This is a genomic window from Rhodopirellula bahusiensis (assembly GCF_002727185.1).
Lineage (GTDB): Bacteria > Planctomycetota > Planctomycetia > Pirellulales > Pirellulaceae > Rhodopirellula > Rhodopirellula bahusiensis.
Genome location: NZ_NIZW01000004.1, coordinates 230,686 through 288,356, shown reverse-complemented (window position 1 = coordinate 288,356; position 57,671 = coordinate 230,686). Strand labels below are relative to the sequence as shown.

General features: G+C 56.2%; 23 protein-coding genes (1 of these 23 running past the window's edge). 14 read left to right on the top strand and 9 right to left on the bottom strand.

The window, feature by feature from the left end:
- Positions 1-1,286: 1,286 nt before the first annotated feature.
- From CEE69_RS07690 to pepT, 14 genes are all read left to right on the top strand, one after another.
- Complete coding sequence (locus CEE69_RS07690) at positions 1,287-1,544, top strand: hypothetical protein (RefSeq protein ID WP_099260120.1); 258 nt, start codon at positions 1,287-1,289, stop codon at positions 1,542-1,544.
- Positions 1,545-1,746: 202 nt separating this feature from the next.
- Positions 1,747-2,133: an Imm1 family immunity protein gene (locus tag CEE69_RS07685; protein WP_099260119.1), complete on the top strand. Its 387-nt coding sequence runs from the start codon at positions 1,747-1,749 to the stop codon at positions 2,131-2,133.
- 166 nt (positions 2,134-2,299) lie between these two features.
- The gene (locus tag CEE69_RS07680; RefSeq protein ID WP_099260118.1) at positions 2,300-2,902 is read left to right on the top strand and encodes an HAD family hydrolase; all 603 of its coding nucleotides are present in this window, start codon (positions 2,300-2,302) and stop codon (positions 2,900-2,902) included.
- Positions 2,903-3,514: 612 nt separating this feature from the next.
- On the top strand, positions 3,515-3,700 hold the full coding sequence (locus tag CEE69_RS07675; RefSeq protein WP_047813372.1) for a hypothetical protein: 186 nt from the start codon (positions 3,515-3,517) through the stop codon (positions 3,698-3,700).
- The gene (locus CEE69_RS07670) at positions 3,660-3,983 is read left to right on the top strand and encodes a type II toxin-antitoxin system RelE/ParE family toxin (protein ID WP_233214986.1); all 324 of its coding nucleotides are present in this window, start codon (positions 3,660-3,662) and stop codon (positions 3,981-3,983) included. The genes CEE69_RS07675 and CEE69_RS07670 overlap by 41 nt, the downstream gene beginning before the upstream one ends.
- 158 nt (positions 3,984-4,141) lie before the next feature.
- The gene (locus CEE69_RS07665) at positions 4,142-4,579 is read left to right on the top strand and encodes a hypothetical protein (RefSeq protein WP_099260117.1); all 438 of its coding nucleotides are present in this window, start codon (positions 4,142-4,144) and stop codon (positions 4,577-4,579) included.
- Positions 4,580-4,904: 325 nt separating this feature from the next.
- Positions 4,905-5,354: a nucleotidyltransferase gene (locus CEE69_RS07660; protein ID WP_008673937.1), complete on the top strand. Its 450-nt coding sequence runs from the start codon at positions 4,905-4,907 to the stop codon at positions 5,352-5,354.
- Positions 5,355-5,534: 180 nt separating this feature from the next.
- The gene (locus CEE69_RS07650) at positions 5,535-5,921 is read left to right on the top strand and encodes a VOC family protein (RefSeq protein WP_099260115.1); all 387 of its coding nucleotides are present in this window, start codon (positions 5,535-5,537) and stop codon (positions 5,919-5,921) included.
- A gap of 214 nt (positions 5,922-6,135) precedes the next feature.
- Positions 6,136-6,540 carry a hypothetical protein gene (locus CEE69_RS07645; protein WP_099260180.1) on the top strand — a complete coding sequence of 135 codons (405 nt, stop codon included), beginning with the start codon at positions 6,136-6,138 and terminating at the stop codon, positions 6,538-6,540.
- 443 nt (positions 6,541-6,983) lie between these two features.
- Complete coding sequence (locus tag CEE69_RS33095) at positions 6,984-7,373, top strand: DUF4291 family protein (RefSeq protein ID WP_158230982.1); 390 nt, start codon at positions 6,984-6,986, stop codon at positions 7,371-7,373.
- A 226-nt stretch (positions 7,374-7,599) separates the two neighbouring features.
- Positions 7,600-8,607 (top strand): sugar phosphate isomerase/epimerase family protein, encoded by a 1,008-nt coding sequence (locus tag CEE69_RS07635; protein ID WP_099260179.1) that lies wholly within the window; start codon positions 7,600-7,602, stop codon positions 8,605-8,607.
- Positions 8,608-8,759: 152 nt separating this feature from the next.
- Positions 8,760-9,437, top strand: coding sequence for a DUF3299 domain-containing protein (locus CEE69_RS07630; protein ID WP_099260113.1), 678 nt, complete (start codon positions 8,760-8,762; stop codon positions 9,435-9,437).
- Between the two features lie 155 nt (positions 9,438-9,592).
- Positions 9,593-10,225, top strand: a complete 633-nt coding sequence (locus CEE69_RS07625) for a DUF3299 domain-containing protein (protein ID WP_099260178.1) — start codon at positions 9,593-9,595, stop codon at positions 10,223-10,225.
- Entirely contained in the window at positions 10,222-11,460 is a 1,239-nt protein-coding gene (gene pepT, locus CEE69_RS07620; RefSeq protein ID WP_099260112.1) for a peptidase T, read from the top strand. The genes CEE69_RS07625 and pepT overlap by 4 nt, the downstream gene beginning before the upstream one ends.
- Positions 11,461-11,483: 23 nt before the next feature.
- On the opposite strand, the gene CEE69_RS07615 is transcribed toward pepT, so the two are convergent.
- From CEE69_RS07615 to CEE69_RS07570, 9 genes are all read right to left on the bottom strand, one after another.
- Positions 11,484-12,470 (bottom strand): alpha/beta hydrolase, encoded by a 987-nt coding sequence (locus tag CEE69_RS07615; RefSeq protein ID WP_099260111.1) that lies wholly within the window; start codon positions 12,468-12,470, stop codon positions 11,484-11,486.
- A 130-nt stretch (positions 12,471-12,600) separates the two neighbouring features.
- Positions 12,601-14,670, bottom strand: a complete 2,070-nt coding sequence (locus tag CEE69_RS07610; RefSeq protein WP_099260110.1) for a trypsin-like peptidase domain-containing protein — start codon at positions 14,668-14,670, stop codon at positions 12,601-12,603.
- The gene (locus tag CEE69_RS07605; protein WP_099260109.1) at positions 14,667-15,746 is read right to left on the bottom strand and encodes a S1C family serine protease; all 1,080 of its coding nucleotides are present in this window, start codon (positions 15,744-15,746) and stop codon (positions 14,667-14,669) included. The genes CEE69_RS07610 and CEE69_RS07605 overlap by 4 nt, the downstream gene beginning before the upstream one ends.
- Positions 15,743-17,662, bottom strand: a complete 1,920-nt coding sequence (locus tag CEE69_RS07600) for a S1C family serine protease (RefSeq protein ID WP_199169817.1) — start codon at positions 17,660-17,662, stop codon at positions 15,743-15,745. Before CEE69_RS07600 ends, CEE69_RS07605 begins: the two co-directional genes overlap by 4 nt.
- 71 nt (positions 17,663-17,733) lie before the next feature.
- The gene (locus tag CEE69_RS07595; RefSeq protein WP_099260108.1) at positions 17,734-18,978 is read right to left on the bottom strand and encodes a hypothetical protein; all 1,245 of its coding nucleotides are present in this window, start codon (positions 18,976-18,978) and stop codon (positions 17,734-17,736) included.
- A gap of 683 nt (positions 18,979-19,661) precedes the next feature.
- Positions 19,662-20,960 carry a flagellar motor switch protein FliM gene (gene fliM / locus CEE69_RS07585; protein WP_099260106.1) on the bottom strand — a complete coding sequence of 433 codons (1,299 nt, stop codon included), beginning with the start codon at positions 20,958-20,960 and terminating at the stop codon, positions 19,662-19,664.
- Positions 20,961-20,967: 7 nt separating this feature from the next.
- Entirely contained in the window at positions 20,968-22,272 is a 1,305-nt protein-coding gene (locus CEE69_RS07580) for a glutamate-5-semialdehyde dehydrogenase (RefSeq protein WP_099260105.1), read from the bottom strand.
- Positions 22,273-22,428: 156 nt separating this feature from the next.
- The gene (locus CEE69_RS07575) at positions 22,429-45,048 is read right to left on the bottom strand and encodes a tandem-95 repeat protein (RefSeq protein ID WP_099260104.1); all 22,620 of its coding nucleotides are present in this window, start codon (positions 45,046-45,048) and stop codon (positions 22,429-22,431) included.
- A gap of 98 nt (positions 45,049-45,146) precedes the next feature.
- Positions 45,147-57,671: the 3' portion of a tandem-95 repeat protein gene (locus CEE69_RS07570; RefSeq protein ID WP_449314200.1), read on the bottom strand. The gene runs 5,814 nt beyond the window's last position; the window shows 12,525 of its 18,339 coding nt (coding positions 5,815-18,339); its start codon lies off the right edge, out of view — the gene reads right to left on this strand; it ends in the stop codon at positions 45,147-45,149.

Sequence of the window (57,671 nt, the reverse complement as noted above, 5' to 3'; positions counted from 1 at the left end):
GCCGATTCCCCGCGTCTTTACAGCAATGGTCAACCTTGGCGAAATGCTCGCGGTCGCAACGCCCCGCGGCAGGCCCACCAATCAGCCGACGGCCGTTAGGCCCGGTTCCGTCCGAAACATCAACTACATAGCGAAACGACGCAAACCATCCGGTAACCCACTCACCGGGCGGCTTGCGCCACTCCGCTAACAATTCACCAATCGCGAAATCCCATTTGCTCTGGGTTTCACCCGGTATCTCGCGGCATTCGTTGACCCGAAAATTGGAACCAATGCGAGACCTTCGCGTTTCTCGAACGGGGTGATTTGATAGGCGTCATCATCGGAAGTCAGCGTCACGTTGTCAGCTTTGCGAACCGGCCTGGACAAACTCTGTTTGTTGCGGTGCACGGTCGGCCTGGTGTCGCCGCGAAAGTCGAAGCGATTGCCTTCCCTCCGCGCAGCGAGAGCGATTGGAGTCGCCTAAATTCTTCTCGCAGGTGCAACAAGAGGTTGCCAAGCGGCTGCTGCGAATCAGCGACGCGGTACATTCTCGGACGATCAAGACCTACGCCATTCGCAAAATTGAGTTGGGTTCTACCCCGCAGGACGTTCGTCTTGTCTGCCACCGGGGACGTTGTGGTTGACGACTGATTTCAGGAGCGAAAGCACCGTTCTATCGCATCCGCGGACTAGGCTTGCAAGAATGAAGCCCCGTCTCCATCTCCCCGCCCGGTCGCTCGATGGTGCATACCGAGCCCCCTTCAGCTAAAATCCACACCCGTTCTCCCCGATTTCCAAGCATAGACGACACCCTGTCGTCCAGAACCCCGTTGTGCGGCCCAGGCAATCGGTTGCATCTGTGTTGATCGGTGTTCATCCGCGACTCTCCTCTGTGCTCTCTGTGTCCTCTGTGGTTCAACCGATCGCTGGCAAATGCAATGGTCGCGCGAGACGCACCCATACGTTCGAACGTCCTGCTTCGCCGATGGGTGCGCGTCGTGCGACTAACGCCATTGTCAAATGACATCGCCTCGGATGCAAGCGTTTTTGCATCACTCCGCGACCTCCGCAATTCCGCTTTCTCCGCGTTTCAAGCTCTTTGCAAGCATTCGATGTCATCGTCTCGCCGCGTGGCCCCATCGTCACTGCCGCACAACATGGTTTTTACGCTAGGCCTTCGGCACACCTTCCTTGGTTGGTCACGCGGGCTGGCGTTGGTACAATCTTTCGTAGTTCAAACATCGCTCGCTTCGTTCAGGGCGGTGTCGTAAAAACCTTCCGTTGTGGGGACGAGAGGCGTCCTAATGCCTGACTGGCTCAGAATCGCTTGGTTCATCGTTTCCGCTGTTTGGCTCGCCGGTGCAATTGGCCTGTTCTCTTGGGGCGTCGTCTCTTCGTGGGTCTGGCGTCGCAACAACCCAGAGCCTCTCGACCCACCCGAATACGAAATCGTGCATGATGGATCAAACCCCGTCGCGGGATGCTTGGCTTGCCTCATGTGGCCGCTGATGATTCCAATGGCGTTATACGAATGGCTGCGTTACGGGAATCGTTCACCGTAATGCACTTCGGCTCGCACGTCGTTTGAAAGGGACGCCTCGCTGGCGATTCACCGTCCCACAACATGGTTTTTACGCTAGGCCTGCGGCACACCTTCCAACTTTGTCAACGCGGGCTGGCTTTGGTACAATTTCCGTAATTCAGGCATCGTTCGCTTCGTTCAGGGCGGTGTCGTAAAAACCTTCCGTTAGCGGACGCTAGTCGATGAAGATTGACGATCTTTCTGGATCGGCCGAGACTGACGACGCAGCGCAGATCGCGAATCGTCTACGCACCATCCGCGTTGACCGCTACGGCGCGTTTCACATCTCCGGCGATCGCGATCTGCCCTACATCTCCGCCCATTTCAACGGCGACATTGCGTACATTCACTATTTCACTGCCGATGATCACCCGGGTTTTCACCCAACCGACATGGCTCCTCCGGGATGCCCCGATGATGTTCACTTCCTCAACACCGATGGCTCTGAGGCGGGCGCAATCGACATGCCCGCCTCTACTCTGGTGGACGCCGAAACGGCAATTCACGCGATCCTTGAGTTCGCCGCCACTGGTGACATGCCGCAATCAATTCAGTGGTTCGAGCTATAAACCACTGGCCCGCGTCCGCTAACATGGTTTTTACGCTAGGCCTTCGGCACACCTTCCTTGGTTGGTCGCGCGGGCTGGCGTTGGTACAATTTCTCGTAGTTCAGACATCGTTCGCTTCGTTCAGGGCGGTGTCGTAAAAACCTTCCGTTGTGTGTCATAGGCTCGAATGATTGACGCCATAATCTTTGACCTGTTCGGCACGCTTATTCATCTTCCACGCGACACGAATCCATATCTCCAGCTCTGTCGCGCAATTGGTGATTCAAGCCGTTTACGCGAATCACTCGTTGTGGATGCTCCGACATTGGCGGACTTTTGCGATCATCTTGGCGTTTCACATCCTCCGAACCTGCCTGACATCCAACGCGACCTTGATGCGAACATCGACCGCGCCGAGACTTTCCCCGAATCGTTGGCTGCGCTCCAAACACTTCGTGAACGCGGTTTACGCGTGGCTTTGATCTCCAACCTCGCGTCGCCGTATAAACGCGCCGTTGTCCGACTCGACCTCGAATCGTACTTTGACACCATTCTGTATTCCTGCGACATCGGAATCGCGAAACCTGACCCTGATATCTACCGCGATGCCCTCACGAAACTCAACGCGACTGCCGAATCAACGCTGATGGTCGGCGACAGCCAGCGATCAGACGTGGATGGGCCGATGGCGGTCGGCATTCGTGGGTTTCTGATCGACCGAAGTGGACAATCTTCTGGCGATTCGGTCTTGCGGGCGTTAACTGATGTCACGTCCTATCTGGGTTCATGACACACAACATGGTTTTTACGCTAGGCCTTCGGCACACCGCTGTCGTTTGTTCAAGCCGCCCTCTGGTGGTAGAATCTTTCGCAGTTCAGGCATCGCTCGCTTCGTTTAGGGCGGTGTCGTAAAAACCTTCCGTTGTGCGGCCCAGACAATCGGTTGCATCTGTGTTGATCGGTGTGCATCCGTGGCTCACCTCAGTGCTCTCTGTGTCCTCTGTGGTTCAACCGATCGCTGGCAAATGCAATGGTCGCGCGAGACGCACCCATACGTTCGAACGTCCTGCTTCGCGGATGGGTGTGCGTCGTGCGACTAACGCCATTGTCAAATGACATCGCCTCGGATGCAAGTGTTTTTGCATCACTCCGCGACCTCCGCAATTCCGCTTTCTCCGCGTTTCAAGCTTTTTGCAAGCGTTCGATGCCATCTTCTCGTCGCGTGTACCCATCGTCAGTGCCGCACAACATGGTTTTTACGCTAGGCCTGCGGCACACCTTCCGCGTTTGGCCACGCGGGCTGGCCTTGGTACAATTCTTTGTAGTTCAGACATTGCTCGCTTCGTTTAGGGCGGTGTCGTAAAAACCTACCGTTAGGCGACCTACCCGCAAGGAAACTCAAATGTCCACCGTTAAACAGGCGATGGCGGACCTCATCGCACAACAACCCGACGACAGTAGCTACGACGAGATCCTACGCGAACTTGCGTATGCCCGAATGGTTGACCGAGGTCTGGCAGATTCCGACGCTGGTAACGTCATCTCCGATGACGAAGTCAAGCAGAGGATCGAATCGTGGCAGAAATAGTCTGGACCCACGAATCGGCTACTTGGCTCGAGAAGATCACGAACATATCGCAGAGGACAATCCGACCGCCGCATTGGATGTTGCGCGTGGAATATACGCGAAGATTCAATTGTTGCGAACGTTCCCTCGATTGGGCGGACGCTACATGCCGATTGCAGACCGTGAAGTTCGCGAGATTCTTTACGGACACTACCGAATACCATACCTCGTCGCCAGCGAAGACCGTGTTGAGATACTCGGGATTTTTCACGGTGCAATGAAGATTGAGGACTATCTCCAGTAACCGGTCGCCTAACATGGTTTTTACGCCAGGCCTTCGGCACTCCGTGGCTTTTTGGCAACGGGCGCCGGCATCGGTACAATTTCTTGTGATTCAAACTCCACCGCTTCGTTTGGGGCGGTGTCGTAAAAACCTTCCGTTAGCGGACCCTAGCTTTCCCCATGGACGACGACGAACTCCTCGAAATCGCGTCCAAGCTTGAATCCGCTTCTGACAACGTGGCTGCACACTCTCAGCTCTCCGCTGGCAAGCCGTGGCTGTGGCTCACCGGCAATCGTGACGCCCTCCTTCGTTTTGCCGCTGCTTTCGTCCGCGCTGCTGCCGCGCCGATCCCGGACGACGAATGTCGCGCGGAACCGTCTATCCTTGAACATCGCCAGATCAATGACGCCAAAACGGACTACACACTTGGCGCGGCGCAACGGATTGATGAATTCCCAGAAAACCCGGATGTCATCGCGGCGCGTAAGCGTCGCGTTTGGGACAACGATGGCTGCGCATTGATGGGTTGCGGCGTCGTCGGCTTCATAATCATCTCGCTGCTGATCTCCGGCGTCACATTCTGGTGGCATCTACTGGCGGGCACACCGTTACGGTAGCTCATCGGGTCCGCTAACATGGTTTTTACGCTAGGCCTTCGGCACACCGCTGTCGTTTGTTCAAGCCTCGATCTGGAGGTACAATTTCCGTAGTTCAGGCATCGCTTGCTTCGTTTAGGGCGGAGTCGTAAAAACCTTCCGTTGTCGGACCTCAGTCAAAGGAAACGCATGACCTCTCTCCCACCGATGGACCGTTCAGTTGCAAAACTCACGACGCTCGATCAGCAGGGGCTCGATTCCGGGGTTCCCGATGCTACACCGGCCGAACGATTGCTAATGGTGTGGCCTCTGACTTTAACCGCATGGGAATTCAAGGAACCAAACGTTGTTCAATCCCGACTTCAAAGACATGTTGCTCGCGTTGTCCGACGCGAAAATTGATTTCCTACTTGTTGGTGCTTACGCTGTCGCTGCCCATGGCCATCCACGTGCAACCGGCGACCTCGATCTTTGGGTTCGTCCCGACGCTGAAACTGCGCCAAAAGTATATCGTGTTCTCGCCGAATTTGGCGCACCATTACATGACCTAACCGTTGATGACCTGGCAACGCCCGGGATGGTCTTTCAAATTGGTGTTGAACCTTCTCGGATTGACATACTGACTGCTATCTCTGGCGTAGCTTTTGATGATGCATGGGAGAACAAGCTGCACCTTGAACTGGATGATATCAAACTGAATGTCATTGGGCGCGATGATCTGATCGTCAACAAACGGGCCTGCGGACGTCCTAAAGATATCGCGGATGCCGAGACCCTTGATCCAAGCGATTCCTAACGCGTCGGTCCGGCAACATGGTTTTTACGCTGAGGCCCTTCGGGCACACCTTGGCTCTTTGGCAACGGGCCATGACCTTGGTACAATTTCTCGTAGTTCAGGCATCGCGTGCTTTGTTTAGGGCGGTGTCGTAAAAACCTTTCGTTGTGGGACGCAGGTTCCTCAGATAGCAGACCAGTCATGCCCGAACCGTCATTTCAGTCAGCGTCACCCTACAAGGATGACGTTCTCGCTTTGCCCGTCACCGATCTAGATGCTGCGTCAGATTGGTACTGCAAACACTTCGGCATGACCGAGATTGAGCGCCGAGACGCGCCGAATCCTGCCGTCATACTTGAACGCGATAATGTCCGAATGGGTTTCGCGATCAATGGTGGTGACCCATCCCAAGAGGGCGCTGCGATTCGCGTCAATGACATCAACGGAATCAAGGGCCAAATCGAATCTAATGGGATGGACGTCGCAAACACGCGCGTTGACGAACGCGACGGCGAGAAGTTCAATGTGTTCTTTGTCGTCGCGCCGGACGGGCTGTGTTTTTACTTTAATGAACCGATTGCTGGATGACCAATTCAGCGTGCCGCTTGCGAGTTAACCGAGATGGATACCGTTAACGCGGGGCAGCGTCCCACAACATGGTTGTTACGCTAGGCCTTCGGCACACCTTCCAACTTTGTCAACGCGGGCTGGACTTGGTACAATTTCCGGTAGTTCTGACATCGCTCGCTTCACTTATGGCGGTGTCGCAAAAACCTGCCGTTGGTCGACGCAGGGCATTCGATTGGCTGACGAAACTCCCTCTTTACCACCGCGATGCGAATCCGACGCTGAGTGTCTGGCGAAGGCTGCTGGCACCGCCGTGGGATCTCTCGTGGTTGCGTTTGCCTTGATGTTCTTGCTTCACCGTGGTGTCGGATTGATGGGCCGAGACGCGCGTCCGGCCGCTTTTTTGGGTTTCGCGTTGCTCTACTTGCTTTGGCCACTCTTTTCGCTGATGCCGCCCCGACCATATTTGTTCGGGATGGTGGCGTTCCCGTTGTTCGGAATTTGGCTTGGCATGACCTACACAGGTGACATGGGTGCTGAGTCTTACATGTTTGCCGCGCAACCGCCGTGCTTCGGTGGTTTGATCGGAGCCGTCGGCACCGCTTGGGTCGCCGTTCATCGTGCAGTGAAGGGTTGGTGACGACGCAAACGCTGGCCAACATGGTTTTACACCAAAGCTTCGGCAAACCTTGATTTGTGGATCAAGGATCAAGCGGCGCCGGCGTATCATCCGCTGCTCTGACGGGCAATAGTGCCCCTTCTACATGCGTCGAAATGTCATTGACGACTCACTCGACAAGCCGAAACGGGAGGGGGCGGAAAGCGAGCGTTCAGCGAACTTCCCGGGGGAGTGCAATTCACGCTGTGATCCATGTCCGGCCTTCACCCTCTCGCACGCCTGAGCGGCGGCGCTCGACCGGGTATGTCGCTCTCCCAAAACTTCGTTTCGGGAGAGGTGCACCATGTGAAAATCCGCCAAGAAGCAGTCTGGGAAGACTGCACGACCTCCTGACGTGTACGTTCTCGATGTTTGCGAATCCGATGGCTACCTTCGCCTGCTCGAGCTCAATCCAGGAGGTTGTTTTGGCAATTCGTATCAAGCGATCGGCCTTTGATTTGATTCTTTCAAAGGCAGTTCACTCCACATATGAGCCCGATCTGTATGAGCCCCGTACCGATTGGCAGCAGCGTGTTGCCGATTCAGATGTCCGTTTGCAATGGGATCCCGACCATGCTCCCAACGGTGACAAAATGGATCGTCGTGCGGTCCAACTTGGGTTGCGAGGTGAGGCACTTCGGCAGTTCGCGTGCGATTGGATCGTCGAGATCGATGACATTTCCGATTTCGTTCGCGAGCAGAGTGAAAACAGCGACAACTTACGCTACGACAAGTTGATCATGCCGAGTGAACGTGTGTATCCGGTGTCGTGTGGCGAGACCGCTTTGAAGCTGAGGCTTGATCACACTAATTAGGTCGTCCGACACCGTGTTTGGGCGGGCGTATTCGATTCATGTTTCTGAGGGTTCAACGCGGGCGGAGGTAGCCTGATTTGAAGATGGTTCCGATGGAGGTTTGGTTTGAGTTCGGCAGGGTTCACTTCTGTCTGCATCGTCGGTCGCTACAATGCTGGGGCTCCATGTTGGAGACGGTTTGGCGGGCCATCACGTTCTCATTGATCGAAGCACCAAGGAATTTGCTATGAGCGTTGAAACGAATCCGAGACTTACCGGCCGCGATGGGACAGCTTCATCGGTGCGGGGATCGCGTCGAGCTTGGATGGCAGGCGTTGCTGGGGCGATGGGAGCGTTGGCATGCGCGAATGGAGTGGCTCTGGCTCAGGACGAAACGCGTGAAAAAGAAGCTGCTCGTTCTCGGACCCCGAATCCGATCGCGGTTTCGACCTATTCGTATTGGCGGTATCGCGATGACAGCAAGCTTTCCATCGAGGAGTGCGTGGACTTGGCTGCGGACGCTGGGTTCGATGCGGTCGAAGTTTTGCACGTCCAAATGACCGACGAGTCCAATGGCACGTTGCAGCGAATCAAGCAGCGGGCGTTTCGTCGTGGTTTGAGTTTGTGCGGGATGTCGACTCATCAATCCTTTGTTTCTCCGGATCCTGCGGAACGTCAGAAGAATGTCGATCACACGATCCACTGCATTGAGTTGGCGTATGCGATGGGAATCCCAACGATTCGGGTGAACACCGGTCGTTGGGGAACGTCGGGCAGCTTCGATGAGCTGATGGCAAACAAGGGGATTGAGCCGACTTTAGAAGGGCACACCGACGAGGAAGGGTTTGGCTGGGTACGGGAAGGATTTGAGAAATGTTTGCCGGTCGCGGAAAAGTGCGGTGTGGTGATGGGGTTGGAGAATCACTGGGGGCTAGGCCGCACCGCGGAAGGCGTTCTGCGAGTCATCGGCGAAGTGGACTCGCCCTGGTTGCGGGCGACGCTGGACACCGGCAATTTCCTCGAAAATCAGTACGAGCAGTACAAACAGCTGGCCCCCGAGGCAGTGTTTGTGCAGGCCAAAACGTATTTTGGCGGTGGGACTTGGTACACGCTGGACATCGATTACGACCGGGTGGCCGAAACCCTGCGGGCGGTGGATTATCGCGGCTACATCAGCCTGGAATTTGAGGGCAGCGAGGCGCATGAAACGGCGATTCCGAAGAGCCTGGCGATGTTGAGAAAAGCGTTTGCCTAGCGGGTGCGGTGCACCATGGTTTGAGGTTAAATTCACCGCTGAACCGACCAGCATTCTGGCTCGTATCACCCGGGGATTACTCCATTTCCGTGTGAGATGGTTGGTGGTCGTTTCGATTTGATTTGTCTTCTCACGATTGGTTGTATTCAGTTATGTCCGCTGAAGTTCAGTTTTCAGGGGCCGCAGACGCTGCTGAGTTTCCCTACAAAGCGATCAACCGCGGTGCCATTGCGTCGCTGGTGTTCTTGTGTTTGTCGCTGCCCGGATTGATGCCAACCTTTTCGCCAATGCTGATCCTGACGGTGCCTGGCATTTTGGCCGGGGTGATCGCTTTGCGGGCGATCAGTCGGTTCCCGGACGAGTACAGCGGCTCAGGAGTGGCAAAGTTGGGTTTGGCTGGCTGCCTTCTGTTGCTGGTCGGTGGATTGGGGTTTCACACGTACACGTATCTGACCGAGGTTCCCGAGGGGTACGAACGCGTTGCGTTTTACAAGTTGCAGTCGGAGCCCAATGGTCCGGACCAACCCACCCCGGATGCGCTGACGATCGACGGAGAAGCCATTTTTTTGAAGGGGTACATCCACCCCAGCAGCGGCAGCGGAATGCTGCGTCAGTTCGTTTTGGTGCCTGACCTTGGCACGTGTTGCTTTGGCGGAGATCCCCGCAGCAGCGACATGATTGAAGTGACCTTGCCACCCGGTGAAGCCGTGCGTGCTGGACTGACCAAACGCAAACTGGCCGGAACATTCAAGGTCAATCGCGTCCCGCAGAGCAAAGACGACTTTGAAAACGCAATGTTCTACAAAATGCGAGTCGACCAGTACAAATAGACTGGTTGGCGGACGGTGGGGCTGCGACGCGGAGGGCGTGTCGTTTGCGTGCTGACGCCGATTGCGATTTGGTGTTGTGGGAGTCGCGGCAGACATTGGTACGATGGGTGCACGACGTTGCGGGCGAACGGTACAGCAATTTTCTTCCACGAACGATGGATGCTCGTCAGATGAAACTGAATTCGCGAATTTTTTGGACGGTGATGGCGGGATGCCTCGCCGTTGGATCCGTCCTTCCGGCTTCGTCTTTTGCTGATGACACCCAGACCCAGAAGGAACGGACCGCGACGGCTCGATCAATCATCGAGCAACGCCGGGCTGCGATGCGTGGTGACGCCGCCGGACGTGAAAAGGTCGAGGTGCGGAAGAGCAGCCAAGCGGACCTGGCCAAAGGCGATATCACGTTTGACGATTTGACCTTTGATATCGAAAAGGGCGAAGTTTTCGACGAAAAGAAGTTGACCAAGGAACTGAAGTTTCTGAATGGTCGCAAGGTGCGTTTGCGCGGTTATATGTTGCCGAGCACGTTGTACAAAGAAACCGACATCGATCAGTTTGTGCTGGTGCGAGATAACCAGGAATGCTGTTTCGGACCCGGTGCGGCTTTGTTCGATTGTGTGATGATTGAGATGCAACCGGGACGAACCACAGATTTTGTTCCGCGACCGGTCATGGTCGAAGGTAAGTTCGTCTTGGATACTGAGAAGTATCAATACCCCGGTGGCGAGGGCCCCGATGGTGCATCCCACATGGCCGTGTTTCGAATCGAGGGACTTCGCGTCCGATGATCAACCAAGACCGATTGCTGCAACGATTTCTCCGATACGTCCGACTGAACACTGCCGCCGACCCGCAGTCACAAGCTTACCCCAGTACGGAAAGCCAACGCGAATTGGGTCGGATGTTGGCGGATGAATTGATGCAGATGGGACTGGCTGATGTGGTCCTGGATGAACACGCGGTTGTGACAGCGACCGTTCCTGCCACGATCGACGGGCAAGCACCGACGGTTGCTCTCGTTGCTCACATGGACACTTCGCCCGAAGCGCCGAGTGAGTCGGTCAATCCTCAAGTTGTTGAGTCGTACTCCGGCGGTGACATCCAGCTTCCGAGTGGAAACGCGATCACGGTTGCCGGATGCCCTGATTTGGAAAAGATGGTCGGGCACACCTTGGTCACCACCGACGGATCGACGTTGTTGGGTGGCGATGACAAGGCCGGGGTGGCCATCATTATGGAACTCGCGGAGACGTTGATCGAGAACCCCCACCTACCTCACGGCCCGGTTCGTGTCGTGATGACTTGCGACGAAGAAATCGGACGCGGCACGGACAAGTTGGATCTGCAAGAGCTCGATGCAACGGTGGCTTACACCATCGACGGTGGGGGCCAAGGCATCATTGACGTCGAGACTTTTTCCGCTGACGCGATGACGTTGATCTTTCAAGGACACAATATTCACCCTGCGATCGCGAAAGATCGGATGGTGAATTCGTTGCGGGCGGCGTCCGATTTTGCGGCTTCATTGCCGCGAGAATCGGAGACTCCCGAGACCACTGATGGCCGCGATGGATTCATCCACCTGCACGACATTGTCGGCGGTGTGGGGCAAACGCGTGTGGAACTGATTTTGCGATCCTTCGATAGCGACCAGTTGTCGGTCTATGCCGACAAAGTTCGCGAGTTGGCTGAGAAAGCCACCGCGGCTTGGCCTGGGATGCAGTTGCAGTGTGATGTGCGACGGCAATACCGAAACCTGGCGGATGGATTGGCCAAGTTGCCCGAGTCGATATCGCTCGCCGAGCAAGCGTTTGAGAATTTGGGGTTGCCTTGCCAAACAGCCATTGTGCGAGGCGGCACCGACGGCAGTCAATTGACCGAGAAAGGATTGCCGACGCCGAACTTGTCCAGTGGTCAGCACAACATCCACAGCGTCCTCGAATTCGCGAGCCTGGATGAGATGGTCAGCTCCGCCAATCATTTGGTTGAGTTGTTGAAGCTGTGGAGCGAGAAACGCGTTTGACCCCGCAAAGCAAACGCTGGGATTCAGTGGTCCTTCAGGAACTCGATCGTCCAGTCTTGCACGTCGGGTTCTTCCATTAGGAATGAGTGCAGCACTGGGACTTGGTGAACCGTTTGAGCTCCATCCAGTTGAGCTTCTTCTAGGCTGACCACAAAGTCGCCCTCGCCATCCACCAGTGGATTCGCGATTGGTGTCGCGACTTTGCCTGCGACGATTGCGAATGGGAACGGTGGTGTCGCGAGGTTTGATTCGACGTCGGACCATCGTGTTCCAAGTTCCATTGCACCGGGGCCGGCAACCAGTCCGAAGACGCCGGTCGGGGCGAGTCGCCGAGCGATTGCGGCACCTTGATTAGGCGGCCCGAGCATGACCATTGATTTCATTCGAGGCAGCAAGCCGTGTGGGTCACCGTCGGCTTGCAGATCGCCGATCAAATGTCGAGTGATGATGTTGCCCATGCTATGGCCGACGAAGGCGAACTCAGCGTCGGGCGATTGGTGCTCGAGGACCTCACGCAGTGCCGCGGCAGATTCAGCCAGTGACCCGCGAGTGCTGGCGTAACCAAACCGTATGGTTTGATCGAAGCCTTCGGTGTGGAGTTTGGTCTCCAGTGATTTCATGCAGTTGTCGGTCCGCATCAAACCGTGCAGCAGGACGACGACTGGGCGATCGCCGGGCGATGCGATTTCTGGCTGCAGTTCGTTGAGGGCTTCATCGACATCCGCTCGGCTTCCCCAAGCCCGGCGGATGTTGTTGGGATCCAGAAGTCGCCAATGCTTCGTCACCGCATTCTGCTGAATTCGATAGCCGTTTCGGTGGTCGTGATCCGTCCACAGTTGAGCCCCGCCGAGCGTCGGCAAGGGAACGTTGATGTTCTGGGCCATGGTCGTGTTCTCGGAAGTTCCCAACCAAGTGTGGACGCCCCATGCGGGGGCGAGTGAAACGGCGGCAATCAAAGCATACCGGCGAAAGGTTTTGAGCCGACGACCATGGATTCGAAAGAAGTTCATGGGACTGTTTCAGCGTTCGCGAAGCGGGATTGTGGAGAGTGTTCTCTGATTTTCTGGGGATATCCCACCAGAGCCCAACGATCGATGCTCGCTTCGCGAAAAGTAGTGGTTGGCGAACTTTCTTTTTTGATCACATGGCGAGCAGCGATTGAGTCCATTGAAGGCAGAGGTCGCGATTGAGCGTGAGGGTGGTCTGCAGCGGGCACCCGATTCGGCGAAGTGTCTCGGCCCAGAACGGCAATTCTGAATCGGGCGGGTTTGGGATCAAGACTCGAAGCAATCGCGGCGGTCCGTCTTTGCGAAGGCGAACCGCGGGCGGTTCGGTCTCGTTTGATATTGCCACGCCAGCAAACACGTTTGTTGTCGAGAGCGAGGCTCCCAGTGCCATCGAATCTGCGGGGTTAGCTTTTTCATTCATCGTGAATGCTCCTCCACCGATCAGTGAGACCGCGGATGGCAAAGCACCGGATCGTTTGAGTGATGCCGCTGTCAGCTTGGTGATCGCGTCGATTTCGTTGGGACGCCATTGGTCGTCACCATCGCTGCAGATGACGCACACCGCGACGTGACGTTCACGGGCCAGGTCTTTCCATGGGCCCAGGATCGCGGATGGATCGCGGTCTTTGGGAGGCGCCAGAACAATCGCCAGTGCCAATGGCGACGACGGCGTTTCGTCGGGATCTGTTTCTGCCGCGAGTTCTGATTTGGGGAACCAGATCGCTGCTTCGTTGGTGATGTCAGGCAGTTGTAGCTCTTCGACGTTCCATGCGTCTGCGGCCAATGGAGCGGGTGTCTTGAAAGATTGGATGCGATCCAGCGGCCCGTCGAGCGTTAGCGGGTCGATCGAGACGGTTTGAGTTTCGCCATCGCGTTCGATTATTAGTTCCATCGCGATTTCGGGATCGGATGCCCAAAGTCGCTGCCGAAGTGCATTGGTGTCAAGGATGGGGGCACCGTCGAGTTCGATCAAACGGTCGTTGATCTTCAGGATGCCGTCGGCGGGCGATTGATTCCAAACGTTTTGGACGATGACTGAAACCGATGGTTTCGATTTGTCTTCGGTAGAGTCGTCAGCCGTCTTTTCTTCCATTTCATCGGCTGCGATCACGCCGATGAATTGCGGCTGAAGCGGCGGGATCGTGGCGATCATCGTCGCCGTGGAGGACATTCGCTTTCCATCGCGTTCGTACTCAATTTCGACTTCGTTGCCAGCGTCGTACCGACCCAACGCGAGTTTGATTTCCTGTCGTCGCGTGACGTTTTGGCCGCCGATTGTTTTCAGTTCATCGCCGACTTTCAGGCCGGCTTTGTCAGCAGGCGAACGTTTTCGAACGACACTCAGTTCGGTTCCATCGGCGTACGGATCGCTGCCGGCGACGACAAAGCCGAGCAAGCCTTGTTGGATGTTTTCGCCACGACGCAGTTGGTCCAGCTTTTGAGCGATGATCGGACTGGGGACCGCGAAAGCGATTCCGGAGTCGTACCATGCGGTCGACTCTTCGGCGCCGCCCTCACCCACCGCGGGAATCACGATGCCACGGAAGCGACCTTTCAGATCGACCAAAGGACCACCGTAAAACGCGGGTGAGATCCTGGCATCGGTTTGGATTGCGGTTCCGTCGAGGCGACCGATTGCAGAGAGAATTCCAGTGCTGACCATTGGAGTGTTGATCTCTCCGTACCGGGCCACTGCGACCACGGTTTCTCCGACTGTATCGGTCGTTTGGTCGGTGCTCGGGAATTCGATCGGTTGCCATGTCTCGTCGCCGGACGCGATTTTCAAAAGGACAAGGTCTCGGTGTTCGTCTTTGGCAACGACTTCCGCGGGATACCGTTTGCCGCTCGGGGCGTTGACGATGATGCTGGCTGAATCACCACCGGTCACCCAAGAGGACGTCAGCACGTGGCCCTGTTCGTCGATCACCACTCCCGAGGTCGGCGCGTCTTGCCGCACCTCACCATCGGCTTGCATCACGCCGATGACTTCGATGGTCACGACGGAGGGCAATGCTCTTTGGGCGACATGGCGAACCGCTTTTGCCAGAATGCTTTGATAGCGAGCGGGCGTGGGATCTTCAGCGATGGAAGTGGATGCCATGCCAAGGAGCAACGCGAACGATAACAACGCTTTGACGGGACTGAGCAAGCGATGGAATCGCATGGAGCGAGGCGGGTTTGCCAAAGGAAGTTCGCGAATCATGGGCGTAGTACCAAGTCTAGAATTTCGTTGTCTCGTTGGACCACCAAGGCGACTTGGTCGCGCCGGTCGATTCGTCTCAGCAAATCGCGAAAAGCACGTTGGTGCGAGACGCGGCGACCGTTGACGAGCACAATCAAATCATCGGGCCGAAGGTCCACACGGTCCGCGGCCGATTCTTTTTCAATGAAGTCGATGTAGGCCGGTGTGTTCTCGAGCACATCCGGAATCAACCCAATGCCAAGGCTGGTTGGTGAGTGGGATTTTTCGCGAGGCAGAACGGGGTTGGATTCATCGGGAAGTGTCGTCTTGCGGCCCGCGATGATGTCGCCGATGGGTTGGCGGAGCACGTCGGCGGGGATCGCGTAATTCAGCCAAACGCCGGTCTTTCGATCGCGAAGCTCTTTGCCAAGCATTCCAAGGAATTCGCCTTCGGGATTGATCAAGGCTCCGCCGGCGGCACCGGGGTTATTGGCAACCAAGTCGAGCAGCAGGACTTCACCGCGATAGGGTGTTTGAAAGGTCCCGCGGCGGGCGTCGAGTTTTGTTTTCGCAGCGACTCGTCCTTGCATCACGCTGGCGGGTTCGTTGCCCGTCGCGATGCCGAACAGGTTGCTGACAGCGAGAACAGGATCTCCCCAGGAAATCGAATTCGTTTCAGGGATTGGAAAGAACGACAGGTCATCCGCTTCGATCTTCAGAACCGCAAGTTCGAGGGCGGGTTCAAAGCCGACAATCTTGGATTCGAATCGGCGTCCGTCGTGAAGAATGACGACTGGGTCAACGTCCAGCACGTAGCTCCAAGCCGTCGCGATGTGGCCAGCAGGAGAAACGAGAAAACCACTTTGATAGGCTTCCAGTCCAGACAGTCCACCGGCACCGTAGACCTTGACCATCTTCGGTTGGGCTTGGTCGGAAGGTCGCGCCATCGACGGTTGAGCCGACAAACTATTCGGTGTGAGACATGCGAGGATTGACCACGCGATGCACCCTAGGAGGATTTTCAACCACGACGAAGTGCCAAGATCGGCATGACGCGGTCGAAAGTTCTCTTGTTCGAGGTTTGGTGTACGGCTCATGATGCATCTCCATTGATCGGAGCGTCGGGAGCTTGTGGTTGGCCGGCTTGCTCGACAGACCAATCATCGATTTGCAGGTTCAGGACTGTCGTCGTTCCGTAGCGAAGCTGCATCGTCGATGGGATTCCGCCGTTGTCTGTTCCGAACCAAAGTTCGGCGGGATCGGTGTCGGTGCCGGCGATGGATTCGATCACTTCCAGGCGTTCCGATTCGGGATGATGCAAGAAGCGGGTTTCGAGATCAGAATGGATTCCGATCACAGTGTCGCGAAGCGGGCGTTTGCCGGACAACGGCATCGTGCCCCAGTAGTAGGTGTCACCAAATTGCTTGGGGCCGATCGCCAGCATTCGTTGGAGTGCGCTCAAGCATGCAAGGATGCCAGCGTCACGTTGTTCATCAACCACGCGAAGCAGTTCATCTCCACGCGACAAACGTTCCACGTCATTCCCGATTTTGAATTCGAACTGCCCCTCACCGATGGTTAATTGGAACTCGCTTGGCTGTTGATTGTCGGCAACTGGAATCGCTGTGCCGTTGATTTTCCAAACGGAATCATCTGTGGTTGCTTCTTCGAACTGCCGGCGAAGTCGCTCGATGAACTTCGTTTGTTGCAGTTGGTTGTAGTAGTAATTCGCGTAGCCTTCTCGCACTTCGATTTGATTGACGGCGATCTCGGGAACTGGTTCGCCGGCCGCGTCTTTCATCGCTTTCTTTGAGTTGTCCGGCTGAGACTGCTCGGGTTCATCCGGCGATGATTTAGCATTCGAATCTTCGGGTGATTCAGGGGACGCATCATCTGATTCAGGTGATGCCGGTGGCTTGGGCGGCGCGGGGGGAGGTGGCGGCAAAGCCGACTTCATTTTCTCGAGTAATTCGGATCCGCGATGAACGCTGGCCAAACGAACCAAGGTCTCAACGCTGGTTCCCTCTTGCCGATACGTGATCGGGATTCGCCAAGAGGACGGGAACGTCGCAAGGATGTTCTGGACATCGTTGGCGGTTTGGATGACTTGGCCATCGATCTCTAGTATCTCGTCGCCATACCTGAGTCCGCGGCGATAGGCATCGCTGGAGCTGAGAATGTTGGTGACCCGGACGCTGCCGTCTTCGTCCGTACCAACGGTGGCACCCAGCGTGGCATGGTCAACGACTCGACCACTGTGCAGACATCCGAGGAAGTTTTGAGCTTGGTCACCCGAGATCGCGTAGCCAACTCCCACGTTGACTCGCCCGCGTTTTTCAAATGAGGCTCGGCCGATGATTCCAATCAAGTCACCGTCGTTGTCGTACAAGGGTCCGCCGGAGTTGCCCGGGTTGATCGAGGCATCGGTTTGAAAGCAGTTTCCGTATTCCAACAGCGTGCCAGAAGGATACTGATATCGACGCACACCGCTGATGATTCCTGCGGTGACGGTCGGTTGAAGGTTGGTTGCCAGCAAGAACGGATTGCCGATCGCAAAGCACCAGTCGCCAACTTGGACCGAGCGACTGGGTACAAATTCGGCTGTGGAGAAGTCTTCTCGCCCTAGCAACTGAATCAATGCCAAGTCGCCAACTGGATCGATGCCGACCACCACGGCGTCATAAACTTTGCCGTCGCTGAGCCCGCAACGCATGTAGGTTCCCGCGGGACTGCTGACGTGAAAGTTGGTCAACGCGTAGCCGTCCTCGCTGATCAGGACACCGCTTCCGCCGCCTCCACCACCGGGAACGAACACCATGACCGTCGAAGGCATGGCTTTGGCAATGCCAGCGATTCGAGCGGATTCGAATTCTTCGATCCAACGTTGTTCGTCGGGCAAGAGTGATGACTCTTCTGCATCAACTTGGGTGGTCAACCACGCAACCGATGCAAGGAGAGCAAACGTCAAGCAACCGATTCGCACCAAGGCAGAACCGAGACATCGAGATGGCATGGCGAATCGTTTTTGTCTGTGTGAAGTCGTCAGTGCAGAAGGCATTCAAGCACGCCGAAGCGGCACGCGAACTATTTTAGCAAGCGGGCACCCAGCCACTCGACTCGATGTCCCAAGGCTTGGTCGATTGACCGTTTGGGTTTGGATGCATCTTCACCCGTTAGGGAGGTGCGAAGCGTAAGACGCCGCGCGTCTTCGAGTGGCAGAATCAGCCCGTGCGGTTTGCGGTCTTCGATGTCGAGTGTCCAGACGACGCGATTATCCATCAACACCGACAGCTTCAATGGAGTGAACTGGTCCACATCGGATGACATACGGACAGCGGCAACTAGCTTTTGATAACCATCGGGAACACGAACAACGTGATCGGACGACAGCATGGTCGTGAGGTTTTTGCCATTTGATTCCGTTGCAAACCAAGTCGATGCCAAGTCATCGCCGACAAGCGTGCTGAGGGCATCCGGTTGGTGCTGCTGGGCAACTTCCGCGTCGACAAGATAAAGGATTCCCCCGGAGAACTGGATTTCCAATAGCTGCGACACAGGAATGGAATGTGTGATGTCGTCGCCCAGATCCAGCTCTAGCGAGCGATCGGTTGGATTCCAATTCGCTTGCTCCGCCATCCACCGTGATCCACGTTGGTCTTTAATTTGAATCAGTTTCTCTGTTGGGCGATCGCCGGTGGTCGAGAAGATCACGCCTTCAAGCTTTTGCAATGGAGCATCGACGATGTTGCCACTGAGGTCGAAGGAAACGAAATCTCGCTTGATCTCAAGGATCGTGCCTTCGATCGGATCCAGGGCGTTGCCTTCCCGGCGGATGACCAAGCGGTCGCGACGCTGAGGTTCTTCCACCAGAGCGAGCCAGTCAGCGTCAGTCGCTGACGACGGGGCTCGGAATCGAATGGATTGAACGGAGCGGATGGACACCGTGAGGGGAGGTTGGCCCAAAGAGCGAACCAGCAAATTTTCGCCTTCCATGGAAGTCGCGGCGGAAGCCACTTCTGAGCCCCCGCGAAGGATGACGCGAGTCGGTGGGCTGGTTTGCTGAGATCCTTCGAATTGGATGCGTGCGATCTCGGTCAATTCCCACTGTTTGGACTGCCCATCGGCCAAAATCACGCTGAGAGACGAACCCGTCAGGTTGCTTAGCTGTCCTGATTGTGCGTCACCGTCGATGGTTTCGAACTGGATTTTGGGTCCCAATTCGCTGTTGTCGGAGGTGTCCTGGCCGGGACATTCCATTCCTGAAAAGACAACAACAAGAGTTGCGAAAAGGGCGATGGAGGGGATCTGGCTGCGGATCGAGCGTGTCATAGGAACCGGCTTGAGCGTAAAAATCCATTCGTCGAAGCGTCGCTGTGAGGTCCCTTACAGGATAACCGTCTTCCAGGCTGGGAAGCAGGGGAAACCATTGCTTTTGCGTTGAGGCGGTGTTTCTTTGTCCACTGTTTCGAGGCGAATTAGGCCATTGGTCTTCACTGGATCTTGGTCAATTTAGATCCTTGCCTGATCCATATCGCGGCGCTAATACGGTTTCAACTTGAGCGTAGATGTGAAGCTTGCGTGAAATGAGTTTGCGTTGTAGAGGGTTTGTGGATAGTATTCCTCCTGTCAAACGGATTTAGCCAGCCGAGTGGCTGGAAGTCAAAAGGTTAAACATGTCCATTCGATTCAATCAATCTTGCCCAACCTGCGGGCGGCGAATCGACATTCGCGCATCGTTACTTGGATGTACCGTCGCATGTCAGCACTGTGGTTCTGAGTTCACCGCATGCATGAGCGACACGGCTCAACCACGCGAATCTTCAGACGAGCTGCTCGACCGTGTCGAAGCGGCTCTCCAGCGAGCGGAGTCTGCCGCGCAGAAGAGCGGATTGACGTCGCCGTCGATTGTGTCGCAATCCGGCCAAAATTGAACCGGTTGTTGTCTGCGTGATTTCACCGGCAAGGCGGGCGGTCATGCCGCAGATTGCCCGCCGTCAGATGGCGGCGGTGAGCTACTGAGCTGAGGCTGGCTTTTTGGGCTCGGCTTTCGGGATCGGCTTAGGCGGTGGTGCTTGATTCTTGGCCTGGGCCGAGTTCAAGACGTTCTCCACCTCAGCGGGAGCGGATTCTGGTTCCGCTGAGTTTTGGGAGTCGTTCTCCAATTGTTCTTCTGGGTCTGCTTCTTCCGCGTCGCTCGGTTTTTGTTCAATGGTCGTTTGGACCTGAACCGCCTTTTTGCCTTTGTAGGCACCAGCAACCGCTGCGAATTTCGGGACGTCCTGAACGGACAATTCCAAGGCGGAGCTCGCCGCTTGCTCGGTGGTAATGATGTCACCAACGCTGAGATCCAGCAAATCGCTGGTTTTGATTTTCGACCGGGCCAACGTCACGACGACGTCCACGGGGGCGGCGTCAATGCTGTCAGCGATCTTTCGTCGCGATTTGGGTGTCGGGTTGGCTTTTCCGTAGCCAACCCAACCATTGCGAGAGAGTTTCGCGTTGTATTTTTCAATCGAATTGAAGGGGATGCACAGATTCATCATCCCCCGGTTTTTGCCGAGCAGGACCTCGAATCCCACCAAGATTGCCACTTCATTGGGAGGCACAATTTGGGCGAGCTGCGGGTTGCTCTCGGTGGTGTGGATTGTCGGTTCCAGCTGAATCACATTTTCCCAAGCCGGAACGATTTGTTCCAGGAACAGTTCCACGACGCGGCACATCAATCGTGTTTCGATTTCGGTGAGCGGCCGGCGGATCGTTTCGCCCGGGACGGGGTCGCCTCCGAGCATTCGATCGATGATCGCGTAAGCCAGTCCGGGTGCGATGTCGAGCACCCAGTGACCTTCCAAAGGCATCGGTCGGATGATGTTGAAACAGCTGGGATTGTCGAGGCTGAAGACGAATTCGCTGTAAGTGAGTTGGTCAACGCTCAGTAGTTTGACCTCGATCATCGTCCGGAGCAGGCCGGAGATCGACGCACCAAAATTCCGAGCGATCGACTCGTGCAACGAATGCATCGCCCGCATTTGGTCTTTGCCAACGCGTTCGGGGCGTTTGAAGTCGTAGGCGGTGACTCTGGCGCCGGAGGGCACACCGGGCGAGTAGGGCTTGGAGTCCGACGGATGGGCTGCCCCAATAGCGGGGGCGGAGGAGCCAACTGCCGCGTCTTTGTTGGCTTCGGTCGTGCGCGTGGAATCAGCCGAGTCTTTGTTTCCAGTGGGTGCGTCGGTACCTTCCTCGTCCAAATCGGCCGTTTCCATGGCCTTCAGAAGATTTTCGACTTGGTTTTGACTCAGTGATTCGTTGGACATCGTGTCCTCAGCCTCTTATGTGACCGTTCCCACGTACGATGTACTTGTAGCTGGTCAGTTCCCGCAACCCGCATGGCCCTCTTGCGTGAAACTTATCGGTGGAAATTCCGATTTCAGCACCCAAACCGAACATTCCGCCGTCGTTGAAGCGAGTGCTGGCGTTGACCATCACCGCAGAACTGTCCACCAAAGCGGTGAACCGCTCGGCCGCAGCCAGGTTGTTGGTGACAATCGCGTCGGTGTGCCCCGATCCATAGTGATTGATATGGTCGCCAGCGGCATCCAGCGAATCCACGACAGCGATGCTGATTTGCGGACCCAGGAATTCGGCACCGAAATCGGCTTCCGTCGCAGGGATACCGCCGGTCACGTGGGAAGCGGCTCTCTCATCGACCCGCATCTCAACACCGCGACTGGCCAAGCGTTTCGCGATCGCAGGAAGAGCTTCCGCGGCGATGGATTGGTGAATCAGCAGCGATTCGCAAGCGTTGCAGACACCCATTCGCTGGCATTTCGCGTTTTCGATGATGTCGACCGCCATCTCGATGTCCGCGGACTCATCGACGTAGACGTGGCAATTGCCGTCGTAATGCTTGATGACCGGCATGGTGGCTTCGGCGGCGACGCGACGGATCAGGTTTTCTCCGCCTCGAGGAATCGTGACGTCGATGTTGTCGGCCTGTTGGAGGAAATGGCCCACCGCGGCGCGATCGGTCGTTCCAACTAGCTGAACCGCGTCATCAGGAATACCGACGCGACGGCCGACTTCGTGCAAGACATCCATGATCGCGCGGCTGCTGTGTGCAGCTTCTTTTCCACCGCGAAGAATCACCGCATTTCCGCTTTTGACGCAGATCCCAGCCGCATCGGCAGTCACATTGGGACGACTTTCGTAGATGAAGAAAACGACGCCCAGGGGCACGCGACGCTTTTCGATACGCATCCCGCCCGGCCGAGCAAAGCCATCCAGGACTTCGCCGATTGGATCGTTGAGCCCTGCGATTTCACGAAGACCGGTGGCGATTCCGGCGATTCGGTCCTCATCCAGGCGTAGACGATCGATTCCCGCGTCGGTCAGTCCATATTTCGGCGCATTTTCGAGGTCCAATTGATTGGCCGCAACAATCGCGTCAGCTGCTTCGATCAATGCGTCCGCGGATTCAGTGAGCCATTGGTCCTTGATGTTTGTGTCCAGGGTCCCGAGCAAACGAGAAGCGGCTTTTGCACGACGGGCGATGTCGACGCATTGTGCGGCGAGGTCGTCGGACTGGAGAGCGTCGGTTTGGGTGTCGGTCGTGGAAGCGGTCGACATGGGAACCTATGGGTTCAGGTGGCAATCAATGGAATCGTGATACGAAAACCGGCTGAGGTCGGGAAAATCCCAATCTCAGCCGGTCGTACACATTGTCTGGCATTGGCTCGTTGAGGTCAACGTCAACGAGTTTGCCAGGTCATTGCTGATGGGGCTTTACAGCAGTTTCGCCATGGCGGCGTCCACCGCCGATTGCAGCGATTTGCTGCGTTCACCACTGCTTGATGAGCCTTCTTCACCATCGGAGTTGGCCGAGGCGATGCTGTCGAGAACATCGTCGCCCACGTCTGCCGAACTTTGTCCAACGACCTTGTCACTTTCGAACAGGACTTCGATCAAAGGTTCACCGGAGGCTGGCGAGGCCGAACCGTTCGTGCTGACATTGGACGTCGATACCGCTGCCGCGACACCGTCTCCGGTCACTTCAACGTTGGCCGAAGCCACGATGGGTTCACCCAACGGTTCGCTTTCGTTTCCGCCAGAGTCACGTCGGTTCAGTTCATTGATGACCTGCAGAGCATCCAGCGAACTGATGCGAAGGTCTCCACTGACGTCGTAGTAACGTCCCGGTTGCGAGGCACTTGGTCGACCGTTGTCTCCTTGCGACACATCCAAGTCTTCGTCCACAGTCGGTGTGTAGTCCGATGGGAAAGACGAGAAGCGGTTGAGATGGTTGATGATCAGCAGTGCATCCAACGCCGAGACTTCGCCGTCGTCGTTGACGTCGGTGTTCATATCTGGGTTTTGGAGACGACTGATGACAACCTGCAGGGACACGGTGGCCAGGCCACTGCGACGACCTTCGGAGTCAGCGATCGAGTAATCGAACGAGTCGCGACCCGTGTAGCCAGCCGCCGGGATATATCGCAGCGTTCCATCACCGACGTTCTGAACTTCACCCGCCAATGGTTGGCGTTCGATCTGAATCGAGCTGAAGTCCAATCCATCCGCATCAGTGAAGTTGTTGCTGATGTCGATCGTGATCGCTTCGTTCAGGAAGCCTGAGCGAACACTGTCGCGACCGACCGGTGCAGCGTTGGGGCTGATCGTGACGGTTTCTTCCGTGCTGAAGGCTCCTTCGTCGTCTGCGACGATGTAGCGGAACTCATCGTTGCCCGGGAAGTTCGTGAACGGGGTGTAAGTGATCGTTCCTTCGACAGGATCAATCGACACACTACCGAACGCCGGTTGCTTGGTCACGGTCAGCGAGCTTGGGTCGATGACGCCATCGACATCCACATCGTTGTCCAAGACCCGGATGACGGTGCTGCCGGGGCTTTGCAAAGTTGGGACATCGGGCTCGGTCACGGGACCATCGTTGACACCAGTGACACTGACGCTGACCAAAACCGAGTTGCTGGTTCGGATCGGTGTCGCACTGGCACCGGCCCGGTCGGCAACCGCGTAGCTGAACGAATCGTTAAGCGGCGCGGAGCTTGGTTTCAGCCCTTGTAGTTCGCTCGAGACGGTTGGGTCATACGTGATCGTTTGCGTGACTGGATCGAAGGTCACCAATGCACCTCGCAGTGAAAACTGCGGTGAGCTCATCACGATTTGCAACTCGTCAGGGTCGGTGTCGTTCAAGTCGACATCAACATCGTTGGCCAGCAATTCAGCCGCACTGATGACACGGATGGTGTCTTCATCGGTCGTGAAGCTATCCGGTGCTGGTGCGGGGAAGTCATTGACCGGTTGGATGTTCACTCGCAGAGTGATCGGCGTTCCGGCCAATCCTTCGCTGTCACGAGCAACGACTTGCAAGTCAACCGCACCATTGGCGTTGAGTGCAGGTGTGAAGGTCAGGATGCCATCCGGCGAGATCGCAGGTTGTCCATCTTGAGTGAACAATGCGGTGTCGGCGGAGTTAACGGTCGAGACCTCGAACGAAACCGATTGGTTGGATTCGTCGATCGGTCCAGGTGAGATGTTCGTTGCCCACTGAGTGGTGTATGGGCCACGGTCTTCTTGAACTCGAACGGTTGGTCCAGCGGTGAAGGTCGGAGCGTCGTTGACCGGGTCCACCGTGATGGTGAACGTTCGGATCGTGGACGCATTGATGTCGCCATTGCCGGCATCGTTTGGTCCTTCATCGAACAACTGCACCGTGAAGGTGGCTGATCCGTTGAGGTCTTCCGCAGTCACGTACGTCAGAGTCGCATTGCCTTCGGAATCGATCGAGGCAGTTGGTGCGACGTCAAACAGTTCAGGGTTGTTCGAGGTTTGAATGATCTCGAACTCAAGTGGTTGACCACCCGCATTGGTGCCGATTTCATCGTCCGCTCCGGGAGGTCCGGCTTGAACGTTAGTGGCCCAGTTTTCAATCACCACACTTCCGCGACCGCCGCCATCGTTTTGGTCTTCATTGCTGGTCACATCGCCGGCACCGCTGAATTGAGGTGCGTCGTTGACTGCGAAGACTTCGAACGTGACTGTTCCCGACGCGATACGAGGTTCGTTGATCGGTTGGCCGTTGTTGCCGACCGGGACGGTGACGCCGTCGTCAGTGACGGTGTAGATGAAGCTATCCGTGCCGACAAAGTTGGCTCGAGGCGTGTAGGTGAATCGAGTGATGACACCGTTTTCGGTCACACTTTGCAGCGTGCCGCCTTCTGCCGTGGTCACGGGGATTGGCGTGGTCAACGACAGCGTTTGGTTGCCGCCTGGGGTGTTGTCAGCCAACTCGTTGGCCGGTCCAACGTCGAACACGTCCAGCAATCCAGGTGAAGTTCCGTCGCCGTTGACCAGCACGTCGAATGTGCCGTCTTCTGACAACGAGAAGTCCAGTGGGTTTGTTCCAGGTGCGCTGAATTCCGGTTTGATGAATGGGCGGTCATTGACCGGTTGAACATCAATGGTCAGCGTGACCGGCAGAGAGGATCGCAGGTCACCTCGCGTGCTGTTCTCTTGCTGATTCGATCCAGGCAGGATTTCGGTCAGGACCACTTCGAACTCAAACGTGCCGTAGACATCCGCTTGAGGTTGGAAGGTCAGGACGCCATTGTCGCTGATCTCAGGACCATCGATGAAGAAGTCTTGCAACTCATCATCCAGGAAGGACAGCGTCTTCACGGTGAAGCGAACGTCTTGGCCGTTGATGAAGTCGACTTCATCAAACGCACTCAATGGTGGGCCAGCGGCAATTCCGACGGCGAAGTTGTTGATCCGTTGTGGAGCCCCATCTTCGGCGACTTCGTAGGACAGATCATTCGCGACGAATTGAGGTCGGTCGTTGACCGGGTTCAGATTCAACTGCACGATCGACGTCGATGTGCGACGGTCTTGAACCAACGTTCCCGTGTCGCTGGAATAGGTTTCGCCATCACCGGGGAAGTCATCACGGACTTCGAACTCGAAGGAGTCGAACGGCGTGCTTGGGTCAATCGCGTTGTTGAAGTCCACGGGAGGTGTGTACTCCAGACCGATCAACAGGTTGCCTTCGAATTTCGGCGTCAGCGTTCCGCCCAAGACAGTGCGATCGGGGAAGTCGAACAGTTCGAGTTGTTGCGGGCCACCGGTTGGGAAGCCAACGCTAAGCGATTGATCTTCGTTGTCCGCACCGACGGTGTAGATGTCCAACAAGCCGATTCGCTGGTACGAGCCAACTTGGACCAAAGCTTCCGGGATCGCACGACTGAGCGGGATGAAGTAGTTGCCCGTCGTGACGGCGTTCGCAGGATCGCTGCTGCCGGTCGGCTGGGTGTTGTCTTCACGCAGCGTGTACTGAATCACTGCTTGATCGTCGAAGCCATCGCCATCGGTGTCGGTGATGCCGGAGATCGAGTAGGCCTCGTCTGGATCGTTTGGCACCGCGTCGCCGGTCAGTCCCGTTCGAATGCGTGGAGCATCGTTGACTGGACGGACGTTGACTGTGAACGTCGTGGCAGGGATTTGCGAAGGAGCAATTCCACTTTCGACCGGATAAAGTTCGAACGTAGCTTGGCCGACTTTGTCAGGGTTCGGTGCGACGGTCAGCGAAGCTTCTGTGTCGCCGCCGACGTAGTTGACAACCGGGAGGCTGGCCAGCACGCCATTCGGGTCAGCGATCAAACGGACTTCGAATCCGGTGACGATCTGGGACAGCAATTCGTCCGATGCGGTCGATGTTGCTGAGAAGATCTCGGTCAGGAAGTCTTCGACGGTCGTCGTGCTCAGGTCATCTCGTTCCAAAACATCGACCGTGCTGAGGTCGTTGTTAAAGACGGGAGCGTCGTTGACCGGATCCACGGTGATTGTGATCGTTCCGGCATTGACTGAGCGACGAATCGCGTTGATGTCCTGTCGCGTTTGGGCCGGTGACGTGATGCGGGTGAAGGCATCGTCTTCCACCGTGTACAGCAACAATTCGCGTGCAGCGAATGGAAGCTCACTGTTGTAGTTTTCAGCCGGATCGAATGTGACGCCGCTGAAGTAGCGACGATCTTGACCCGCGACTTGAATGGTCTCGACGGTGAACGTGTACGTTCCGCCGGCATCGCTGTCGATGGTCGCAGTCGTTGCACCAGCGGGAACCGAGTTGATCTCGATCGCGTTTCCACCTGGCGTCGAGAACGACACAATTCGAAGGCTCTGTTCGTCTTCATTGAACGGAGCACCGAGTCGGTTGTCGAACATGCCACTGGCATCGGTCAATTCGCCCATGCGAATCGCGGAAACCAGTTGCAGCGAAACAAGCGATTGGCCAGCGGGAACGCCCAGTGCGGACGAGTCGGCCAAAGCACCAATACCGGCGGCACGCAGTTGCTCTTGCAGGGTCGTCGCAACGATGTCGGAGGAGTCCGCCACCGTGAATGGCACGATGACGTTGGCACCTGCCGTTTGCTGACCGGACAGATTGAACTCGACGACGTGGGTGGTTCCAGCATTGTCGGTGATTTCAAATCGCTCTCCGTCGATCAATCGATCGCCAGACGGAACCAAAATGTTGGTGCCGCTGAAGGCAATGCTGGTCGGCGATAGCGATTCAGTGATTGCGTTGGAGGTCAGCAAAGTGACACTGTTGCCACTGGCAGTTGCTCCGATGTCCAGCGTACGCAGGACATCCGCCAAAGTGATTGCAACGTCGTCGATGGATCCCGCGGCGTCGTACTGGACGACCGCGTCGTTGCCCGCCGTGAGCGTGCCGGTCGTGTTGAGCTCAATGCGACGCACAACACCGTTTTCGTCGGTCAACGAGAACGTTTCACCGCTGACCAAGTCACCGATGACTGGCAGGACGATGTCGGTCCCGTTGAACGTGATCGCGGTTCCGGTTGGATCCACTGAAACAATGTCGACTGTGTCGATCTGCGATGAGGTCAGCGTGACCGACTGAGCGTTCACACTTTGGCTGATCAAGGCGGCTTCCAACGCGGCGGAGATTTCCGCACGCGTGTCGCCCATCGAGTATTGAACGAGGACCGCATTCGGGTCGATCAAGGTCGTGCCTGTTTGGAACTCAGCAACGACCAGCGTTCCGTCGAGCAGTTCGACGATCAGTGCATCGCCGGCTTGGATGCCGGTTCCCGCAGGAACGATGACGTCGGATCCGTCGGGAACCAAACCGGCTCCGGCACGGTTGACGCTGATTGAAGCCACGCTGTCCATTCGGACGCGGAACTCTTGTTGTGTGCCAGCGGTCTCGACGGCACCAAATCCAGCCAGCAACATCGCGTCCGCGAGTGCCGTTGCGGCTTCTTCGGCGGTGCTGGTGTCACTGATCGAAACAGGGATCGCACCCGAGACCAAAACCGATCCGGTCTTGGTGAAGGCGAAGCGAGTTGGTGTGCCGGCGTTATCCGTGACGGTCACGATCTCGCCATCGGCGATCAACCCGCCCTCAGGAACCGTGATTCGGCCCGCAGCGGAATCGACCACGACTGCGTTCTGCCCAGCGACAAACGAGAGTTGACCAGAGGCGTCGAAGTTCACTGTCGCACCCGAAACGGTCCCGCCGAATCCGAGCGAACGCAGCGTCAATTCGAGGCGAGTCGCAAGTACGTCGGCGGTCTCACCGTCGGCGAACTGAACGACACGGTCCGAGCCGATGGAAGCGATTCCGGTCGTGTTGAATTCGACCACCACGCGGCGTCCGTTGCCGGCGGTGACGATCAAAGTCTCACCGTCTCGCAGTTGATCCGCGTCGGCCATAGTGACGGCCGATGTCGTGGCCACGATGGCCGATGGGGTCACGTTCACACCGTCGAGCAACATCACGTCGCTGATTGTCAGTGGTGTGTCTTCAACCGTGGTCGCAAAGCGATCGTAGGCAACTGGAGCATCGTTGACCGGTTCGACAAAGATCGTCGCCGACTGCGTGACAGAGATTCCCGCAGGATTGCGATTGCCTCGATCCGTATCGTCGCTGACATCGCCGACTGACGTGTCTTCGTTGATGCCGTTGTCCGTGGCGGTGTAGGTGAACTCGATTTCGCCGTACACGTCCGGTGCTGGCAAGAAAGTGACCTCGTTCGTGTTCGGATCGAGGGTCAACGTGCCTTGGGTTGGATCAACCAATGCGACCGCGGTGACAACGACAGGTGCGTCATTGTTGTTGGTGCCCGAGTTTTCGTCGGTGGCATCGGTCGGACCAGCCATGTCGTTGCGAGTCAAGTACGCCGTTGGGAAGACCAAGACAGTGTCTTCGGTTGGCGTCGGGACCGCACCGGTGAAGAAGCCGGTGTAGTCCGTGTTCGCATTGCCGTTTGCATCGGTCAAGCCAACGTAATCGGCGGCCAAAACAGGAGCGTCGTTCTGAGGCGTGACACGAATGCGAGCCGTGGCGGGTTGTGAGATTGGTCCGATTGCATCGAACTGGTCACGAACGCCGTTGGCAATTCCGAGCACGTCGCGTTCAGCTTGGCTGAGCGAAGCATTCAGGTTGGTTTCCAAATCGGATGGCAATTCAGAGATGCCGTTGTCGATCAACGTGAATGTGAACGCGTCGACTGACAAACCACCCGCAACCGTTCCATTGTCGCTGTTGAAATCAGCAGCAGGCGTGTAAGTGATCTCGGTGATCCACTCGTTCGTTGGGTTGAACGTCGCGGTCAGCTTGCCACCTTCTGGCGTGCTGGCTTCTGCGAAGCGGTTGTCCTTGTTGATGGTCGTTCCGCCGGCCGTGATCGAATGCACAAACACGGTTTGGTTCGGTTCGTCCTGCACGTCGGTGCTGGATCCCAGGTTGAACTGAGCGTCCGCATCGGGGGTCGATCCGGCGATCAGTTCCGCAGCAGAGATCGTCAATGGTGAACCACCGTTAGTCGCGGTCGCTTCGACCATCACAAACGATTGGTCGGTCGCACCCGGTGCATCATTTTCAGGGACCACGTTGACGGTCACGGTTCCGCAAACTGGCGGGTCACCAGCGTCGACATCGCAATCGATGTTGCCAAGGTTTTGTTGCGTCGACAAACGATAGGTGAACGTGTCGATCCCATAGAAGTCAGGGTCGGGCACGTAACGGAAACTGCCACTCAGGTCGTCGCCTGCATCGGTGTCGATCTCGAGTGTTCCGTTGGTTGGTTCATCCACGACGAAGTAGCGAACGGGCAAAAGTTGACCGGCACGGTTGGCGGCACTGATCAAACCTTGCGACGCGTCCACATCAAGCGTTGCGTCTTCGAATGCCGTGTAGGAACGTGGCTCTGGTTCGGGCAATGGAATTGGCAAGACGGAGACGAGGTAGTCTTCCACTTCTCCGCCGATCGCAACGCCATCGGGGCCAATGTTGCCAGCGTCGTTCACGCGGAAACGAGCCCACGTGTCAAACGGCAAGCCACCGACGGTCAACGGCGTTGTGACGTTGACGATGTTCGTGCCCGTGGTCACGGGAACGTTCGACAACACGTGCTCATCGTCATCGAACACACCGTTGCGGTCGAAGTCGATCCAGCCGTTCAGCAAGCCACCACCGACGACGTCAACGGCGATGTCAGTGCCCGCTTCATCGAATGGGTTGAGGAAACCAAGAACCTGATCGGCGTTCAGTGACGTGAGGACTTGTCCGCCCGCTCCAGGTTCGCCGAAGACACGGAAGAAGTTCAGTCCATCGTCGAAGCGAACGATCGATACACCGTCTTCATCATCGATGGCACGAACGCGAATTCCTTCGGCGTTGGTTGGATGGGTCAGTGCATCCACTCCGCCACCGGTGAAGTCGAGTTGCGGACGGATCGCTGTTAACAACGCGATTTCGATTTCTCGTAGCGAGTTGCCAGTGTTGAAGAGAACCGGGATGTTCCCTGGTGATGGGTTGGTTGCCGCATCCAGGAATTCGAAGGTGAACGATTGCGGACCCACGACTAACGTGATCGTGTCGCGAACGGTCGGCATCGATGTAATCTCGATGTCGATGATGTCCGTGTCGGTCGACAATGAAACCGACACTGCAGCACTGCTGGCCGAGATCGGAATCGTGACATCATCGCCGATGACATCGTTGGTCGCCGAGTTGGACGGAGTGCCATCCGCTTCGGTGTCGATGCTGCTACCGAGTTGAATGGATGTTCCGTCGCTGATCACAGCGTGCCGAGCACCGTTGCCGGGGATCGAGCTGTTCAGAGGGCTTTCCAACAACGTTGCATAGCTGGCAGGAGCATCACCAAAGTCGAAGCGAACTTCGGGCATGATGATGGTGAATCGCGTTTCGTCGTTGACTCGCGTTTCGCGAACTGGATTTCCGGCCAAGTCCGATACCGCTGGAATGCTCAGGCCGGTGACATCGACAACGCCATCACGGGTGAACTGGGCTGTGACTGCGTTGGCACCATCGATCAGCAACGTACCGCCACCAGGAGCGAAAATCTCGAGGCCAAGGTTGGCATTGAGGATCGTTCGCTGCAGCGTGGCAGCAACCGAAGCTTCGCTGAATGTTGCTGAAGGCAGGAACTCAACCGGAACCGCACCGCCGCTGATGCCACTGACAACCAACCCACTGGTTTCGGGGCTGATCGTGGTGACCGTGCGTACTTCACCGGCCGGGACGATCGAAGAAGCTTCGTTAAGCTTAATCGAATTGCCCGAAACGACTGGAGCTAATTCGTCTGGGTAAACCGCGCTGACGACAGCGGCCGCCTTGGTTGCGAGGGCTGCGGCGTCGTCCCCACCGCCAATCAAAATCAATCGATCCGGGCTGGTGAGCGACGCGTCGGTTGTGAATCGGAAGGTGGTTGCAACTCCGCCAACATCCAACGTGAACGTCGTGCCATCGACGTCGGCACCGGTTTGTCCGGCCGGGACCGTCAGCGACAACGATTCGGTAACGCCAGGCATGCCGGAGCGGGATAGCTGCGAGTTGGTGATGTCCAAAACATCCGAAGCGAGTCCACCGAGCAGGACGCTACCATCGCCGGTGACCTGAGCTGAATCCAGGCCGAGCGTTACGTCGCCGACAGCGGTGACGATCGCCTGTGCAATCTCATCCGGAGTGCTGGTGCGAGCGATCGGCACCTGACGCATGGTTTCGGTTTCAACGAACGAGTTGCTGTCATCGAAGACAAACTCAACCGTCGTTCCATTGTTCGTGTACAGGAAGCTCTGCCCTGACTCGACACCGTCCGTTGTGCCATTGAGTTCCATTCCCGCGACGGTGGAGCCACCGGTTCCCAGAGTCACTGTGTGACCGGAGAGCGTTCCGAGTTGGATCGAATCGAAACCAATGGCGACCGGGGCCAAGTCCAATCGCTGAGCGTGGGTTTGACCGGAGCCCGCGTGGACGGAGTTGATCGCGGCGAGGATCTGATCGCGAATGTCTGCGATGTTTCCGACACCGGCCAATTCAACCGCAACGTTACCAGCAGCGGTCGAACCGGTGAGGTTGATCTCAAACGATTGGCTGGTTCCATCCGGTGCAGTGATCGTGAACACATCTCGGTCATTAAAACCGCTGGTGACGTCCAAGATCGTGAGCGTGGATGTTTGTGGGACAGTGACTGAGATGCCGCTTTCGAATTCGAAGACGGTCGGTCGACCGGCTGCATCCACAACGGTGACTTGATCGCCGTCCGAAATCTGATCGCCACTGACAGTATCAAACGCAATTCGCGGTTGATTGTTCAAAGTGATTTCGTAGACAGCGTCTTGACGCCAAAGGCCTGCCAAAGGCGTTAGGCGAATCGTGCGGCTGTTCGCGCTGTAGCCGAAAGTGAAGTCACGATCGGGCAACAAACGCCGTCCATTTTCAGTCAGTAAAACCGAATCGACGGTGATGGTGTCAGGATCAGGACCGGTGCCCGAGGGATCCACCAATTGAATTTCGAAGAATTCGACGGTTTGCTCGGTGTTCGTCAAGCGAACGAATGAGCTGCCCGGGTCGGTGTCGCCCGACGTTACGTTTTGAGCCGCCGCTTCGACACCATCCGCATCGAATGGGTTGATCAACAATGCGACTGGGCGGCCATCATCGGCACGGTCCAACGCACCGCGGTCGATGAAGACATTGGCACCTGCACCACCGGAACCACTGGATTGACCATCGACTCGCGGTTGGCCATAAGCGTCAAACGCGGGAGCAATGATTGGCGAGGCGGAAATGCCGACGGGATTCTTGACCGTGTTGAAGAAACTATTGCGATCCGGCAACGAAGCAAACGAGCTGTCGATGACCGGGCTGTTCTCAACCGGGATGTACAACGACCGTGATGGGTCTTGGAACAACGCGGTTCCATCAGCAATGACAATTGACGAACTGGCAATCGGCAACGTCGAGTCGGTGCCGTTTTCGTGGAAGGCGTTGCCGCCAACGACGGTGTTCCCAGAGGTCGTCGTGTCGACTTGGATTCCAACGTCGAATCCAGAGATGACATTGTTGAGCAGGGTTGGGTTGGCACGTCCATCAACTGTGATGCCGTCGCCACCGCCAGTGTTGACAACCGTGTTGTTGACGATGCGTCCGAACAGGTTCGGTGCGGGGCTTTCGCCATCGTCGAAGGTTCCGCCGCCGAACAGAATGCCACCGGTGCCCGAGTTGGACACGACGTTGTTGATGATGACCGCACCGGGAATCAATCCGGTTGGGTTCTCGTTGCGGAGCAAGCGAGCGGAGCCTGGCAGCGTGTCTTGGGTTGCACCGTTGGTCGTGTTTCCTTGACCACGGTCGCCCAACGTCGCCGAGATGCCGTAGTTGGCCGAGTTGGAGATGAAGTTGCTGCTGATGATGATCTGGCCTTGATCATCGGTTCGGTTCACATCGGTGATTCCGAATTGATAATCCACCATCAGAACGTCGCGGTCAGGGACTCGTGCCGAGGCATCGGCGTTGGGTCGGATGGTCAGTTGGTACTCACCAAACTGTTGATCCGTCACGCTGATGGGGGCTCCTCCAAACACAGCACTGTTGCTCACGACAACATCGTAGAAACCATTGGTTGGTGCGGTGAAGTTCAGGAAAGCGCCGCCGATCGTTTCTCCGGGGGCGGTTGTTGGAACAAAACCAGAAAGCCCAAGGAAGTTCGCATTGATGTCAAAGTTGGCACCAGCATTCAGAACCGAAATCACGGGCAATTCAAGGGCGTCACCCGCCTTCGTGAATCCGAGCGAATCCACATCGATGTCAATCGATTGACCGGCTGAGAGATAGATGCGGACGGAGTCCGTGTCATTCAATGGGTCAGAGGGAAGGACGATTAGGTCGTCAACAATGTTGTTTGGAGAGACGCCAAGGTTGACCGCGTCGCCAATCTTTCCGATGCCAACGAAGGTGTCCACGTCTCCATTGACGAAGCCGGTGACAGAAGACTGAGCGAGTTGGTCGAAGAAGTTGACGTAATCAACGGTGTCTTCGTCGTGATCGACGACTGCAATCCGGCGACTCGTTGCGATGCCAGCGGACGTTTCTTCCGCGACCAAGTCCATCTTGATGAAACGACCACCGCTGGGGTTGAGCGTAATGGCATTGCCGAACAATTCAACTCGCGACGAACTGGAAACACCTTGTTCCGCACTGTCGGACGTTGCCGCTGTGATTGCGAGAACGTTTTGCACTTGCGGTGAGTTGATTGCGTCGCGAATCGCTCTTGCCACGTCGGCAGGGTCGGTACCACTCGGGTCGAACGGCACGCGAACGTTTCCGGTTTCGACACCATTGCTATCGAGAATGCTATCGAATTCGAAAGTCAGTTGCCGGGTGCCATCATCCAGGACAAACGTATCACTTTCGGTAACGGTCGAGTCCAGGCTGGTGCCGACGTCAATCAGCGTGAATCCAGCGGGAGCGATCAGGGTGACAGCTCCGTCGGCCAAACGGTCGTTGGAATCGAATGAGCGACCTGAGCTGATTTGTTCATTCAGTACCAAGTTGATTGGATCGTAGTCCTGTGGGACTCCGTAATCATCCGCGGTACGGATCTCCAACGAATAGGGACCGACCAACGTTTCATTTTGGCGTTCTGGCTGAACTGATTGCGGGTGTGAATCAGGCAAGATTGCTGGGTCGAACACATAGTTTGTGTTGTTGACGGGCGCGTTGACGACCATTTCGCCACGTTCAGCCAAGCCGATGATGATGTCGTCGATGTAGACACCTTCGACTTGGTTGGTGGCGGCACCAGCGGTCCGGATTTGGTTCGTTGCGTATGCCGACGATTCACCGGTCCCAAACTCATCGCCAGGCATGGACGTCCCAACGAATGTTTCCATTTGGGAGACTCCATACGATCCGATGTCAGTTGCCATCGCGTTGTACAACCGGATCGTATCGCCACCATAAATCGGATACTGATCCGAAGCTGCGATTTCGTCGAAGCCAGTGGCGACTGACGCCATTCGTCCGAAGCCTTCAGCGAAAGCTTTTCGCATTTGTTCGGCGACTTCGTTTCCGGTCTGATTGACCGTGACTTGAATTGGAGTCGGACGCGTGTCGAACGGAGCATTCACATCAGGGTTCACCACGGTCGCGAATGACACCACCAAGGAATCGGTGTCGGAAAGTTCGACCGACTTTGCGTTCAGCAGATGAACTTCACGCTCGTTGACAATGACGCCTTGCAATTCGCTGTCGATGGCCGCAACCACCCGGCGTGCGAGAGCATCGGCAGTGTCGTTGACGTCATAGAAGATTTCAAACTGGTTTGCCGGTGGTGTCGTGACGAACGTGTAGGTTTGCGAGTTAAGCGAGAACGGATCGTCTTTGCGGAAAACAGTGAAGGATTCACCGGGGATGATCTCGCTGCCCTTGGGCAATGTGATCGGGATCGCATACGTTTCGATCGACGATTCAGCCAGCGTTGTTGCCGTGGTGGCAGAATCGAGGAAGGCGAACGCCACATTGCCCGCCAAACGGAACCCGTCTGCGTTCTGGTCGAGGTACGCTTGGAAGTTGTTGGAGATTTCGTTGAGGGCCAACACGATGTCGGAGCCCAACTCATCGGGCGTTGACAATCGGTTGAAGTAAATCTGGATTTCACCAGGGTTGGCAACACTCAGGCCTTCACGGACGAACGTGATGGTGGTCGTTTGGAACCCGCCGAAGATGGTGATTTCCTCACCGTGATGCAACAAATCACCGGAAGGTATGTTGAAGTCCCAGATGACGTCGGTTTCCGTGACTGGTGCCACGGTGATCGAAGTGGTGCCGCTACTCGGCGTGACGCTGTTTGCCGCAACTGACAGCGTGTTGCCGTTGACCACGGCGCTGAAGTTCGTCGGCAAGTCTTGAAGGATCCGACGTGCGAGCGTTGATCCTGCCGTGCCGGCATTGTCATCCGAGAATGGGATGATTTGATCGCCAATCAAATCAGGCAAGCCACTGTCTGCGAATTGGATCGTGTAGCTCGCGCCGTCCGTGTCAACAAATGTGATTTGCTCACCGTCTGCGATCGAAGCGCCGTTGGGAATCTGAACTTCGATGCGAGCTTCGTTAGCTGCTTCTTCAACAATGGTGATCGCTGTCGGTGCAGCAATGAAATCTGCGTCCGTGTTTGGGTCAAGGAAGACGATGTCTCCCGATGAATCGACGTAAGCTTGCGTGTTGGTCGGCAGTTGCTCGACGATTTTCGCTGCGATGGCTTGCTTGGTGTCGAATGGATCGACGTAAATTTCACCCGCCACAAATGTGTTCGGAGGAATGGAATTGTCGACATTCGTGTAAGTCAGTGTCGTGACAATTCCGTCCGGCCCGGTGACCAAGATTTGTTCACCGACTTCGAAGGTGGCTTCGGTTGGTACAATGACACGAGTCGCGGTGGTGTCGATATCAGTTGGGTTGGATTGTCCCGCAGCAATATTGGCGTCAACCAAAACATCGCTGGCGCCACGGAAGCTGACCTTTCCATCACTTTCAAAGTACGGAGCCAACGACGTGTCCACTGATGCAACGACTGCACGAGCGACGTCATCGGCGGTCATGCCGACGTCGAAAATGACTTCGTTCAGTGGTTTGGGGGTCGACGATGGGGCGGTTGTGAAGGTGATGATTGTCGGACCATTCGGTCCTGTGACAGCGATTTGATCACCAATTTCCAGGTCGGCTCCGGATGGGAAGACGACGTCGCGACCCAGGACCGTTTCGTACAGGTAGCTGTACTGAAGGCTGTTCAGTGACGTGTAGGCGTCAAAGAGATCTGGATCTTGGATAGCAACCGAGAAGTCCGTGAAAATATCGTTGTCGAGGAAGGAAATGACTTCGCCATCGACCAAGTTTTTGCCAGCGGTTCCGGAAACATTGATGGACCCAAAGTGGGTGCGCATCGAGCCCGAGGTGGAGAAGTCAAATCGAATTTGAACGTTCTCGCTGCCGGCTAGTGGTGAGACATCGATGCGAGCTTGACGCCAATCGTTGCCGTCGTCGAAGATTTCCTGAACGACGACGCCGGTTTCGTTGAAGTAGTCATACTCGTCGTAGAATGCCAGTTCACGGTAGTTGTTGTTGGTTGCCAACAACTTCCATTCGCCATCGTCGCCAGCGCCAAAGACACGGAAGGAATCGCTTTGGTCACGGGTGCGTGTGTAGTCATCGTCTGCTTCGACGTCGATGAAGTAGCTGAAGTACAACGTCGGTTTATCAGCGGGGTTGATTTCACTCAAGTCAAACGGACGAGAGACAACCGATCCTTGACTTCCGCCGGGAGCAATTTGTCCCAGAGCGTCGCCATCGGCGCGAGCGATGGTGTTGTCCGCGGCATCACTGGTGACCTCGAAGCCGTAGTAAAGGCTCGCACCACCGGTCGTGTCGATTCGAGTTTGAGAATCATCGAAGAACAACCCGTGGCCATCATCATCTCGACGGTCCGTGGTGATGTGCCAAGGGTTATTTTGCAAGTTGCTGAAAGCAATCCCAGTCACTTCCCGTGCGCCATCGCCGACGGAAAGTCCACTGGAGAATTGCATCTCGATGGCTGATCGGCCGTTGTAAAAGACGTTGGCCGGTTTGATCGATTGTCCATCCAATTGCAACGCGTACAACCAACCATCGTCAGTGGCAGCGAAGACAATTTGTTGCAGTCGACCGTTTTCGACCGTTTGTGGGCCAAACGTCATGCTTTCGAAGACTGGATACTGTTCGCCAGTAGTGAAGTCGAACGGGGCGCCGGTGTGATTGGAATCTGCAACCACTCGTCCGTAGTAGGTCGTCTGAATCACGCGGTTGTAACCCGTCAATTCCACGTTGTCCTGTGGTGCAGGAATCGTGTCGTTGGGATTAAACGAGTGAATGCCGCCGAGGTCGGTCGTGGCCAGCAATGTCTGATTGCCCAGTCCACCGGGGATGTAGGCCAAACCTGTGATGTCACCACCGTCTCCACCGGTGTCATAAATGAAACCAGTGTCGATCACACCGTGTTCAACGTCTGCCGAAGTGGTGCCATAGAACGGACGATAGGGAATCGTTCCATCGAAGTTGCGGTGTGCGTCCGTGTCGGTGCTACCGAGCGAAGTGATTTGACCGTTTGAAGCAACAGCTTGGTACAAAATGTTGCGGGTCAACTCATCGGGGATCTCGCCACGACCGTTGTTGTCACGCTCGCCAACCAAGAAGAAGCGTTCGTTGTCGCTGACAGCGGATGTGTTGATGCTGGTTCCGGTTGGCCCAGCCTGGAACGCCATCGCGTTGATGTCGAGTTGAGCGTTGGGGTCCGCTTCCAGATCCGCCCCCGCTTGGTTATTCCGCAAGTAGGAGACCCCGTCGTCGCCGACGTTGCTCGCTGCACCATCGAACGGGCTGATGTTCAGGAAGTTACCAACGTTGCCGTTGTTTTCCGGGCCGCTCTGCGGTCCAAGGCTATACGAGAACAATTCCCCATCGCGACGAATCGCAAGGTCGCCAGTTGGCTGGCCAGATTGACCGATCAAACGGTCCACTTGACCGTTGAATGGGTTGACGCTGACGAGCACGCTGTTGTTGTTGCCTGAAATTGAGCCGTCCAGCGACACAAACAAGCGGATGTCGTCGAACGAATACGGCACGACCGAGGCCGAGTCGAAGATCGGTTCGACAATGGGAGCTTCGGCGGTGTAATCAAGGAATCGGCTTTCGATGGACCGAAATTCGTCCCCGTCGGCAATGGTGCTGCTGACTTCCAGACGGTCCTCTGCAATCCGGCGGACGGAATTGATCGGCATCAATCGAGTCAGCGGGTTGGCCGAATCGGGATTGAAGAATTGATCCAGGGATTCAGGAACTGCCACTTCACCAGAAACGGCAACGTAGTAAGTGCCCTCGGGAAGTTGGACCGGGCCGATGTAAGCATCCAAAACACCAGCGGAGCCAGCGTCGAGGTTCGACATGTCGACACCGTTGAGCGGACTACCTTGGTCGTCGGCAATGTTCGAATCTCGACTGTGCAGGATCAACTGACCTGCTGCGTTGTAAACCGAGATCGTTGAGTTGACTCGGCCCAATGCATCGGCGTAGTCAATGTCAAAGGTCGTGGTGACAAATCGGTTTTCGCTGTCAAAAACGTCCGGTGAAATTTGTTGTGCGAACAAGTCCACTCGGTACACGTCGACGTCTTCGATGCGAACATCCAAGTTGGTCGAATCGATGTTGCCGATTTCACCAGTGATGACCAACGACCCGCGATCGGATGTCAGCAGGTTGCCCACTGTCTGAGCGTTTCCAGTGGTGAATCCGAGACGGTTGTTTTCGGTTTCGAGCGTTTGCTCATCGCCACTGTTGCGGTTCGCTGGAGTTGGATCGATGTAGCGAACTTCTTCACCGACATCGCCCGCAAGCGGCGAATGCAATGGAGCACCGGTGACCGCGATCGCATCGGTGGCGTATCGAATGTCAGCCAGTTGAACCGTTGAACCAGCCGTTTCATCCGTTTCACGCAGTCGCAATGACAGTTGGTACTGACCATCGGTCTTTTGATTCAGAGTGCGAACGCGAACGTAGTAGGTGTTGTCACGCTGCGTGTCACCTGGCAGGACGACTCGGAATCCAGCATCCAGTGCGTTCGGTGACTCAACGGAACCTGTTCCCAATTGGTAAAGCGGTCGCACGTCATCAACCGATACACCGTTGGGGAGATTCGGGTTGGCGTACAGTTTGGTTTGGTCGGTCGTCGAGACTTCCGCGTCGGTGAGCTCCGAGAAACTGTTGTTGCTGCTGGCGACCACGTCTTCGTTGACATTGATCAATTCCACGACGGTATCCAAACCGAAGGATGTTTCATCGATGTCGATGAACAGTTCGGTTCCACCGGTGGCCGTGAAGCGATACACGTCTTGGTCTTGCGGCGTGGCCAAGGTGCCGCGAACGTTGAAGCCGAGACGTTCATTTTCATCGCCCGCGTATTCGTGCTCTGCGAGGTCACCGATGACTTGGGCGTCGTCAGGTGTGGCATTGATGGTGATGTCGGACGCCAACGCTCGTTCGTTTTCCAGAACGTATGCAACGTTGCGATCGTTGACATAGGCTTCTAGTTGCAGTCCTTGCCAATCGCCTGCGGCTGGATCGGTGGCGTTGGCCGCGGTTTGCAGCAAAGCACGACCATCGGGTGTGTACCCCGCACCGACTGTCACATCGTTCAAACTGGTCAACACAACGGGGTTGCCAGGTGTTCCGATGACTTGCAGTGTGCCACCGATGCGATCCGTGATATCCAGAGGACGTCCGCTGCCGACCAAAGTTCCGTTCGGTCCAAACTTGACGACAAGGCTTTGACCCACATCGCTCTTCAGTCGCAGAGCACCGTAGAAGTGGTTGGTCATTGAGACCACGGAACCTTCGACGATATGGACGATATCGGTGTCGTCCCAAACGCTGTCGGTGGTGATGACCTCACTGCGGACACGCAATCCATTCAGCGTGTTGAGGTCCAACATGTTGCCCGCGATCAGCGGTCCTTGGTTGTCCAAGTCCGTCGCGATGATGCTGCTAGAACCAGTCGAGCGACCGGTGTCCAATACATCATCGAAGTTCAGCGCATCGGGATTGATGCTGATCGCGGCACCTTCGTTGTCCGCGATCACGTTGTTCAGAATGACAGGTTGGCTGCCGCGAACAAAGATGACGGACTCGTCATTGAAGCCACGGCCTTCGCGTGTGCTGGTGCTGGCGAATCCATCGGCGTTGCGAGTGAATGTTGAGTTGGCAACACGCACGTCGGCCTGAAGGATTTCTAAGGCGTTGAATTCGGTGAAGCCACCTTCGACAGGACTGGTGCCGCCACCGAAACGAACTTCGGCGAAATCAAGGCTGGCCGTCGTGTCTTGGCGGAAGATCAAACCACCCCAATCGCCCGGCGTACCCGTGCTCGCACCATTGTTGTTGCTGTCGAATGTTCCGCCAGCACCGTAGGTGTCATCCGATCGCGAAGTGAAGATGACTTTGTTGCCATCGTTTCCTTCCGCATAGAAATCAGCGCCGAAGGTGGCCTCAATTCGGGCTGACTCGGATTTCACGATGATGCCTGGATCGATCGTCAAACGCGCGTCGTAGCGTGGTAACAATTTGGTTCCGCCATCGGCGTCGTTACCCAAGGTTTCGCCAAGCAACGACGTTGCGGAGAACGACGTCAGTCCATTGTCCTGGAAGCTGGTCTCATCCAGCATCAATCGTGCAACGAGGACATATTCACCTGTGATTGGTGTCGATCGATAGAGGTTGCGGCCAACAAAACCCTCGGCAGTCGGCGGCAAGTCGTCGAGGAAGATTCCATCGTTGCGAGAAACAACTTGCATCGCACTGGCAGCGCTTGCACGCGATTCACCACCGTACGGATCCACAAACGTCATGCGGTAATCGTAGGCTTGATTCTCAACCAATTCGCTGATTCCAACCAACCCAGGAACTGTGTTGGTCGTGATACCGCCCAGGTCCGGGCTTTGCTCGCCGGCGAGAATACCACCTCGAGTTGTTCCGTCATCGAGATAGAACGTTGCGCGACGATCCAATTGGGTCACTAATTCATAGCGGATGACACCAACGGGAGCGGACAGATCGCGACGATACAAATTACGACCGGCAAATTCAGACGGAGCCGATGGCAAATTGCTCAAGCGGACCGCGCCGGTTGTCGACGACACCGATCGTGTCGCCAAACTGACCAAAGACTCATTTCCATCTTCGGTGACGTAGGTCATGACATAGTCGTACAACCCATCCGCCAGCGAACCGCCGGCGGTCGAGGTTTGCACCGTGACGCTGAGGACATCCGGTCGATCTTCCAACAGCAATGGACCGCCGGGGTTGCCCTCGATGGTCAGCACTTCGCTAATGGCGTGAACGATGTCATGATCATCGAAACGACCACTGACGGTCATCGGTTGCAGTTGGCCGGCGGCGGGCGTGTCCACACGTACAAACAACGCGTTGATCGTGTTGTTGATCAGCGTGTTGCCAGCGATTTCAGGTCCGACTCGTCCGTAGTCGCTGGTAAAGGAGGCTACCGATTGATAGCGAGGCGAATGAAAGTTGGTTTCGCGGAAGCTGTCAGGGTCAGCGCTGATGGCGGCATCGGCGCTGTTCATGATCGTGTTGTAGATCAACGTTGGGCGACTCTCGTGCATTTGCAGAGGCGTCACAACCGGCGCGTTGGTGTCAATTTTGCCGCCACCGTATTGCATGTTGGCGTGCGAGACGTAGTCCAGGAAGATCCCTTCGGTCTCCCAAACAGGACGTCCTTCGGCAAAGTCGAAGTCGTTGCGGAATTCGACGCCGGCCCAGTGACCGGTCGATGGGACCGTTGGTAGTGGGTTGTTATCGATGCCGATGGTGGGGTCGTCAAAGCTGGTGAAGAAGACTTCACCGCCATCGGTTGCGACTCCGTTGGAATCGACAAGAACCGGAGTCCCCAAGACTTGAAGGGCGGCCAGCGATCGATCTTCGTCGACCGATTCACTACCGACGCTGATTTTGGCGGTGCGCAGTTTTAGAATCGCACCCGCGTCAACCATGACGGTGACACCTTTGGGAACTTCGAAGACGTCGCCATCTTCGAGGGCCCGGTCACCTGTTCCACCACGACCGATCTCGTAGGCGGGGTTGTCTTCAACCGTGGAGATCAGATTGTCAGCACCTGCACTTGGGAGCAAGCGGACGATGTCACCGGGACGCGACAATTCGAAAGCACGGTCGATCGTGCGCAGAGGTGTGGCAAAACTACCATCGTTCGTGTCGTCCCCATCGGCATCTTTCAGCACGTACAGGACGCGAGGTTCATCGGCAGCCGATACTTCGCGGGCCGTTCGGAACCAGAAGTTGAATTCGCCGCCTTCGACGCCATCTGCATCTCCGTCCAGTCGCGAGCCGGCGGTATCAGTGATCGTGTTGTTACTGTCAGGTTTGAACGTGACACGCAGTTGATAAGTGCCTTCGGTACGGCCACCAAGTGCGCTGCCTTCGACTTCGCCGTTGTAGGCATCGTTGCCAGTGCTGCTGACACCGAGAACGTAATCGCCGGCGCTGACGTCGACGGACACCAGCGAATCATTGCTGAAGAAGTCGTCGTTCGAAGCGACCAATTCGTACGTGATCGGGTTTGATCCGGAAGCGGGAACGACGCGGTACAGTTTGACGAGTGTGTCCAACAGACTGCTGTCATCCAGTCGCTGTGCGAAAGTTTCCGCGGTGATGCGACCGGTCTCCGTGACACTGAAAGAGTAGAAGTCGACATCGTCGCTCTCGGGACGATGCAACGCCTGACCCAGCGTGATGTCACTTTGACTGAGGAATTCTGGCTCGGTCGGCAGGTTGGGAAACGAGTTGCCAGCGAAGTCACTGAAGAATTCCGAATTGGGTTCGTCGGGGCTAGATCCACCCGCGGCGACACCATCGGGTTGTTCAAACAAATCACCGATTCCGATGACATTGCCAACGCCTCGGAGGGCTTCTACGAACCAGCTGGGGCGATTGTCAGGCGACAAACCGTAGCCATCGAACCACGGTTCACCGGCGTCCATGACCAAGACACCACGAGATGGATCTTTCTCGTTGACTCGGTACAAACTGTACGGAGTGCCTTCGCCTGCACCGGTGTCAGCGGTCAAAACAACCGCTTGCAAATCACCTGTGACGAATTGAAGTCCGCTGTCTTCGGTCTCAACGAACTGGACGCCCATTCGTTTGGAATAGAGATCCAAGACTTCGCGAACACGCTGCTTCTGTGCTTCCGTGATTGCGTTGGAAAGCTTTTGCCCTTGGGTACCTGTGCCGTACAGTTCAGCGAAGTTGTACGGGTAGATGTTGATACCGGTGGTGGTATCGATTTGCTGGGTCAATTGAGCTTCGCGAGCGTAATCGCGAAGACCAGCGGCATCGAATGCGCCTGGCCAGTTAGGGATTACGTCGGTGGTCGATTGAATCAGACCGCCATCGACCAGAACACTTTGAGATCCGCCTCCGAAGTTGGTTCCGAGAGCTTGCGCATCGCTGAACGTATCGGGCAGTTCCAATGCAGTGACGTCCGAAGGAGACGCTGGAATGGCATCGCCACGTCCGATTCGCAAGCGGAATGTCCCGCTACCGCTGTTGGATTGGGGGCCGAGCAGTGTGTCGCCGCCGTTCACAACATCGGGCAATTCTGACAGGTCTGAATCGAACGTCAGCGTGGCACGATTGAGAGCCGGATCGTATTCGACGAGCGTCGGTGCGTAGACCGGATCGTCAGTGTTCTCAACCGTGTCGTTGGTGAAGATCAGTTTGTAAAAATCTGGATTGACGACCGGCAGCAAAACCGTATCGGTTGATCGAACCACACCCGCGTTGAGATTGGACAATGGATCGTCGTTGAAGTACACGTGAACTTGATCACGAGCTTGGACGCGCGAGGTGCCATTGAGCGTGATTGGTTGCGGGACAACAGCCACCACCTTGGGTCCGACTTCAATCTCGAAATCGATGTTCACCGCGGGACGTTGCGGATCGTCTGGTACTGCGGGTGTGACCGCTTGTCCCGATGCATCTCGCAACGCAACCACACCGGTCGTCGTGTCGTCGTAACCCGAGATGACAATGCGGTAGCGATCGTCTGCCAGGGTTTCAGCAAAACGAGCCACCACAACTCGGCCGCCGCTTTGATCGCCTTCAAAGCCCAGGAATCCAGGTTGAATCGGATCGTTGAAGTCTTCGCTGTCAAACGTTCCGTCCCCGCCCGCAGCAACAAAACGAATTCCATCCAGCGTGTTGCCGTCGACTTGCGAACCGCCATCGAAACGGAACGTCAACTCGGAAGGGGCCACCGACAGAACGTTGTTGTCGTTCAGGTCGAACTGCGACCCAGTGTTTGCCGCCACGCTGACCAACCGAGGCCCGCTGATGATTTCCGCCGCGAGCAATTCGCGTCGCTCGAGTGTTTGGTGGTGCAAACGGCGAGGTTGCGTCGAAGAACTGCCGCGTCGGCGAAGATTTCGTCGTTGGGTCATGGTTGACCGAGGCCTTGCAGAATATGAATCAAAAACGGGAGGGAATAATGGAGTGCTGCTTGAGGGGCCCCATTTGGAGCCCCTCGGGTCAGCAAATCTTAATTGTGATCAATTTCATCAGAGAAAAGATCAACCAAGGCGGAGTCAATTGCTCCGTCCAATCCGATGCCTGATTCGGATTGAGACGATTCTAAGTCGTCGGCCAATGCGTTGGCCAGCAATTCGTTGCGTTCTGATTGCCCCGAATCGATGTCAAAACCAACCGAGAGCACGTTGTCGAGCGATGCTTCCGCGGAAACAGTCAGTTCACCGGCCGGGTTACGGTCGCTCGTGATGGCCGAGGAAATTGGCACCGCGTTGGCCGCCGTGGCGGAGGTAGCAGCCTGAGATGCCAAGGTCTGCGTCGACGCGAAACGTCCGGCCGATGCCGAGTCAAATGACCCAGACACGATCGTCGTGTTGTCGTCCAGCAATGGCTCGCCACCCGCATTGGTGCCGTCGACCGAACGAGAGTTGAGCTCGTTGATCACTTGCAAGGCATCCAGTGCTGACACGCGTCCGTCGCCGTTGACGTCGTAGTAATCCGGTGGTGAAGACGGAATTCGATCGATCGTCAGATCCGCATTTGGATCGTTTGGATCACGAAGCTCGTCGCGGTTGAGCAAGTTGATCACTCGCAAAGCGTCGATCGCCGTGACGAAACCGTCCGCGGTCACATCGAATCGGTCCGATGGGTTTTGGTAAGCCGATTGCCCGAAGGTAATCGTCACCGTAACCGGTGGACTCAATCGACCCGTGTTGTCTTGCACGCGGTAGGTGAAGCTGTCGCCGGTTGGCAACGGATTCAGCGAGCTGGACTCTGGGTTGAAGGTGTAGATGAACGTCCCGTCATCGTTTCCGCTGAGAGAAACCGTTCCGTAGGTAGGTTGCGTGACCGAACCGGACGCGATGCTCAAAGTGGAATTCAAATCAGGATCGAAGTCATTTCGCAACAGTCCCAAAGCTGGGTCGTTGATCTCAAGACGGCCTCCCAACGATACCGAGTAAGCGTCTTCCACACCGGTCGGTGCGTCTTCGGCCGCTAGTACTTGCAGTTCGAATTGGTGAGTCGCTTGGAATTGTGAATCACGAGCCGACAGTTCAATGGTCACTTGACCAGATTGGTTTGGCTGTGGAGTGATTCGCAACGAGTTGCCAAAGAACTCAATCGATTGAACCAATGGATGGGCCGCGATTTGGGCCGCCGTTGGATTCACGATCGTTCCCAGACGTGTGACCGAGTAGGTCAGTGTGTCTCCGTCTGGATCGAAGAAGACCTGGGTCAAATCTTCGACCGCGACGTTGTCTTCGATGATCTGAAGCGGATTCAAGCTGCCTTGAACGATCGGAGCATCCGGCGATCCAGTGACGGTGACCAAGATCGTTTGATCAGTTGTCAAACCCGATGGATCACGAGCGGTGATCAAAACCGGAATGCTGTCGCCGTTCTGGAATGGAACGAAGTCGATGTTCAACTCGTTGCCCGAGATCGTTGGGTTGATCACGGAAGTGCCACCCGATGCGGTGACCTCGTAGGTCATCGTATCTCCGTCCGGGTCGCTGAACCAAGCGTTCAAGTCGAAGGTCACTCCTTCGCCCGCCTGTTTCCGTTCGTCAAATCTCAGTGTCGTTTCACCTGAGACGCCATTGACGCCGATGAATTCGGGCTGGTTGTTGACGCTGCCAACATTGATCGTCACCGTCGCTGTCGAGACTCCACCTTCGGAGTCCTGCACTTCGTAGGTGAATCGATCCGTGCCGCTGAATTGCGAACGCGGTGTGTAGACCAGTTGGTTGCCGACCAAACTGACGGTGCCACCCGCTTCGGTGAAGCGATTGTTGATGACTTGGCCATTGACCACACGTTGGAACTGGTTGGGAACAAGGAAGATCTGTTGACCGTCGTTCTGTTCGTCAATTGGTCCCGCAGTGTCGTTATTCAAGATTCCGTCTGCACCATCCACGTCGATGTTCAACGGGGTGTCTTCGTTGGTGCTGTATGTGTCGTCCACCAAACGTGGATTGTCGTTGATCGGCGTGATCACGATGCTGACGCGGCCGACCGTTGCGGCGGTTGCACTGACAATCGTGTTCTGGCCCGGTGCTTCGCGATCTGCGACTCGGTAGATGAACGTATCAGGCGTTGCTCCGCTGTAATCCTGCGGCGGCGTGTACTGAATCGTTCGGCCGTTGTTGGTGATCGCCAGCGTTCCGCCCTGCGTCGTTTGGAATGCAGTTGAGCCCGTGCCAGCAAACTGGAAGAACAACTCCTGCTCACCTGGTTCAGAACCAGGCCCAGCGACGAAGTAAGGATCAATCAGGTCGGCTGCAGAGAAGACCACAGGTCCGAGCGAGGTTTGATCTTCCTGGCTGACCACGTTGTCTTCCAAGATCGATTCAGTCGTCAGCACGTCACTTGGCTGAACGCCAGGTTGCAGCGTTGGAGCATCGTTGACCGGAGTGACCGTGATGGTCGCCGTGATCGCACGTGAACTGACGAGTTGTCCATTCGGGTTGCCGGGCGACACATCCGTTGCACGTACCACGAAGGTAGCGTTACCGGAGAAGTCCGCATCAGCGTCGAAAGTGAATGTGCCATCCGCAGCGATGTTCACCACACCCGCGACGCGAGTGGCATCGTTGACGTCGTAGATCGTCTTGGAGCCAACGTCATCTGCAAAGATCGCAACGTCTTGCCCGTCGGGCTCAGTTACAGCACTCAGCAATCCGTTGTCGTTGGCGATGCTTGGGGTCAGCGTTCCAGTTGCATCAATCGCTTGCAGCGTCGCACCTTCCGCGACGCTGTAGTTGCGGTTCGCAGCGGCGTCGTCAACGGTCGGCGGCAAACCTGGCAACAACGTTACCAAGTAGTCCTCCACTTCACCCGACAGGGCCAAACCATTTGGCGACAAGCCGCCTTCGGTCGAGACACGGAAACGAGCGTAGGTCGAACTCACACCACTGGTTGGTGCGGGTGCCGTGTCAGGGAATTGAATCACAAATTCGCGAGTGATTTGACCGGGCGTTTCTGGGTTGCTCTCGAACTGAACGTTTTGCAACACATACTCGCCGGCGTCATCCCAGTCACCGTCGGCATTGAAGTCGATCCAGGCCTGCAGAACGCTGCCTGGAGACGCGGTGACTTGGATCGGTGTGATCACGCCTGGGTTGATGATTCCGCCCGGGTTGGTCGAGCTGGAGAACGTCACTCCGTCTTCATCGTTGCCGGTGAAGTTGACAACGTACCCACCGTTTTCTTGGAAGATGGAACGTTCCGCGGGACGCAGCGGGCTCTCGTCAATGGCTCGGACAATCGCGGTGGCGATGTCTTCTTCTTGGATCAACGCATTGTCGATGTTGCCATCTTCGTCGAAGGCATCAATTGAGATCGCGAAGTTGTCTTCGTCGAAGCGACCATCGATGTCAAATTCCAACGTTGCTTGGACCCCGCCGACTGTCAGCGTGATGGTTTCGCCATCAAACAAGTCCAGCGATGAGAAGTCAGATGGGTTCACTGCGATGCGAACGTCTCCGCCAACAATCGTGTTGGAGAACAGCGTCGCGGGGAGTGGTCCACCGGCTGGCGTCAGCGGTGACACGTCGATCGTTAGATCGTCGCCGTCGGCAGTGCGAACCGCCAATGCATCCGTTTCAGCGTCCACGCGGCTTCCCAAAATCGGGTTGTTGGCTCCACCGATCACGTGACGAGGACCATCTTCGGCCAACGTCGTTGGGTAACGACCAGGAACACCCGCGACTGGATCCGGAGCGTCGCCGAAGTCCAATCCAATGCCTGGCATCAGAATGGTGAACTGAGTCGAGCGATCTTCACGGTTAGGAGCCAGCGGGTTGCCAGCCAAATCCTTGATGGCAGGCAAGTAGTAGTTGCTGACTGGGCCATCGATGATCGATGCGTTTTCGACAAACAAGGTCGAACCGCCGCGGTTTTCCGCTTGCAGCGTGGTCGTCTCGGGTTGTCCCGGTTGGTTGACGCCTTGCAAGGCTTGCAGAATGCTTCGTTTGACGTCTTCGGAGTTGTTGTCCGGCGAGATCGGAATTGCGATTGCTCCGCCGGGGACACCGACCACGTTCAGCGTGGTCGATCCAGAGATATCAACTTGCGTGCCTGGCAAATCGTTCAAGCGAACGGTGCCAGCTTCCACGTCAGCAACCGGCATCAACTCTTGGCCAGTCGCAGGATCGACAGCGAATCGCAAACCACCGCGATTGTTGCTGATCGTCGCAGCCAAGCTTTGAGCGATCTCACCGATCGAGCTGCTGGAGTTGAACGTGACTGGGATGTTGCCAGGACGGACTCCGCCACCACCATCGCTGAGTTCAAACTCGAACGAAATGTCGACATCGCCCTGACGCAGTCGCAACACTTCACCGTCGGCCACGATTCCACGGTCGACGGAGATGCCCGGTGTGCCCGGAACGAGCAGGCCTGGCAAACCATTGTTGTCGACGCGATCGCGATCGATTCGACCCAGAGAAATCTGGTTGTTGGCATTGACCGTGGCGGTCATGTCAGCAGGCGAGGCGTTGATGACGGCTGCCAAGTTCGCAGCCAACTGAGCACCGTTTTGGTTGGAATCGTAAGGAACAAAGATGGCACCTGGAACGGCGGTCACATTGTTCAGACCCGTTGGCAAAACGAACTGCAAAACAACATCGTTGCCCGCATCGTCTCGCAGGATCAAAGCACTGCCGTTGGTGATGCTGAATCCGCCCAACGTTGGCATCGTCAGCAGCAACGGGCCAAAGACCTGAACGGTGCTGCTTTCCGTTACACCGGGTTCGCCGCGAACTTCCAGCGAACTTCCAGCGGTGACCGTGATGATCGCCGGCTGAGGAATGATGTCTTGTCCGTTGACGTTGACTGTCTCGTTGGACTCGACTTGCACTTGACCAGGGGCCACCACTCGTGAACCCGTCGCCAATCCATTGATCAAGTCAGCGGAGTTGTTCAAGGCGTCGCGAACGGCAGTTGCCAAGTCGCTGGCCGTGTCGGTCAAACGGAACGGCATGCGGAAGTGACCGGGCTCGACACCGTCGAAGGTGTCTTGGCCGTTTTCGTCTTCCGTGATCAAGTCGAACTCCAACGTGCGTCGGACTTCGAACTCGGAGGTCTCGTTCAACGACAAGCCGCCATAGTCGGATTGGAACGTTGCCGTCACACCGGCTGGCAGATTCAAGAACACGTATTGGTCTTGAGCCACTGGGTCAGCGGTCAAGCCAGCGTTGCGGAGCAAGCTGGCCAATCGGCGAGCAAACTCTTCACGCGAAACAAGCACGAGCGTTTCATTGCCGACGTCATCGGTGACTGTTTCGGTGATGTCCAGGACAAAGCTGCCTGGCGTTGGGATCAAGTCGTTTTCAGACGCATCGATTTGAACTCGAACACGTTCGCCGGAACTGGTTTGCAGGACGAAGACGTTGTTGTCGAGGGTCGCACCAAAGTCGGCCACGGCCAGGCCAGCTGGGTAAGCCGTGCCCAATTCGATTGCCGTCGAAACGGTCGCGGGGCTTTCGGTGACGCGAATGATGTCGCCATCACTGACGGGACGACTCAGTCCAATGGCGGTCAACTGACCGGCGCTGATGTTGACAAAGCCCGCGGATGGCAAGTTCAAGTAGACCGCATCGTCGATCACGGTCGGAACCAATCCGAGTGCCGAGTTCGACAAGGTGTCGGCGATGACCTGAGCCAATTCCAAAGATGTCAAATCATTCGGAGCGACTGTGATCACCACTGGGACGAAGGTTGGATCGCTCAGCGTTCCATCTTCGGTGAATTCAAAGGTGCGAGTCACGTTGCCATTGCTGACGATGAACGTGTCGCCAACTTGAACGCCACCAAACGCGGTGCCAGCACGAGGTGCTTGCAATGCCAATGTTCGGGCGTCTTGTTCCATGCCGCCGGCGGATGTGTCCACGGTGTATCCCGCGGGAGCACCCAGAACGACTCGTTCACCATCGACAACCACTTCGACTTCGAAGTTCGGGTTGGCTGCGAGTGCCGAGTTGATTGCCGTTTCGATGTCACGAGCAATGCGTTCTCGAACTTCTTGACGACCTTCCGGAGTGTCGACTTGGGACTCGGGCAGGATAATCGGCGTTGCGTCACCCAACACGGTTCCGTCGCGGTCAAATTCGAACACCAATGTGTCGTTTTCACCGTCGTTGATACGGAAGGAGTCACCGTCGCTCAATCCACCTGCGTCGATGCCAACTTCTGGAACGACCAAGGTCAGCGTTTCAGGCAAGAACAGCTGATAGCCTGATTCGAATTCGAAGACGACTGTGCCGCCGTCGGAGTCAGTGATGCTGACTTGTTGTCCGTCACGCACTTCGCTCGGGTCAGGAGCAACGATGACGCTGCGGTCACGGTTGTTCAGCGAGATGCTGTAAGCGTTTTCTTCACGCCAAATGCCAGCCAATGGCGTCAGCGTGATCAGGTTGCTCGTTTCGTCGTAATCGAAGGTGTAATCGATGCCTTCGGTCAACAACTTCTCGTTCTCGAAGACCGCAACGTTGGCACCCACCGGACGCAGTCCGCTGATTGGTGCCACCACAACCGTGTCGTCATCAATCCCGATTCCAGAGAATGGGTTGGACGAGTCGCCTGTGTCACGCAGTTGAATCGTGAACTTCTGTTGGTTGCCACCGGTCAGTTGCAGGAAGCTCTCCGAAACATCGCTGTCACGACCTTCTGCATCGTTGTCGAGTGGGTTCTGCAGGGTAGCAACAGGACCATTGAAGTCGGCCAGTTCGTTTGCACCGCGGTCGATGAACAAGCTTCCGCCGACACCGGTCGGAGGAGCCGCCAAATCATTGTCGGCACGCAGCACGCCGTTCCCGTCGCGGGTTGGTGCAAGGATGTTGCTGGTCCCCAGACCAACGCTTTCTTTCACTCCGCCAAACGCATCACGCTCGACGACGGAGCTGGCACCACTGTCGATCGCCAGCGAGAACAACGCTGGGATGAAGTTGTCGCCATCGGCATTGGCGAACAAGACATCGTTGTTGTCCAATGTGATGTTGAAGTCATCCGTTCCGCCATTGACGTTGCTGGGGCCGGTGGCACCATCAGTCGTCAGGCCAACGCCACCGTTGTTCAAGCCATTGATGTTCTGGCGGAACAATGTCGTTGCTGGTTGGTCGTGTTGGAACAGGTTGTTCGTGACAACCACTTCTGACGGCTTGATGTGTTCGTCTGGATCGGTCGGGTGACTGAAACCACGGAATTGGGTTTCCTCGACAACGACGCTCTGGTTCAAGTTTGCCAGGACGTTGTTGATCAATGTGGCACTGCTACCACCGGTCAACATCACACCCGTTTCAGGAAGCAATTGGTCCATCTCCACACCGGGCTGAGGATCCATTCGCAATGGAGTGGTGCCACCTTCCGGCGGAATGATCTCAATCTTGGCTGCGTTCTTGATTAGCAGGTAGAGTTCGGTCGTTCCGAGCCCTGATGTAGTCGTGCCTACAAATCCCCAGCTTTCGACTTCGCTGGTTCGATCGTGACCGAATCCGTACTGGAAATCGCTACCAGGGCCGTAAGGCATCGGGATTGAGAAGTCGAAACGATCAAGGCCAGCGGCACTGCCTGCTAGTCCACCGAGTGCAAGTGCTTCGACTCGAGTGATTGGTCCAGCGACCGAACCGATGTCATCATCGTCCGGACCATTGTCGAACTCGTTGTTTGGAAGCGGTGGGCTGGTCAACGTTGGGTTGTCGACAACCCCAGCGCCGTTAATCGCATCTTGCAATGCAGAGAGGATTTCCGGAGTTCGGAATCCGTCACCTGGTTGCAAAGGAACGTTGACAACCGTTTCACCGTTGTCATCTATACGGATACCAGCGATGGAATCCGTGAATAGGAATCGCATTGAGTTGGTGCTGTCGGGAGCGACAAATCCGTCCTGGCGATCAGGAATCTGAGTGATCACGATCGAGGTGCCGATCAAATCATCACCGGTCGATCCCAAGTTGCCAGTGTTTCTACCCAGGTTTTGATCGTCGATGCTCAGCACGAAATCGCGAGCAGCATAGGCTTCGATTGCAATGGTGTAGTCACCCGTCGTCGCGGTGCTCTTCGCACGTCCTGACAAGGCGTTCGGGTCGTATTCATCGTTGCCTTGCAATGAAACGCCAACGTAGTAAGTGCCTTTGACCGTCGCGGTGAAATCCATGAATGGATCGACCGCACGCAAGTTTGGCTGAGTGTCGTCGGCAGTGTCGACTGGATCGACGCCCGGGTCGACATAGGTGTCTTCCAAAGTCGGGTCCGTTGCGGTCTCCAAGTGAGTTGGAGCGGCGCCGGAATCGTTGGTGGCAACGACAATTCCGTTCGAATCAAACAGTCGCAAGACCAAGTCGGGGCCTTCGGGAATGTCGATATCAGCTGCGAGCGTATCGATGTCGATCGTCAAACGATCGCCCACTTTCAGTTCGACCTCATAGAAGTCGACATCTTGTTGAGCTGTGGTCAGTGGATCGCCATTGCCGATCGTCGCGTCGGTAATGTAAGGGCCGTTGTGCGATTGACCAATCTTGGTGTCGCGAGCACCGCTCGGTGTGTCGTCGCCATCAACGCCGGTCGTGATCGCAGCTTGTGAGAACTGCGATTCGGTGCCGTCTTGACCGTAAATCGTATTGTTCACGATTCGCGAGAAAGGTTGAGGAGCTTCGGCCACGGCAGCGGGAGTGGCAAGGAATGGATTGCCGCCGCCCTTCGCGAACGAGGTGTCGAAGTAGATCCCCGAGACGCCTTCCAAGAAGACCGTGGCGGTTGGGAAGGACATGTCGCTGAGGTAGCGGTTTTCTTCCAATTCATCGCCGAACATGATCGACGGACCAATCGTCGGATGAACCAATTGAACCATGTCATTGGTCATCAGGATGCTGCCCTGGATGGACTGGTAGATCGACATCATCACTTCGTGTCGAGTCGACGCGTAGCCCCGGCGTGCAGCCTGCGGAACAGTTGGCGGGTTGTAGAGCGCTGTGCCCGTTTGTCGGTAGTAGATCGGCACGTGACCATCGACGTAGCCGTCGCCACCGATGGTAGCACTCCCGTCCGGATTGACGCCGCCACCGATGTCTTCGAACTCGAACGTCACCCGGGTGCCAGCGGCATCGATGGTCATCGTCAGACCATCGGAGATGAAGTCACCGAAACCGATGTCGCCAAGGAAGTCGCCGCTGAAGAACGAATCGATTTGCCAAGGTCGAGTTTCACCGTCGACCTTAATAGCCGAGTAACCAGCACTGTCGATGGTGTTGTTGACGATGCTCACGGAAGGAGCCAATCCACCGACGACTGAGTTGTTCAGGGTTGGCAGGTTTCGGACCGCACCAGGTGTGGTGTTGCCGATCGGAGGCTGCTGGATGTAAGGATTGACTTCGCCGGCGAAGAAGTCGTTATTATTGAAGCCGAAGAAGTTTCCGAGATCCAACGCGAATTGCGAACGAGCCTTGATGTCTTGCGGGTCAACTCCACGCTCGCCTGGTTCACTCCAGATACCAATCGCGTGGACGTCGCTAATCTTGTTGGAGTCAATGAAGACTTGATCTTGTCGACGCTGAACGTTTTGGTCGCCCACGTACTCGGTGTAGATCGCGGGCAGTCGGAATGATGTGCCAGCGGGCACGATCGGATCGGCAGCATCAGGTACATCGCCAACCGAATCCACTTTGTAGAAGTCACCGACCACAGCCGCCGACAAGGCGATGCGAACGTCGTTGTTGCCGCCTGCCGTGTCCCCGGAGGAATCCGTCGCCTGGATTGGAACCAAGGCTTGGACGGCGGGCAGATTGAACGCAGTTCGCATCCGCTCCGCAACTTCGATTTGAGTGGTCACGCCACTGATATCGATCGGGATATTGCCCGCGACGACTGAACCAGTGCTGTTGAATTCGAATGTCACACTACGGACATTGTCCGACATGGAGAACGTGTCGCCGTCGTTCAATTGCGACGGATGAGGAGCAACGATCGTCATCGTCTGAGCCAATCGATCGTTGGTGTCGAACGAGACCGTTGGCGTCTGAGTCGTTGCCGACGTGGTCGTCGTGTATTCCTGGCCAGGACGGATCTCGAGTTGATATTCGCCGAGGACGGTCTGCGATTGTCCAGTGAATCCGGTACGACCCGATGCGGCACCGACCACCATTTCACCACGTTCGGCAAAGCCGACAATGAAGTTGTCCAGGTACAAACCTTCGCCGCCGAAGACGGGCCCGGTTCCTGCCGAAAGGTCGGTGTCGTATTCGAAGCGAATGACCACATTGGTATCGCCTGCGAACTGTCCCAAATCCAATCGGGCCTGGTACCAATTGTCTTGCGCGTCTTGCTGAAGAAGATCGCCGGTCGTGCCCGCAATTCCAGCCGCGTTACCAGCAATCACCACTTCAGTCTGCTGGTCACTGCGAGCGATCACGCGAACTTCATCGGTGCCGATGTCGCTGAGCAAGTAATCAAAGTACAGGTACGGTTGATCCGCATCGCTGTAACCGGACAAGTCAAACGCAACGCTGTCCAGGTCACCACGGATTTCAGAGCGGTCGAAGTACAGCGATTGGTTATTGGGGTCACCACCGTCGACCACATGATCTTCAACTGAGACGTTCAGTTCGTAGGTGCCCTGTTGAGGACGTTCATCGACGTCGAGTGAGAAGACCTGCGTCGCGGGGTCGTACCCGGTTGCTTCGGGTGAGACCGCAACGTAGTAGACGCCAGCCTGCAAGAAGGTTTCGATGTACGGGTCATCGGTGAAGATGCTCAGTGCATCACCGATGCTTCCTTCTGCACCATCGTTCGTCGCCGAGAATGAGTTGGTCGCAATCACAACGCCGAACGCATCCAGCAACTGCAGCTTCAAGTCGACGCTGTCGCTTTGGAAGTCTTCGATGTCAGGATCAATGTCGATGCCGCCGAAGCCGGGGTTGGCGTCGTAGGCGAACGGAATGACGCCATCATCGACGTCCAAGATGACTCTCGAACCGTCAACCGGTACGACGAATTGATAGACGTCGACCACTTCGTTGATCGTTGTTCCCAACACCTTCGTGTGTGGGATCTGCTGAGATGTGTTGGTGCCGAATGTGTTGCCGATGTTCGGATCATCATTCAGGCTCCAACCAAGGTTGGCTTCCAGGTCGTCTGCAGCGAACAACGAGTCATTGAACTCTGTCTCGAACTGAACGCTGTCGGGGAACAAGTCCACGTTTCGCGAACCATTGAAGGTTTGCTTGGAATTGTGACCGACATCCGTGGCACGATCGAGCGTTGTCGACCAGCCAAACGGCAAGACGCTGGTGTCGATGAAGAACGGTTCGACCGGGGCGTCAGCAGTCGTTTGAATGCTGTTAGCGATTTGGTCGTCCACAATTCGAAGAATCGAATCGATTGGTTCCAAACGGACCAACGGATCAGACAACACGTCCGGGGTGGTGCCTTCGCCGGTAACGGCCACGTAGTACGTTCCAGTCCCACCTGGCATTGCGAGAGGACCGATGTAGGCGTCGCCATTATCGATGCTTCCTCGTTGCAGCAGATCAATCGGCGAGTCGCCATCGATGGATTGATCTTCCAAGATGTTGCTATCGTTTCCAATTGCAACCAAACGTGGTTGAGCGTCGCCGGTTTCGCCATCGGGGTCGTAGAAGATCGACAGCATGGTATCGGGACGATTGAAACCATCTGCATAATCGATGTCGAAGATCAACGTGTCACGGCTAACCGCACCTTGTGATCCAAGCACATCGATTTGGTAGTGGTCGATGTCCGCAACGGTGTCCAGCGAACCACCGACGCTGATCACGCCGTTGCGGCTTTCCAGGGTGTTGCCCAGGTATTGAGCACGTTGACCGGGTGAGTCCAGACCTGAGACAGCGACATCGTTGCTCGATGTGTTGCCGAACTGTTCGTTTTCCTGTGCTTCGCCCAAGAGCGGCGAATTCGCCATGGCACCGCGAACGTGGATACCGTTGTTGGCATAGCGAATGTCGGCGTAGCGAACCATGCTGCCGCTGAATTCTTGCTCTTCACGCAAGCGAACCTGGAAACGGTAGCCACCGCGAGTCAAACCACCTTCGGTGTCGTCTGGGTTGACCGCTGCACTGCGAACTCGAATGAAGTAGTTCGACGAGTTGCCAATTGGGCCTGGCAAAGTGATCCGCAGACCGGCATCGCGAGGATTGACCGTGTCGTAATCCATGAATCCATCGAAGTTGCTGTTGGCTTGCAGCGAGCCTGCCAGTCCTTCAGCACTTGGGTCGAGAATCGCGACATCGGCGTCGCCATTGACTTCATCGAAGGAGTTGTCACTTCGAGCGATGACGTTTCCGTCTGGATCAAGTATCTCGAGGACAGTGTCCAAGGTGAACGATGTGTGGTCCAAGTCGACCCAGATCTGCGTGCCGGCTTCTCCCGTGAACGCATAGGTGTCGATGTCGTTGGCTTGCGATAGGAAGCCTTCGACTTCAAATCCAAGGCGGTTTTGATCGTCGCTGAACAACTCGTTGGGAGCCAACGTGCCGAGTGCTTGAGCGGTCACAACGGAGCCGTTCAA

Excerpts from the sequence above, each read along its gene's own strand:
- CEE69_RS07690 (WP_099260120.1), top strand. The coding sequence starts at position 1,287 with ATGCCTGACTGGCTCAGAATCGCTTGGTTCATCGTTTCCGCTGTTTGG.
- CEE69_RS07685 (WP_099260119.1), top strand. The coding sequence starts at position 1,747 with ATGAAGATTGACGATCTTTCTGGATCGGCCGAGACTGACGACGCAGCG.
- CEE69_RS07680 (WP_099260118.1), top strand. The coding sequence starts at position 2,300 with ATGATTGACGCCATAATCTTTGACCTGTTCGGCACGCTTATTCATCTT.
- CEE69_RS07675 (WP_047813372.1), top strand. The coding sequence starts at position 3,515 with ATGTCCACCGTTAAACAGGCGATGGCGGACCTCATCGCACAACAACCC.
- CEE69_RS07670 (WP_233214986.1), top strand. The coding sequence starts at position 3,660 with ATGACGAAGTCAAGCAGAGGATCGAATCGTGGCAGAAATAGTCTGGAC.
- CEE69_RS07665 (WP_099260117.1), top strand. The coding sequence starts at position 4,142 with ATGGACGACGACGAACTCCTCGAAATCGCGTCCAAGCTTGAATCCGCT.
- CEE69_RS07650 (WP_099260115.1), top strand. The coding sequence starts at position 5,535 with ATGCCCGAACCGTCATTTCAGTCAGCGTCACCCTACAAGGATGACGTT.
- CEE69_RS07635 (WP_099260179.1), top strand. The coding sequence starts at position 7,600 with ATGAGCGTTGAAACGAATCCGAGACTTACCGGCCGCGATGGGACAGCT.
- CEE69_RS07630 (WP_099260113.1), top strand. The coding sequence starts at position 8,760 with ATGTCCGCTGAAGTTCAGTTTTCAGGGGCCGCAGACGCTGCTGAGTTT.
- CEE69_RS07625 (WP_099260178.1), top strand. The coding sequence starts at position 9,593 with ATGGATGCTCGTCAGATGAAACTGAATTCGCGAATTTTTTGGACGGTG.
- pepT (WP_099260112.1), top strand. The coding sequence starts at position 10,222 with ATGATCAACCAAGACCGATTGCTGCAACGATTTCTCCGATACGTCCGA.
- CEE69_RS07615 (WP_099260111.1), bottom strand. The coding sequence starts at position 12,470 with ATGAACTTCTTTCGAATCCATGGTCGTCGGCTCAAAACCTTTCGCCGG.
- CEE69_RS07610 (WP_099260110.1), bottom strand. The coding sequence starts at position 14,670 with ATGATTCGCGAACTTCCTTTGGCAAACCCGCCTCGCTCCATGCGATTC.
- CEE69_RS07605 (WP_099260109.1), bottom strand. The coding sequence starts at position 15,746 with ATGAGCCGTACACCAAACCTCGAACAAGAGAACTTTCGACCGCGTCAT.
- CEE69_RS07600 (WP_199169817.1), bottom strand. The coding sequence starts at position 17,662 with ATGCCATCTCGATGTCTCGGTTCTGCCTTGGTGCGAATCGGTTGCTTG.
- CEE69_RS07595 (WP_099260108.1), bottom strand. The coding sequence starts at position 18,978 with ATGACACGCTCGATCCGCAGCCAGATCCCCTCCATCGCCCTTTTCGCA.
- fliM (WP_099260106.1), bottom strand. The coding sequence starts at position 20,960 with ATGTCCAACGAATCACTGAGTCAAAACCAAGTCGAAAATCTTCTGAAG.
- CEE69_RS07580 (WP_099260105.1), bottom strand. The coding sequence starts at position 22,272 with ATGTCGACCGCTTCCACGACCGACACCCAAACCGACGCTCTCCAGTCC.
- CEE69_RS07575 (WP_099260104.1), bottom strand. The coding sequence starts at position 45,048 with ATGACCCAACGACGAAATCTTCGCCGACGCGGCAGTTCTTCGACGCAA.